The sequence below is a fragment of the Flavobacterium xylosi genome, from assembly GCF_042787345.1.
GTDB lineage: Bacteria > Bacteroidota > Bacteroidia > Flavobacteriales > Flavobacteriaceae > Flavobacterium > Flavobacterium xylosi.
In genome coordinates, this window is sequence record NZ_JBHZPZ010000019.1 from 1 (window position 1) to 57,671 (window position 57,671).

General features: G+C 33.2%; 41 protein-coding genes, 2 tRNA genes, 1 rRNA gene and 2 pseudogenes (1 of these 46 running past the window's edge). 29 read left to right on the forward strand and 17 right to left on the reverse strand.

Annotated features, from left to right (window positions below; all coding sequences use genetic code 11):
* Nucleotides 1-8: 8 nt before the first annotated feature.
* The 3 genes from rrf (at nt 9) to ACFX5E_RS13880 (ending at nt 351) form a co-directional block, all read left to right on the forward strand.
* Nucleotides 9-118, forward strand: a 5S ribosomal RNA gene (rrf, locus tag ACFX5E_RS13870).
* Between the two features lie 68 nt (nt 119-186).
* A tRNA-Phe gene (locus tag ACFX5E_RS13875) sits at nt 187-259 on the forward strand.
* A gap of 6 nt (nt 260-265) precedes the next feature.
* Nucleotides 266-351: transfer RNA gene (locus ACFX5E_RS13880), tRNA-Leu, on the forward strand.
* 134 nt (nt 352-485) lie between these two features.
* Here ACFX5E_RS13880 and ACFX5E_RS13885 read toward each other — a convergent pair.
* Together ACFX5E_RS13885 and ACFX5E_RS13890 are read right to left on the reverse strand one after the other, a co-directional pair.
* A pseudogene (locus tag ACFX5E_RS13885) lies at nt 486-1,439 on the reverse strand (ISAon1 family transposase).
* 13 nt (nt 1,440-1,452) lie between these two features.
* A complete protein-coding gene (locus tag ACFX5E_RS13890; RefSeq protein ID WP_379855759.1) occupies nt 1,453-1,815 on the reverse strand; it encodes an ISAon1 family transposase N-terminal region protein in 363 nt (120 codons plus the stop codon).
* 172 nt (nt 1,816-1,987) lie between these two features.
* Between ACFX5E_RS13890 and ACFX5E_RS13895 the strand changes: the two genes are divergently transcribed.
* The 6 genes from ACFX5E_RS13895 to ACFX5E_RS13920 all read left to right on the forward strand — a co-directional run bounded on the left by ACFX5E_RS13895 (nt 1,988) and on the right by ACFX5E_RS13920 (nt 9,680).
* The gene (locus ACFX5E_RS13895; protein ID WP_379855760.1) at nt 1,988-2,740 is read left to right on the forward strand and encodes a LytR/AlgR family response regulator transcription factor; all 753 of its coding nucleotides are present in this window, start codon (nt 1,988-1,990) and stop codon (nt 2,738-2,740) included.
* Nucleotides 2,724-5,720, forward strand: a complete 2,997-nt coding sequence (locus ACFX5E_RS13900; RefSeq protein ID WP_379855761.1) for a sensor histidine kinase — start codon at nt 2,724-2,726, stop codon at nt 5,718-5,720. Before ACFX5E_RS13895 ends, ACFX5E_RS13900 begins: the two co-directional genes overlap by 17 nt.
* A gap of 223 nt (nt 5,721-5,943) precedes the next feature.
* A complete protein-coding gene (locus ACFX5E_RS13905) occupies nt 5,944-6,165 on the forward strand; it encodes a hypothetical protein (RefSeq protein WP_379855762.1) in 222 nt (73 codons plus the stop codon).
* Between the two features lie 22 nt (nt 6,166-6,187).
* Entirely contained in the window at nt 6,188-6,637 is a 450-nt protein-coding gene (locus ACFX5E_RS13910; protein ID WP_379855763.1) for a hypothetical protein, read from the forward strand.
* A gap of 290 nt (nt 6,638-6,927) precedes the next feature.
* Nucleotides 6,928-8,547 (forward strand): amidase, encoded by a 1,620-nt coding sequence (locus ACFX5E_RS13915; protein WP_379855764.1) that lies wholly within the window; start codon nt 6,928-6,930, stop codon nt 8,545-8,547.
* A gap of 182 nt (nt 8,548-8,729) precedes the next feature.
* A complete protein-coding gene (locus tag ACFX5E_RS13920) occupies nt 8,730-9,680 on the forward strand; it encodes an NAD(P)H-dependent flavin oxidoreductase (RefSeq protein WP_379855765.1) in 951 nt (316 codons plus the stop codon).
* Between the two features lie 59 nt (nt 9,681-9,739).
* Here the strand turns inward: ACFX5E_RS13920 and ACFX5E_RS13925 are convergent, their stop codons facing one another.
* The 4 genes from ACFX5E_RS13925 to ACFX5E_RS13940 form a co-directional block, all read right to left on the reverse strand.
* A complete protein-coding gene (locus ACFX5E_RS13925) occupies nt 9,740-9,895 on the reverse strand; it encodes a hypothetical protein (RefSeq protein WP_379855766.1) in 156 nt (51 codons plus the stop codon).
* A gap of 3 nt (nt 9,896-9,898) precedes the next feature.
* Nucleotides 9,899-10,396, reverse strand: a complete 498-nt coding sequence (locus ACFX5E_RS13930) for an endonuclease III domain-containing protein (protein WP_379855767.1) — start codon at nt 10,394-10,396, stop codon at nt 9,899-9,901.
* A 4-nt stretch (nt 10,397-10,400) separates the two neighbouring features.
* Nucleotides 10,401-10,790 (reverse strand): peptide-methionine (R)-S-oxide reductase MsrB, encoded by a 390-nt coding sequence (gene msrB / locus ACFX5E_RS13935; RefSeq protein WP_379855768.1) that lies wholly within the window; start codon nt 10,788-10,790, stop codon nt 10,401-10,403.
* 92 nt (nt 10,791-10,882) lie between these two features.
* Nucleotides 10,883-11,749 (reverse strand): alpha/beta fold hydrolase, encoded by an 867-nt coding sequence (locus ACFX5E_RS13940; RefSeq protein WP_379855769.1) that lies wholly within the window; start codon nt 11,747-11,749, stop codon nt 10,883-10,885.
* Between the two features lie 177 nt (nt 11,750-11,926).
* Here ACFX5E_RS13940 and ACFX5E_RS13945 point away from each other — a divergent pair, with 177 nt between their 5' ends.
* From ACFX5E_RS13945 to ACFX5E_RS13995, 11 genes are all read left to right on the forward strand, one after another.
* Nucleotides 11,927-13,348 (forward strand): glycogen synthase, encoded by a 1,422-nt coding sequence (locus tag ACFX5E_RS13945; protein ID WP_379855770.1) that lies wholly within the window; start codon nt 11,927-11,929, stop codon nt 13,346-13,348.
* Nucleotides 13,345-14,625, forward strand: coding sequence for a glucose-1-phosphate adenylyltransferase (locus ACFX5E_RS13950; protein ID WP_379855771.1), 1,281 nt, complete (start codon nt 13,345-13,347; stop codon nt 14,623-14,625). The genes ACFX5E_RS13945 and ACFX5E_RS13950 overlap by 4 nt, the downstream gene beginning before the upstream one ends.
* A gap of 67 nt (nt 14,626-14,692) precedes the next feature.
* Complete coding sequence (gene glgB, locus ACFX5E_RS13955) at nt 14,693-16,600, forward strand: 1,4-alpha-glucan branching protein GlgB (protein ID WP_379855772.1); 1,908 nt, start codon at nt 14,693-14,695, stop codon at nt 16,598-16,600.
* A 245-nt stretch (nt 16,601-16,845) separates the two neighbouring features.
* Nucleotides 16,846-17,253: a GxxExxY protein gene (locus ACFX5E_RS13960; RefSeq protein ID WP_379855773.1), complete on the forward strand. Its 408-nt coding sequence runs from the start codon at nt 16,846-16,848 to the stop codon at nt 17,251-17,253.
* A gap of 233 nt (nt 17,254-17,486) precedes the next feature.
* Nucleotides 17,487-19,886, forward strand: a complete 2,400-nt coding sequence (locus tag ACFX5E_RS13965) for a glycoside hydrolase family 31 protein (protein ID WP_379855774.1) — start codon at nt 17,487-17,489, stop codon at nt 19,884-19,886.
* 89 nt (nt 19,887-19,975) lie between these two features.
* Nucleotides 19,976-20,791, forward strand: coding sequence for a M48 family metallopeptidase (locus ACFX5E_RS13970; RefSeq protein WP_379855775.1), 816 nt, complete (start codon nt 19,976-19,978; stop codon nt 20,789-20,791).
* 173 nt (nt 20,792-20,964) lie between these two features.
* The gene (locus ACFX5E_RS13975) at nt 20,965-22,275 is read left to right on the forward strand and encodes an MFS transporter (protein ID WP_379855776.1); all 1,311 of its coding nucleotides are present in this window, start codon (nt 20,965-20,967) and stop codon (nt 22,273-22,275) included.
* A gap of 331 nt (nt 22,276-22,606) precedes the next feature.
* Nucleotides 22,607-25,057 (forward strand): endopeptidase La, encoded by a 2,451-nt coding sequence (lon, locus tag ACFX5E_RS13980; RefSeq protein WP_379855777.1) that lies wholly within the window; start codon nt 22,607-22,609, stop codon nt 25,055-25,057.
* Between the two features lie 175 nt (nt 25,058-25,232).
* Nucleotides 25,233-26,252 (forward strand): type IX secretion system protein PorQ, encoded by a 1,020-nt coding sequence (gene porQ, locus ACFX5E_RS13985; protein WP_379855778.1) that lies wholly within the window; start codon nt 25,233-25,235, stop codon nt 26,250-26,252.
* Nucleotides 26,253-26,259: 7 nt separating this feature from the next.
* On the forward strand, nt 26,260-26,955 hold the full coding sequence (gene cmk / locus ACFX5E_RS13990; protein WP_379855779.1) for a (d)CMP kinase: 696 nt from the start codon (nt 26,260-26,262) through the stop codon (nt 26,953-26,955).
* A gap of 74 nt (nt 26,956-27,029) precedes the next feature.
* The gene (locus ACFX5E_RS13995; protein ID WP_379855780.1) at nt 27,030-28,406 is read left to right on the forward strand and encodes a nucleoside permease; all 1,377 of its coding nucleotides are present in this window, start codon (nt 27,030-27,032) and stop codon (nt 28,404-28,406) included.
* Nucleotides 28,407-28,535: 129 nt separating this feature from the next.
* Here the strand turns inward: ACFX5E_RS13995 and ACFX5E_RS14000 are convergent, their stop codons facing one another.
* From ACFX5E_RS14000 to ACFX5E_RS14015, 4 genes are all read right to left on the reverse strand, one after another.
* Complete coding sequence (locus tag ACFX5E_RS14000) at nt 28,536-28,883, reverse strand: type II toxin-antitoxin system PemK/MazF family toxin (protein ID WP_379855781.1); 348 nt, start codon at nt 28,881-28,883, stop codon at nt 28,536-28,538.
* A complete protein-coding gene (locus tag ACFX5E_RS14005; RefSeq protein WP_379855782.1) occupies nt 28,873-29,103 on the reverse strand; it encodes a hypothetical protein in 231 nt (76 codons plus the stop codon). The genes ACFX5E_RS14000 and ACFX5E_RS14005 overlap by 11 nt, the downstream gene beginning before the upstream one ends.
* A gap of 294 nt (nt 29,104-29,397) precedes the next feature.
* On the reverse strand, nt 29,398-29,586 hold the full coding sequence (locus tag ACFX5E_RS14010; RefSeq protein WP_379855783.1) for a hypothetical protein: 189 nt from the start codon (nt 29,584-29,586) through the stop codon (nt 29,398-29,400).
* A 112-nt stretch (nt 29,587-29,698) separates the two neighbouring features.
* On the reverse strand, nt 29,699-30,751 hold the full coding sequence (locus tag ACFX5E_RS14015; RefSeq protein ID WP_379855784.1) for a serine hydrolase domain-containing protein: 1,053 nt from the start codon (nt 30,749-30,751) through the stop codon (nt 29,699-29,701).
* A 607-nt stretch (nt 30,752-31,358) separates the two neighbouring features.
* Between ACFX5E_RS14015 and rpsA the strand changes: the two genes are divergently transcribed.
* The 6 genes and pseudogenes from rpsA (at nt 31,359) to ACFX5E_RS14045 (ending at nt 41,812) form a co-directional block, all read left to right on the forward strand.
* Complete coding sequence (gene rpsA, locus ACFX5E_RS14020) at nt 31,359-33,140, forward strand: 30S ribosomal protein S1 (protein WP_379855785.1); 1,782 nt, start codon at nt 31,359-31,361, stop codon at nt 33,138-33,140.
* Nucleotides 33,141-33,320: 180 nt separating this feature from the next.
* The gene (locus ACFX5E_RS14025; protein ID WP_379855786.1) at nt 33,321-35,399 is read left to right on the forward strand and encodes a DUF7619 domain-containing protein; all 2,079 of its coding nucleotides are present in this window, start codon (nt 33,321-33,323) and stop codon (nt 35,397-35,399) included.
* A gap of 219 nt (nt 35,400-35,618) precedes the next feature.
* Nucleotides 35,619-35,744 (forward strand): annotated as a pseudogene (locus ACFX5E_RS14030) (fasciclin domain-containing protein); the annotation flags it as partial.
* 279 nt (nt 35,745-36,023) lie between these two features.
* Nucleotides 36,024-38,660: a gliding motility-associated C-terminal domain-containing protein gene (locus ACFX5E_RS14035; RefSeq protein WP_379855787.1), complete on the forward strand. Its 2,637-nt coding sequence runs from the start codon at nt 36,024-36,026 to the stop codon at nt 38,658-38,660.
* A gap of 35 nt (nt 38,661-38,695) precedes the next feature.
* Nucleotides 38,696-39,622, forward strand: coding sequence for a PorP/SprF family type IX secretion system membrane protein (locus ACFX5E_RS14040; protein WP_379855788.1), 927 nt, complete (start codon nt 38,696-38,698; stop codon nt 39,620-39,622).
* A gap of 93 nt (nt 39,623-39,715) precedes the next feature.
* Nucleotides 39,716-41,812, forward strand: a complete 2,097-nt coding sequence (locus ACFX5E_RS14045) for an OmpA family protein (RefSeq protein ID WP_379855789.1) — start codon at nt 39,716-39,718, stop codon at nt 41,810-41,812.
* A gap of 106 nt (nt 41,813-41,918) precedes the next feature.
* Here ACFX5E_RS14045 and pheT read toward each other — a convergent pair whose 3' ends face one another.
* Entirely contained in the window at nt 41,919-44,339 is a 2,421-nt protein-coding gene (gene pheT / locus ACFX5E_RS14050) for a phenylalanine--tRNA ligase subunit beta (protein WP_379855790.1), read from the reverse strand.
* 265 nt (nt 44,340-44,604) lie between these two features.
* On the opposite strand from pheT, the gene ACFX5E_RS14055 reads away from it, so the two are divergent.
* Together ACFX5E_RS14055 and ACFX5E_RS14060 are read left to right on the forward strand one after the other, a co-directional pair.
* Nucleotides 44,605-46,110 (forward strand): aldehyde dehydrogenase family protein, encoded by a 1,506-nt coding sequence (locus tag ACFX5E_RS14055; RefSeq protein WP_379855791.1) that lies wholly within the window; start codon nt 44,605-44,607, stop codon nt 46,108-46,110.
* Between the two features lie 75 nt (nt 46,111-46,185).
* On the forward strand, nt 46,186-46,560 hold the full coding sequence (locus ACFX5E_RS14060; protein ID WP_379855792.1) for a DUF779 domain-containing protein: 375 nt from the start codon (nt 46,186-46,188) through the stop codon (nt 46,558-46,560).
* Between the two features lies 1 nt (nt 46,561).
* Here ACFX5E_RS14060 and ACFX5E_RS14065 read toward each other — a convergent pair whose 3' ends face one another.
* The 6 genes from ACFX5E_RS14065 to recG all read right to left on the reverse strand — a co-directional run bounded on the left by ACFX5E_RS14065 (nt 46,562) and on the right by recG (nt 56,538).
* The gene (locus ACFX5E_RS14065; RefSeq protein WP_379855793.1) at nt 46,562-47,485 is read right to left on the reverse strand and encodes an AraC family transcriptional regulator; all 924 of its coding nucleotides are present in this window, start codon (nt 47,483-47,485) and stop codon (nt 46,562-46,564) included.
* Between the two features lie 73 nt (nt 47,486-47,558).
* On the reverse strand, nt 47,559-48,422 hold the full coding sequence (locus tag ACFX5E_RS14070) for a bestrophin family protein (protein WP_379855794.1): 864 nt from the start codon (nt 48,420-48,422) through the stop codon (nt 47,559-47,561).
* A gap of 28 nt (nt 48,423-48,450) precedes the next feature.
* The gene (locus ACFX5E_RS14075) at nt 48,451-49,764 is read right to left on the reverse strand and encodes a TolC family protein (protein ID WP_379855795.1); all 1,314 of its coding nucleotides are present in this window, start codon (nt 49,762-49,764) and stop codon (nt 48,451-48,453) included.
* A gap of 75 nt (nt 49,765-49,839) precedes the next feature.
* Nucleotides 49,840-52,935, reverse strand: a complete 3,096-nt coding sequence (locus ACFX5E_RS14080; protein WP_379855796.1) for an efflux RND transporter permease subunit — start codon at nt 52,933-52,935, stop codon at nt 49,840-49,842.
* 68 nt (nt 52,936-53,003) lie between these two features.
* Entirely contained in the window at nt 53,004-54,062 is a 1,059-nt protein-coding gene (locus ACFX5E_RS14085) for an efflux RND transporter periplasmic adaptor subunit (protein ID WP_379855797.1), read from the reverse strand.
* A 343-nt stretch (nt 54,063-54,405) separates the two neighbouring features.
* Entirely contained in the window at nt 54,406-56,538 is a 2,133-nt protein-coding gene (gene recG / locus ACFX5E_RS14090; RefSeq protein WP_379855798.1) for an ATP-dependent DNA helicase RecG, read from the reverse strand.
* Between the two features lie 208 nt (nt 56,539-56,746).
* On the opposite strand from recG, the gene ACFX5E_RS14095 reads away from it, so the two are divergent.
* Nucleotides 56,747-57,671, forward strand: the 5' portion of a protein-coding gene (locus ACFX5E_RS14095) for an ATP-binding protein (protein ID WP_379855799.1). 260 nt of this gene lie beyond the right edge of the window; the window shows 925 of its 1,185 coding nt (coding positions 1-925); it begins with the start codon at nt 56,747-56,749; its stop codon lies beyond the right edge, outside the window.

Sequence of the window (57,671 nt, forward strand, 5' to 3'; positions counted from 1 at the left end):
TAACCTCTTAAGGTGGTTATTGCGGCGGGGCTCACCTCTTCCCATCCCGAACAGAGTAGTTAAGCCCGCCTGCGCAGATGGTACTGCAGTTATGTGGGAGAGTATGTCGTCGCCTTTATTTGAAAACCCTGTTCTAGCGAACAGGGTTTTTTATTAATACTTTCTTCATTATAAGGAAAGTACAATGGTACCTTAGCTCAGATGGTAGAGCAATGGACTGAAAATCCATGTGTCCCTGGTTCGATCCCTGGAGGTACCACAAAATGCTCGGATGGTGAAATTGGTAGACACGCTGGACTTAAAATCCAGTGAACAGCAATGTTCGTGCGGGTTCAAGTCCCGCTCTGAGTACAAGAAACTTCAGTTGGCTAAAGCTGGCTGAAGTTTTTTTAATTTTCTTTACTGAAAAATTCACTATAAACATTATATTTAACGAGTGTTTAATCTCTTTCTGGATCAATCCCAAAACCTGTGGAGCGATAAAATTAAGCATAAATATTAGTTAGTCTAAAAAGGAAGAATTCTATATTTCTCACACCTCTGAATTGAGATCTAAAAGCTTTTATTTTGGCATTGAAAGATTCCCCCGATGCATTGGTGCTTCTGTTATCAAAATAGTTCAATATGGTTTGATAATGATTGATTATCGTTCGAGATATCTTATTGAATGATTTGAATCCAGATTGGTTTACTTTTTCGTGCCATTTGGCTAATTTGGCAAAGCCTATTATTTTATCGGTTGTCTTTTCAAAAATAGTGCGCAAGTCTTGTGTTAGGTTGTATGCTTTTTGAATATCGGGATATAATTCAAATAATAAATTGGCTCGTTCTAATTGGTTTGGCGACCATTTTGATTTGTTTTTGTACAAGAAATAGCGGCTTCTGGCTAGTAATTGTTTAAGAGTATCTCCATTGGTCAAGACTTCAGGTTCGAACCTTTTCTTGTTTTTCTTGGCTTTTTCTATAGCCTAATTTTCCTGATCTATGGCTTACCAACGGTATTTGATTCTGATTTCTTGTAAAGCTTCTGTGGCTAATTTTTGAACATGGAAGCGGTCGGTTACCCGTGTAGCATTTGGAAAACATTTTTTGGCAATTAATCCCATATTTGCTGCCATATCCAGGGTAATCTCTGTGACTTGATTGCGCGCTTTGAGAGGAATTTTTTCTATAATAGAAATTACAGTATCGGCTTTAGTTCCGGCAATCATGGCAACTATACTCCCTTTCTTTCCTTTGGCTGCCTTGTTAGTTAAAATAGTATAGAGTTCGCCATTGGAGAGGGACGTTTCATCTATAGATAAACGTTTGCCTAAGTTTTTTGGAAAAATAAGCCATTGCTTGGCGTGTGAGAGTTGATCCCAAGTTTTAAAATTACTAAGGAAATCTTTGTATTGATGTTGCAGATTTTTGCCACTAACTCCATAGAAAGAAGCAATGGCATTACAGTCATTAGGCTTCGAATCTGTTGATCTCTTTTAAAAAAGACGCGAACTCCTGTGTTACCCGAGTCCCGTCTGCTACTAAATTCCAATCTCTAAAGACGACTTGCCCAGTGTCTTCATTGAGCCATCTTCTGCGTGTAATATGAAGATATACTTGGTGTCCACGAATTGGAAAATCTTGAACGGTTATCTCTTCAAAGAATCCTTTGGAGCTTAATTTATTTTGTCGATACTCTTTAGGAATCGAATTAATTTCTTTTAAATATAAATGAAGTATTTCTTCTGCTTTTTTATAAGAAGTCAATTCAAAATAATCCACAATAATTTCGGGTAATAATAATTTGATTAGCGTACTAAAAGAATCTTGCATTTGTATCTGTTTTTAAAATACAAATATCGAAATTTAATATTTCCCCACAACTTTTAGACTTGATCCTTTATTCGGTTAAATGGGATTTTTCTGTTTATAAATGTTTTTAATGTTCAATATTGGTAGGTTTCCTCTTTTATATGTAGTATTTTTAGCTTAAATATTCCATTTAATGAAATTAAAAGTAATTATAGTTGACGATGAATCCCATGCACGTAGTTTTTTGAAAAAATTATGTAATCATTTGTACAATGACAAAATAGAAATCGTTGATGAATGTGACTCTGTTAAAAAAGCAATTTCTTCCATTAAAAAACACAATCCTGATATTGTTTTTTTAGATATTCAAATGTCGGAGGAAAATGGCTTTGAACTTTTTAAATACTTTGAAACGGTTGAATTTGACACTATCTTCACAACAGCTCATAAAGAATATGCCATAGATGCTATCAAAATTAGTGCTTTAGATTACCTTATTAAACCTATTGATATTGAGGATTTTAAATTGGCGATCGCTAGGGTTGAGAAAGATAAATCAGATAAAATTAATTTTAATCGTTATAAATTATTAGCTGAAAATATTGCCAATAAAAATACAGGTAAAGAGAGAATTGTTTTTCCCTCAAAAATGGGTTTTGAAGTAGTTCAAGCCAATACAATTGTCTTTTGTAAATCGGACGGGGCTTATACTACAGTTCATACTTTGGACAAAAATCATTTTACTTCTAAATCGTTTAAGGAGACCTGTGAATTGCTTCATTCCTCCAATTTTTTGAGAGTTCATAGAAGTTTTTTAATTAATATCAATTTTGTAATTAGCTTCAGGTCTGATGAGTTTATCTTAGAAATGATTACTGGGGATAAAATTCCTGTTTCAGATAAATCATTTTCCAAAAAAGAATTAATTGATGCGATTTCTAAATAAGTTAATCTTTTTTTTCGGTCTATTGTTTTTCCCGTATTTACTTTTGGGACAATATTATCCGTCCAAGAATTATTCTACTACGGATGGTTTACCTAACAATGCCGTTCGTTCTTTATTTTTGGATTCAAAAAATATTTTATGGATTGGAACTGAAAATGGCGTTTCCAGAATGGAGAATGGTTCCTTTTCTAATCTTGATGAAACTAATGGTTTGGCTCACAACAGTTGTTGGGATATTAATCAAGATACAAATGGTAATATGTGGTTTGCCAGTTATGGAGGAGGGATTAGTAAATACGATGGTAAAAAGTTCACTGTTTTTACAACAAAAAATGGCTTATTAGCGGATAAAACCCGAAAAGTATTTCCTTTTAAAAATAAAATATATGTGGGTACGGAACAGGGAGTTTCGATTATTGATATAAATACAAATAAATTAGTAACTCCAAAAGTTCCATCGCATAAAGAAGATTTTATTAGTATATCCTTTTTTGAGTACGGAAATGAAGTTTATTTTGCTTCTATTTTTGATGGTTTGTTTAGAATTGATGAATCAGGTGCAAAGCCAAAAATTATTCCGATTCTTTTGCGTAAAAATACCTACGGATTAGCTCTTTTTGGATCAACACTTTATAGCAGTAATGAAGGGTTCATAGATAAATTTAATATAAATGATATTTTAAAAGACAAGATATCGGCTACTAAATTTGGAAAATCCTTTGTTTGGCAATACACAAAAGACAAAAGAAACTCAATTTTTGCAGCGGCTTGGGGAGTTTACAAGCCGGATGGAGGTCTTTATAAAATTGAGAATGATAAAATGGTTGATGTTTCGGAATATTTTGGAATTAATTCTAAAATTTTATTAAATGTAGTTTATGATAAATCTAAAGATATTTTATATGTAGGTTCCAATGATAAAGGGATTTATGAAGTTCGATTGGATAGAATAATTGATTATAATTTATTTGATACTAAATCAGTAATAGATTTTGAAAATTTAGGACAACATAAATTAATTTTGCACAACAAAGGTTTAACTATTTTAGGGTCAAATAAGAACATTATAAAAACTATTTCTCCTCTTGATTTTAAAAATTTCGAATTAAATTTTTTGAAAAAGGGAAATAAAGTTGTTGCCAAACAAGGAATTGAGTCGAGAGATTTTGAATTGGATTTTACTATTCCAGCTACTGGTATTGAATTTTATGAAATAGTGAAAGATGGCCATTCTTTTTGGATAGGCAGTAATGTAGGGATATTTGAAATTGACAGTTTCGGAAGTATTATAAATTACTTGCCTAAACACAGTTTGAAAATTGGTTTTAGCTATGACGGTAAATTCATAGAAACAATAACTTATGCAGGTACAAGGCTATACAAAAATGTTCACAGTTTAGTTAATAAACATTTTTCAAAGTTCGAAAAAAACACTCCTCAATTTATTGTTAAGATTTTGACTAACAAAGATAGAACGTATTTACTATCCGTTTTTAATGGATTATATGTCTATAAAAATAAGCAGTTTCATTCTTATTTGGCGGAAGGAATTTGGAAAGAGAAAAAGTTCAAACACATAACAATTAACAGCAAGGGGCAACTTATTTTGGCTGCAGAATTTGGAAATGTTTTTATTGTAGATGATTCAAAAGCTTTTAAAATTTTAAAAACTATTTCTAAAAAAGAGATAGTAGGCAACACTATTCTGTTTTTAGAATCGTATAAAGATTTTATTCTTATCGGAACTGAAAAAGGAATTAACCTCTTCAAAGATGGTATTGTCCGATTAATAGACAAGGAGCAAGGATTGAAAGATGCAGCGGTTACCACTTCACAAATTTTTGGAAAACAATTGTGGCTAGGAACTAAAAAAGGGTATTATACAATTGATTTAGACCGATTGTTAGCGCCACAAATGACAGTGTCAGAGATGACAATTTCAACAATCGCAATTAATAATGTTCCCATCAGTTCCTTGAATTATAAATGGTTTCGTTATAATTCAAAAGAATTAATTTGTGATTATAAAAACAATTCTTTTTCTATTGATTTTATATCAAAAGGCCATGCTTTTCCTAATAAATTAAAATTTCGATATCGTCTAAAAAGTACCAATCGATGGAGTCCTTATAGTGAAAAAACAAACTTATTTTTGCCCTATTTGCCATATGGTACTTATAATTTAGAAGTGGAAGTTTTTGATTCGAATGCAGGGAAAGCAACCATTTTTAAATTATTGAAAATTCATATTAAACCTCCATTTTGGATGACTTGGTGGTTTATTGCTCTAGTTATATTGATTGTATTTAATGTTTTAGTCTATTTGATTTTTAAATCTAAAAAGAAATCAAGAGAAAAAGCAGTTATTCAAAAACGTATCGCAGAAACCAAACTGGAGGCATTGTTAAGCCAAATGAATCCTCATTTTACGTTTAATGCGATGAATGCTATACAAGATTATATTATCAGTAATGACATTGATAATTCGCTAAAATATATTGGAGAGTTTGCAAAGTTAATTCGTAAAACATTAGAAAATTCTTCTAAACAAACGATAACTATTGAAGAAGAGATGGAGTATTTGAAGTCTTATATTATTATTGAAAATATGCGTTTTGATAATCGAATTGAAGCTGAATTTCGACTGGGTGCTGACGTGGATCCTTATCATTCTAAAATTCCAACCATGTTGCTGCAGCCTTTTGTGGAAAATGTTTTTGTTCATGCCTTTAACGCTTCATTTGTTACGCCAAAACTGACAATCTCTTTTGAAATGTTGTCTAAAAATATTTTGGAATGTAAAATTATTGACAACGGAATGAGCTTAACTGCTGCAAAAAAAATGAAAATACATCAATCAAAAGGTATTCAGTTGACTAAAGAAAGACTTTCCCTTTTACAAAATTTGAATGTTAATCCTATAGACATCCAATTAACAGAAAACAACGGAACAACAGTCACGATAAAACTGACGTTATAATAGTTGAAATGAATAATTGAAATGGCTCTTATCCAAATTGGATAGGAGCCTTTTCGTTTTACAAACCAATCATGTACTTTCATAGAATAAAAAGTACCTTTCATAAGACTATTAATTTGGGTTTGAGAAATCCTATATTTTTGTTGTAAAGTAGATAAATCAAAATCCAAATCGTATGCAAAAGTATTACTGTGAAAATTGTGGTTCCAAAAGCAACAGCATTTTGAGTTTAACAGAAAAATTATGTTTTAGGCATCCTCTTGGAAATGGCAAAGGAAAAGATATGCTATATGAAGGTCCTGAAAAAGCGCAATATTTTTGCAAATATTGTGGAGCTATATCTTCTTCGATTTTGAGTTTAAAAAGCTTTTTTTGTCCGCAGCATCCAAAAGGGAATTGTCAGGGAAGGCATCTACCATTTTTTCAAAATGTCACATTATTATAAATTGAATAATACAATTTTAATTATGGATTCTATTTTTTTGCATCTGCAAAATTTTACCGTTGTTTCTTATATCGCTTTTGGTATCGTTTTGACGAGCTTTTTTTTAGAATCCAAATCAAACTCGCCCTACAAATCGCTTTTACTTTCTAATTCTGGCTTTGGAATATATAATTTTACCTTATTGACTAGTTCAGAAATTGACTTTCCAATATATTTTATTCTTTTAAGTTTTTTGATCTGTTCCTGGTTCTTCGTTTTAAAGAATATTGAAGAGGAGGAAGACGAGGATAGAGGATTTTTAAGAAATTATAACAATGATAATATTGTTGATTTTAGTTACGCTGAAGATGAAAATAATAAGGAAAATTCCTTATTTGAAAAAAGCGCTTTACTCATTTTTACAAATATTTTAAGCCATGAATTATCAAAACTGTTTGAAAACAAAGTGATGTTGTTTGTTAGAAATTTTTAAAAAAATGATGCCATTCATTATGAACATCCCCAACGAAAGTTTGTGTATGCGTTTACGTATTTAATTTTGATTTCCATTTTGGTTTCGTTTTTTCTCGTGTAGGAATAGTTTTTAATTGAAAAACCCTTTTCATAAGATGAATATTTGAAGGAGAAAAGAAATTCTATTCCCACTTCAATTATAATCTAAACTTTAACTTTTGTTCAATTTAATTATTTAATTTATTTAGTAAAAAAAAACTACTTTAGTTCATTGCTTAATAAATAGTTATCCAAATAAATAATTAATCTATGAAAAGAAGATCTTTTTTAACTACTACAACTTTAGCGTCTGCAGGTCTTACCACACTTATGATTACAGGCTGTACTTCCGGTACCAAAAAGGATGAAAATCCAGTATCAATTGAAGATTCCAATGCTGCATTTGAATTAGATGAAGAAACCATAGGCAGTTTAAGAAAGAAATTAGCTTCTGGAAAATATACTTCGGAACAATTAGTACGCTTATATTTAAAACGCATCGAAACTATTGATGCAACTGGACCTCAATTAAATTCGGTTATCGAAATTAATCCAGATGCCATTTCAATTGCCGTCGAAATGGATAAAGAAATGAAATCTGGCAAGAGCAGAGGTCCTTTACACGGTATTCCAATTTTGATAAAAGACAATATTGATACTGGAGATAAAATGCAAACGACAGCGGGAGCCTTGGCGATGGAAGGTAATATTCCTTCGAAAGATGCTTTTGTGGTTAAAAAATTAAGAGAAGCCGGTGCTATAATCATTGGTAAAACTAATTTGAGCGAATGGGCTAATTTCCGTTCAACTCAATCCTGTTCTGGCTGGAGTAGTAGAGGCGGACAGACAAAAAACGCCTATATTTTAGACCACAATCCATGTGGATCAAGTGCGGGTTCAGGTGCAGCTGTTTCTGCTAATTTATGCGTTGTTGCAGTAGGAACAGAAACTGATGGTTCTGTGGTTTGCCCTGCTTCAGTTAATGGTGTTGTCGGCATTAAACCGACAGTTGGCTTGGTCAGTAGATCTGGAATTATTCCTATTTCAAAAACACAAGACACTGCAGGACCAATGGCTAGAACCGTAACCGATGCTGCTATTTTACTGGGAGCAATGGCTGCAATTGACCAAGATGATGCTGTAACACTTGAAAGCAAAGGAAAGGCTCAAAAGGATTATACTACGTTTTTAGTTGTAAACGCTTTGAAAGGCAAGCGTATCGGAATTGAGAAAAAACCGCAAGGAAATAATAAATACATTAATGCACTTTTAGAAGATGCAATCAACATTCTAAAAAAACAAGGTGCTACCGTTGTCGAAATTGACTATCTGGATAAAATTAATGCTTTAGGTCAAGCCGAATTTGAAGTTTTACAATACGAATTTAAAGATGGATTAAATAAATATTTAGCTACAGCTAATGCAAAAGTAAAGACTTTGAAAGAGGTAATTGCTTTTAATAAAAGTAATGAAGATAAAGTTATGCCTTATTTCAAGCAAGAAACGCTGGAAAGTTCTGATGCCAAAAAAGGATTGGATGACACCATATATGTTGATGCATTGGCAAAAAGTTTTACAGGAAGTAAAAATATTTTAAATACAGTTTTCAAAGAAAATCAGTTAGATGCAATTTGCGGAATAACAATGGGGCCGGCATGCAGTATCGATATGATTTATGGAGACCGTTGGGGATACTCCTTGACGACTCCCGCTGCAGCAAGTGGATATCCGCATATTACTGTTCCCTGCGGAATGGTTTATGAATTACCTGTTGGACTATCCTTTTTTTCAACACCTTATACTGAAGGTAAATTGATAGGGTTAGGCTTTGCTTATGAACAAGCTTCTAAAAAAAGAATAAAGCCAGCTTTAAAGCCTTCTTTTTTATAAAAAAAATGTAAACTATTTGTTTTTTGAAGATAGAGAGTAATAATTATTACTCTCTATCTTTTTTATAGTACTAGAGACAATTTTACATTACCAAAATGGAAATTCTGTATTTTGTTTTAATTTTAAATACTAGGCACGCATAGTAAATTTGCCTATATTTGTTTTAATTAAAAATATAAATAATGATAAAACCTACGCTAACTTCCCTTCTGAATATTAATCGTCCATTGATTATGGCGCCTATGTTTTTAGTTTCAAATACTAAAATGGTAATTGAAGGAATGAAATCGGGTGTTGCGGGTTGTATTCCTGCATTAAATTATCGCACATTGGAGGAATTACGTGCTTCAGTTATTGAACTTAGAGCTGCTAAAGTTGCTGGCGGGAGTTTTGGTTATAATTTAATTGTAAATAAATCAAATATCAAATACAAGGATCAGTTAGCTGTATTGTGTGAGGAAAAAGTAGGTTTTATAATTACTTCTCTAGGCTCGCCTGAGGAGACTATCAAGCAAGCTCATAAGGTTGGAATTAAAGTTTTTTGCGATGTTACCGACTTGGCTTTTGCCAAAAAAGTGGAAAGTTTGGGTGCAGATGCTTTAATAGCGGTCAATAATCTGGCTGGCGGTCATAGAGGGGATCTTGGTCCAGAGGAATTGATTAAAGAATTAAATTTAAATACCACATTGCCTGTTATTTCGGCAGGTGGTGTTAGCACTAAAAAAGAACTGGACAAAATGTTAGCATATGGTGCAGTAGGAGTATCTGTAGGGAGTCCTTTTATCGCGTCATTTGAATCTGGGGTTTCAGAGGAATATAAACAAGCTTGTGTTGATTATGGTGCAAAAGATATTGTTTTGACGGAGAAAATATCGGGAACACCTTGTACTGTTATTAATACGCCTTATGTAAAAAAGGCGGGAACTAAACAGACTTGGTTAGAACGAACTTTAAATAAAAATAAAACTTTAAAAAAGTGGGTAAAGATGATTCGATACATGATAGGATCAAATGCAGTCACTAAAGCAGCTACTGAAGTTACTTATAAAACAGTTTGGGTTGCTGGCCCAACTATTGAAAACACCACTGAAATAAGTGCTATATCTAAAATCGTTGATAAGTTATGTTTGTAATTTTTTAGAGATTTTTAGCTATAATTATATAAGATCCCATTTAATCAAATACGATTTGATTAAATGGGATCTTTTTTGAAAACAGTATTGTAATAATTACAAACTTCATTAATTGGACATTCTTCACATTTGGGTTGGGGTCGACAAATTTCTCTTCCCAGAAATGATATAGCCATTCCAATTTCTCCCCAAATTTCTTTTGGTAACACTTGCATAAGCTATTTTTCGGCTTTAATGCCGTCTTTGGTTTCTGTGATTAGACCAATTCTGGGAGCAACACGGATAACATGTAAATCAGCTATGATACCTTCTGCAGGAACTTTTGCTTCTCGCATTATGACATTGGCTGATTTTCGTCCGATGCCTTTTAGAGCAACTAAATCGTCCATAGCAAGCGGAATATTTTCGTCTTTTTTAAGGATTTGAGCAATTTCCAGTAACCATTTGGCTTTATTTCCAAAATTTCTGACATTGGAGATATAGGGAATTAATGCATCAAAATTCGATCCTGCCAAACTTTCCATATTAGGATAAACTTCAAATAAAGCCGGAGCTATTTTATTTATATGGGCGTCAGAGTCTTGAGCGGATAGAACCACCATCACCAAAAGTTGGTACAAATTGTGATGGTCTAACGGATGTTTTCTGTCTTTGTATTTTGTAAGAATAGGCTCTAGTTTCTTGGCCCAATCAGTCGAGTTTCCAAATAAATCCATGGCATTATTCTTTAAAGTCCACTGATAAGGAATTTACACAATACCGTTGCCCGGTTTTAGTAGGACCGTCATCAAATACATGCCCGAGGTGACTGCCACAATTAGCACAAAGGATTTCCGTGCGTTTCATGCCGTGTGTAACATCCGAAATGTATTGTACTTTTCCAGGAATTGATTCGTCAAAAGACGGCCAGCCGCAATGCGCATCAAACTTTGAGTTACTTTCAAACAAAGGTTCTCCGCAAGCTCCACAGCAATAGGTTCCTTTCTCGTAATGCAAATTGTAGGTTCCTGTATGGGGGTATTCAGTTCCTTTTTGACGAAGAATTCTATAGCGTTCTTCACCCAATTGTTCTTTCCATTCTTGTTCTGTTTTTTCTAAAGGATATTTCATTTTTTATTAATTTTATTAAAAAATTATTATTATTTATACTTTATATCTTGCGAATAAAATTATAAAATTTAATTTAAATATTTGGAAATCAGTTATTTGTTTTGAATGAATTGAACTGTTCTTTCAATAACTTTATGATTACCCAAAATTTTTCTATGTCCTAATCCATCAGTTAATAGTAACTCTCCATTTTGCAAGTATTTGTGAATGTGCAAACCTGCATTCACCGGAACTTCGGGATCATTATTATCATGAATAACCAGAACTGGAATAGCAGTTTCTTTAGCGGCTAAATAAGCAGAATAACTATTCATGTCCTCTTTGTATTTTTTTTCAAAAAAAAGACGCAAACGAGTGCTTATATTTGGCTTCAATTCTAATTTCACCACAAAATCATCCACGATATCCTGAACAATATCTCCACTGCCGATAACCACGGCGTTGTTTACTTGGAGTCCTTTTTTTATTGCATTCAAAACTGACATTCCGCCTAACGAATGACCTACAGCGGCTTCAAAAGGACCAAACTGTTTGTCAATTTCTAAAATCGCAGCGATAAAATCTACCATAATAGCGGTTTTTCCAGGAGATTTTCCATGTGCAGGCGCATCAAAACTTATCGTTGAATATCCCGCTTTAAGTAATTCATCGGCAATTTTGAATAATTGAGTGCCCCTTCCAGACCATCCGTGAACTAATAATACTTTCTTATTACTTTTCCCATAATTATAAACCATTATCTCTTTATTAATTGCTGGAACAGGAATCAGTTTTTGAATGCTTTTATGGTCCATTTCCAATTCCCTTTTAGGAATTTTATGTTTTATAGGAGTTGTGAATAATTTTGCTGCAAATAAAGTTACCAGTTTTGGAGAAATAAAAGAGAAAAATTTACTTGTTAGTATGATAAATTTAGGAATTTTCAATGATTGAGTATGAATAGAAGTTTTTTTTGTCATTACAATAAATTTTCAACGTTGTTACTATTTTATTTATTTTTCACTAAATTTAGAAAAACATAAAAGTAGTATTTTTTCTAAAAAAATTAATGAATTCTTAGTAATTACTTAAAAGTAATTAAAGTAATAAATTGTAGTATTGTTTAAGCAATAATTATTGAACAAAAAATTTCATAAATGGAAATATTTCATATCAGTGCAGAATGTTACCCAGTGGCAAAAGTAGGAGGTTTAGCTGATGTTGTTGGGGCTTTACCAAAATATCAAAATAATGCAGGACATCTTGTAAGAGTTGTGATGCCTTGTTATGATACAAAATTCAGGAAAGAGAATGAGTTTGAATGTGTTCATTGGGGACATTTGAAGTTAGGCAATTTTGATTTTCCGTTTAATATCCTCAAAGAGAAAACAGATAAATTAGAATTTGAGCTGTATTTAGTGGAAATTCCGGAGCTATTTGATAGAAAAGAAGTTTACGGTTATGAAGATGATATTGAACGTTTTTTGTCTTTCCAAATTGCCGCTTTGGATTGGATAATTGGAAGAGACCAGATTCCGGATGTAATTAATTGTCATGATCATCATACCGGATTAATTCCATTCATGATGTTATATTGCAATAAATATGAAAAATTGCAAAATACGCCGACAATGATTACCATTCATAATGGATTGTATCAGGGACAGTTTGGTTTTGATAAATTGTATTATTTGCCTGAATTTGATTTGGCACATATTAAAATTTTAGAATGGGATAATTGCATCAATTCATTGGCTGTTGCAATCAAATGCGCTTGGGCTGTAACGACGGTTTCACCTAATTATTTGAATGAAATAAATTATTCGGCTAATGGATTAGAATCTTTATTTAATCTGGTTCGATATAAGTCCAAAGGAATTTTGAATGGAATCGACGTTGAAGTTTGGGATCCGGCAAATGATGCTATGCTATCAACCAATTATTCGATTAAAAATTTCGAACAAGGGAAACAGGAAAATAAAGAAAAATTGTGCAACCTTTTTAATTTAGATCCAACAAAACCACTTTTTAGTTTCATTGGAAGATTATTAGAAGAAAAAGGAGGCGATTTATTACCACATGCGGCGGCACTTGCTTTATCGGAAAATTTCCAGCAAATAAATATCTTAATTTTAGGTTCCGGAAATGCAATTATCGAAAACCAATTAAACAGCTTATTGTCGGATTATAAAGGCAACTACAATACTTTTATTGGATATAATGAAGAGTTAGCTCATTTGATTTATGCAGGCTCCGATTTTTTACTAATGCCTTCAAGAGTAGAACCATGTGGCTTAAACCAAATGTATTCTCTACGATATGGAACAATTCCTATTGTAAGACGAACAGGTGGATTGAAAGATACTGTAATTGATTTTGGAGATGATGGAAACGGGATATGCCATGATCAGGCAAGTGTAGGAGATATTTGTTACTCGATTCAGAGAGCAGTAGATTTATATGATGATAAAAAACATTTAAATAAAATCAGAAAAATAGGAATGAGTAGTGATCACTCCTGGCGTAGCGTCTGTCAGGAATATATAGAAATGTATAATTTAATAATTAACAAAAAATGAAAGCTAAAAAGAAAAATGTCATTGCAATTATTTTAGGAGGAGGACAAGGGTCTAGATTATTTCCATTAACAGAAACTAGGTCTAAACCAGCTGTGCCAATTGGAGGAAAATATAGATTGGTTGATATTCCAATTTCAAATTGCATGAATTCAGATATTTATAGAATGTTTGTATTGACACAATTTAATTCAGCTTCCTTAAATGCTCACATCAAAAACACCTATAACTTTAGTATTTTCAGTCATGCTTTTGTTGATATTCTTGCAGCCGAACAAACCCCTGATAATCCAACTTGGTTTCAAGGAACTGCTGATGCTGTTAGACAATGTATGCCTCATTTTTTGAATCATGATTTTGATTATGCGTTAATACTTTCGGGAGATCAATTGTACCAAATGGATTTTAACCAAATGCTTGAGGAACATATAAAGAATGAAGCTGATATTACAATTGCCACACTACCGGTAAATGTTAAAGATGCTCCTGAATTTGGTATTTTAAAAACGAATTCCGAAAGTTGTATAGAGTCCTTCATTGAAAAACCTGCTAAGGAACTTTTGCCAAATTGGGAATCCGATGTGAGTGAGCAAATGAAAAGTGAAGGAAAACATTATTTGGCTTCCATGGGAATCTACATCTTCAACAAAAAGTTGTTGGTAGAAATCATGTCAAATAAAGAGACTAAAGATTTTGGTAAAGAAATTATTCCGCAAGCGGTAGGGCATAAAAAGATACTAAGTTATCAATATGAAGGATATTGGACAGACATTGGTAATATTGATTCTTTTTTTGAAGCTAATATTGGATTGACAGATGACTTACCGAAATTTAATTTATTTGATAACGATAATAAAATATTCACCAGACCAAGATTATTGCCACCATCAAAATTCCAAAAAACAATGGTAGCCCGATCATTAATTTCCGAGGGCTGTATTTTGAACGCCAAAGAAATTAATCGTTCAGTAATTGGTATTCGGTCCAGAATAGGCGAGGGAACAATTATTCAAAACAGTTACGTGATGGGTAATGATTTCTACGAGAATATCTGTGACATGAATGATGATATTAAAGAAGGAAGACAATTAGTTGGAATTGGTGAAAGATGCTTTATAAGTAATGCGATTGTTGATAAAAATTGTAGGATAGGTAATGATGTTTATATACATGGAGGTAATCATTTAGACGATTTTTCGAATGAATTATATGCCATTAAAGACGGGATTGTTGTTATCAAAAAAGGGGCAGTTATCCCAGATAATTATATTATAAAGTAGATTAATAAACTGTTTTTTCTTAAAATTAATATTCTGTTTTTCATTAAATAGAATTAGACAATTATATATGAGTAAAGTTATCTCGCATTCCCTTTTTACAGATTTTGATATCGATTTATTTAAGGCTGGGAAACATTTCCGACTTTATGAAAAGCTAGGTGCGCATCTTATAGAAGTTGATGGGGTCAAAGGCGTGTATTTTGCAGTTTGGGCACCCACGGCTCATTCGGTTTCTGTAGTTGGTGACTTTAATTTTTGGACACAGGGTGAACATTTGTTAGAGGTTCGTTGGGATTCTTCAGGAATTTGGGAGGGATACATACCTAATTTAGAAAAAGGGACAACGTATAAATATAAGATACAATCTAATAATGGAGGAATTATAACAGAGAAAGCTGATCCTTTTGCTTTTTATTGCGAAAAACCACCACATACCGCTTCAGTAGTTTGGGATTTAGAGTATAAATGGAAAGATAAAAACTGGATGGAAACGCGTCAAAACCACAACGGTCTCGACAAGCCTTACTCCGTTTATGAAGTTCATTTAGGTTCGTGGAAACGTCATGCCGATGATAATCGTTTTCTAACCTATCTTGAATTTGCCGAAGATTTAGTAAATTATATAAAAGAAACCGGCTTTACTCACGTGGAGTTCATGCCAATAATGGAATATCCGTATGATCCGTCTTGGGGATATCAATTAGTGGGCTATTTTGCACCAACATCTCGTTTTGGAAACCCTCAGGAGTTCATGTTTTTAGTAGATAAATTGCATGAGGCGGAAATTGGAGTAATTCTGGACTGGGTTCCTTCCCATTTTCCTGATGATGCCCATGGTTTAGGATTTTTTGATGGTTCGAACTTATTTGAACATCCAGATCGTAGAAAAGGCTATCATCCCGATTGGAAAAGTTTAGTTTTTAATTATGGACGAAATGAAGTTCGTTCTTTTCTGATAAGTAATGCCTTATTTTGGTTGCAACATTATCATGCTGATGCCTTGCGTGTGGACGCTGTTGCTTCGATGTTGTATCTGGATTATTCCAGAAATGAAGGAGAATGGGAGCCAAATATTTATGGAGGCAGAGAAAATCTTGATACGATAACTTTCTTGAAAGAATTTAACGAAGCTGTTTATTCTAATTTTGAAGGCGTGCAAACGATAGCAGAGGAAAGTACTTCTTTTCCTATGGTTTCAAGACCAACATCTATTGGTGGATTAGGTTTTGGAATGAAATGGATGATGGGTTGGATGCACGACACTTTAGAATATTTTCAAAAGGATACGGTGTACAGAAAATACCATCAAAATGATCTGACTTTTTCGATGACCTATACCTTTTCAGAAAATTTTATGTTACCACTTTCCCATGATGAAGTCGTTTATGGTAAAAAATCTATTGCTGGCAGAATGCCTGGCGATGAATGGCAAAAATTTGCAAACCTAAGATTGCTATATGGGTACATGTTTATGCATCCTGGAACTAAATTATTGTTCATGGGAAGTGAATTTGGGCAAGGCAGCGAATGGAATTTTGAAGGAAGTCTGGATTGGCATTTATTACAATATCCTTTTCATGAAGGGGTGAAAAAATTGATTACAAACCTTAATAAATTGTATAAAACAGAGCCTGCTTTGCATGAAAAACAATTTAGCCCTGAAGGTTTTGAATGGATTAATTACTCCGATCATCAAAATGCAGTGATGTCATTTATTAGAAAAGGAAATAAGCAAAAAGAGGATGTAATTGTTGTTTGTAATTTTACTCAAGTGGTTCGTCCAAATTATCGTATTGGTTTACCAAGAAAAGGAAAACTAACTGAGATTTTTAATAGTGATGCCACAATTTATGGTGGAAGTGGAGTTTTAAACCCTAAAAAACTATCAATTGAAGCAATGCCTTACGATGGAAGAGATTATTCAACTGAATTGCTTTTGCCACCTTTGAGTATCACCGTTTTTAAAATTGGATAATTTTTTTAACAAAGAGAGACTAGTTTTTTAACAAAGAGATTTAGAGGTTAAGAGGAGTCATAACAGAATTTATCTACTGCTCTAAACCTCATTGTAAAAAAAATACAAACTCCCATCTAAATTTCTATAGTAAAAAAATAAACAAAGATTTTTAATATTTTTTGCTCTTAATCTGTTAATCTCTTTGTTTAAAAAATACATAATCTCTATACTTCATTGTTGAGAAACGAATAAATGATAATCAAATGGTTACAAAAGAATTTGTAGATAATTTAAGTTATGAAATTTTTGCTTCAATAATTGAAGTTCACAAGAATCTTGGTCCTGGTTTGATAGAAAGCATTTATCATAAATGTTTGGCCCACGAATTAAAATTGAGAAATATTAATTTCACTTCTGAAGCTTCATTTGATTTTAACTACAAAGATTTAAATTTAACCACTGATTTTAGATGTGATTTATTTGTGGAAAATTGTATTATGCTAGAATTAAAAGCAGTTCAAGTGGTAATTCCAGACTTTAAAACAAAACTAATTAGCCAAATGAAAATCGTAAAAGTATCAAAAGGAATTCTTGTAAACTTTAATGTTAAAAATACAATGTCAGAAGGCAAATTTGTATTTCTAAACGAACATTACAATCAATTACCTTAATAAAAAACAGAAAACAAAATCTATCGCTCTAAATCTCTAAACCTCATTGTAAAAAATGCAATCTCCCGTCTAAATTTTTTTCTTAAGAAACAAGATAATCCCTCTTATTCTCTAATTCTCATTGTTAAATGACTACAACGTTTTCGTTAATAAACATCAGATATACATGAGCTTGCAAAGTAATTTTTGTAAGTTTGGACACCAAAAGCTGATTATAATTAATTCCACATAAAATGATTACAAATACCGAGTTAGAATATAAAGGGGATTTATATCCTACCAAAATAGTTTCATTTGAGCATGAAGTGGATTCTATTAGTTTTCATACTGATAACAGTGTTATACTTAAAGTTACTGTATTAAGAGATAGTTTAATCCGCTTTAGATTTACGACAAAAGGATATTTCAGTAATGATTTTTCCTATGCTATTGATAAAAATCATTCTCATGGATATAACTTTCTCGAAGTTTCTGAAGTAGCGGATTATTATCAGATAAAAACCAGTAAGGTGCAATGTAGAATTCAAAAAGCAGATATGAGATTGTCTATTTTTGATTTGAATGAAAATGTTATATTAGAAGATGAATTGGGTTTTCACTGGGAAGAAAGCTATGAATATGGCGGTAATATTGTCAAGATGAGTAAGGCTTCCAAAGATGGCGAATGTTTTTACGGACTTGGCGACAAAGCGACTCAACTGAATTTGAAAGGAAAAAGAATGGAAAATTTTGCTACAGATCAATATGCTTTTCAAAAAGATCAGGAACCATTATACAAAGTCGTTCCTTTTTACATTGGATTACAAAACAAACAATCGTACGGAATTTTCTTTGATAATACCTTTAGAACTCATTTTGATTTTTGCCACGAAAGAAGAAATGTAACTAGTTATTGGGCTGAGGGTGGAGAAATGAATTATTATTTCATTTATGGACCACAAATGCAGGATGTAGTTACCACTTATACGGATTTAACGGGAAAACCGGAATTGCCACCGCTTTGGGCACTAGGATATCATCAATGTAAATGGAGTTATTATCCAGAAAGTAATGTAAAAGAAGTTGCGGCAAAATTTAGGGAGCTGAAAATTCCTTGTGATGCAATTTATTTGGATATTGATTACATGGAAGGTTTTCGTTGTTTCACCTGGAACAAAGAATATTTTCCTGATCCAAAACGAATGGTGGCTGAATTAGCTGAAGATGGTTTCAAAACTGTTGTAATCATTGATCCGGGAATAAAAATTGACAAAGAATACTCCGTATATAAAGAAGCTTTAGAAAAAGATTATTTCTGCAAAAGAGCCGATGGTCCATACATGAAAGGAAAAGTATGGCCGGGAGAGTGTAACTTTCCAGATTACACAAATCCGGCAGTTAGAGAATGGTGGGCTGGATTATTTAAAGAATTAATTTCGGAAATAGGAGTAAAAGGAGTTTGGAATGATATGAACGAACCTGCCGTTATGGAGGTTCCCAATAAAACTTTCCCAATGGATGTGCGTCATGATTACGATGGAAATCCTTGCAGTCATAGGAAAGCCCATAATATTTATGGAACACAAATGGCAAGAGCCACCTATCATGGGGTAAAGAGATTTGCTTACCCAAAAAGGCCTTTTATTATAACAAGATCGGCCTATTCCGGTGCACAACGATACACGTCTTCTTGGACAGGAGATAATGTAGCCACTTGGGAGCATTTGTGGATAGCCAATATTCAAGTACAAAGAATGTCTATTTCAGGAATGGGCTTCACTGGTTCAGATATTGGTGGGTTTGCGGAACAACCTTCAGGTGAATTATATGCACGTTGGATTCAGTTAGGTGTTTTTCATCCTTTTTGTAGAACACACTCTTCGGGCGATCATGGTAATCAGGAACCTTGGGCATTTGACGATGAAATTATTGATATAACAAGAAAGTTTGTCAACTTGCGCTATCAATTATTACCGTATTTATATACGATGTTTTGGCAATATATAGAGGAGGGAATTCCAATGTTAAAACCATTGGTATATTATGATCAAGAGGATATTCAGACACATTATAGAAATGACGAATTTGTTTTTGGGAATCAAATTTTAGTTTGTCCTATTTTAGAACCTAATTCTTTAGGCAGGAGAATGTATATTCCCCGTGGACAATGGTATAATTATTGGACAAACGAGGAGGTTCATGGAGGGAAAGAAATTTGGGTGGATACTAAATTCGATCAAATTCCACTTTTTGTAAAAGCAGGTGCGGTTATTCCTAAATATCCTGTACAGCAGTATGTTGGAGAGCTAGAATTTGACGAATTGACATTAGAGATTTATTACAAAGAAGGCAAAGAAAAATCAGTAGTTTATGAGGATGCTCAAGATGGCTATGATTATAAAAAAGGACGATACAGCTTTTTATCATTTCAAACGACTGGAAAAGAAAAAGAATTAATTATTCAATTGCATAAAGAAGGAAAATTTGACACACCATATTCTAAATATAAAATAGATTTAATAGGGTTGCCATTTAAAATAAATGCTATTGAGGTTGATAATGTCAAAATTTCATTTGATCATCAATCATTTGAAGAAGGAAATTATTTAATCGTTGATAAGGAGTTTACAGAGCTGCACATTATTGGTGAATAACCAAAAAAGTTGATACTTTTGAATTTAATTATATAAGAGAAAAATTCATTACTATTTGTATTTTTGTATACTAACTTAAACTTAAAATTATGAAAAAACACTTATTATTAGGAGTCTGTGCACTAGGATTAGTTTATTCATGTGCCACAAATCCTATTACAGGAAAAAAAAGTCTAAATTTTGTTTCAAACAGTGAGTTGTTTCCATCATCTTTTCAACAATATGGCACTTTCTTGAAAGAAAATAAAGTGATTACAGGAACTGCTGATGCAAGAAGAGTAGAAACAGTTGGAATGCGAATTAAAGCGGCATCCGAAAAATATTTGACTTATTTAGGACAAACACAATATTTGAATGATTACCGTTGGGAATACAAATTAATAGACAATAAAGAAGTTAATGCTTGGTGCATGCCAGGTGGAAAGATTGTCATTTATTCTGGAATATTACCAATAACTAAGGATGACACTGGTTTAGCAACTGTAATGGGACATGAAGTTTCGCATGCATTGGCAAATCATGGTGCTCAACGTATGAGTGCTGCTCAATTGCAACAATTAGGAGCCGTTGGAGTAGCCGCTGCTACTGGTAGTCAAAGTGCTGAAAATCAACAAATGTGGCAACAATATTATGGATTAGGTTCTCAAGTGGGAGTAATGTTGCCCTTTAGCAGAAATCATGAAAGTGAAGCGGATAAAATTGGACTTACACTTATGGCAATTGCAGGGTACAATCCAGATGAGTCTATCGTTTTTTGGCAAAGAATGGCAGCGAAATCAAATGGGCAATCACCACCAGAATTTCTTAGTACACACCCATCGGATGCGACAAGAATTGCAAATTTAAAAGCTTTAATTCCAGAAGCTAAAGCAACAGCTGCTAAAGTTGGAATTATTTACAGATAAAAATCAATTTAAATAGTAGATCTAATTTTATACAGAAGCTATTCTTTTTTAGAATAGCTTTTTTTTTATCCTAACATTACTTTTGATAACAAATTATTAATATACGATTTCATACCGTTTTGTCAAATGTTAAACAAAAAATAAATAAATTCGCATCGTAAAAAAAATGAAATATGAAAGGATTACAAAAAGGAGATAAAAAGGTTATTAACGCTTGGGCTTTTTATGATTGGGCTAACTCCGTTTATAGTTTAGTAATTTCAACAGCTGTTTTTCCCATCTATTATGAAACTGTAACTAGCGACAACAATGGTATTGTTCGTTTTTTTGGAACAGAATTCATAAATTCAACTTTATTATCTTATTCTATATCATTCTCTTTTTTGGTAGTTGCTCTATTATCGCCAATATTGTCTGGAATTGCTGATTATACAGGTAATAAAAAACGATTTATGCAGTTTTTTTGTTACTTGGGTTCGTTATCAGTAATGGGTTTATTCTTTTTTAAGGGACAAGATACATTGTGGATTGGAATTTTAGGTACTATTTTAGCTAGTGTTGGTTTTTGGGGAAGTATTGTTTTTTATAATTCTTATTTGCCTGAAATTGCTTTTCCAGAACAACATGATCGAGTAAGTGCAAAAGGATTTATGTATGGTTATTTTGGTTCTGTAATTTTATTGACTTTCAATTTGACTATGGTTATGATGCCTCAATGGTATGGGATAACCGATCCTTCTTTACCTGCGAGAATTTCATTTTTATCTGTTGGTATTTGGTGGATTGGTTTTGCCCAAGTAACTTTTTATTATTTGCCTAATAATGTATTTCATAAAAAACCCGAAAAAGATTATATTTTTAAAGGATTAAGAGAGCTTAAAGTTGTTTCAAAAAGTATAAAGAAACTTACAAAATTGAAACAATTCTTAACAGCTTTTTTTCTATACAGTATAGGTGTACAAACAATGATATTACTGGCTGGTATTTTTTTTAAAAAAGAACTGGGAATTACTACCAGTAAATTAATCATTATAATTTTATTAATAAATGTAATCGCTATTTTCGGAGCTTATTTATTTTCAAGAATATCAGAGAAAATTGGAAATATAAAAACACTAAAACTGACTATTGCAATTTGGGCATTTATTTGGTTTACTGTGTACTTCTTAGATGCTAAAAGTAAATATATTGATATTCAAATTTATGCTCTTGGAGCAATGATAGGAATGGTTTTGGGAGCGATACAATCCTTATCACGTTCAACTTACTCAAAGTTATTGCCTGAAACAGAAGATCACGCTACCTACTTTAGTTTTTTTGATGTTACTGAAAAAATTGCCATAGTAGTTGGTACTTTTATTTTTGGTTTTGTAGCTTCTATTACAAATTCGATTAGGAATTCAATTTTTATATTAGCGATTTTCTTTGTGCTGGGTTATATTGCTCTTAGTTTTATGAGTAAAAATGAAGACCGAAAAGATTAGTATATAGTTATTACCAATAAGAAAATAGGTTCAAATTGATGACCATCAAAAATCAGCACTAATTAGTTTTTAGTTGATTTTAAATACAAATTAGTACTGCAGTTTTTGCATTTTATATAGCGGTTTTTATTTAAATATTGATTCGTGAATTTTTCTTTATTTGTAAGAAGATCTAATTGATTTCACTTTTATTTTGGCATAATGATTGTCTCTTTTAGGGTTGTACAAATTATTAGTGTCATACAACGATTTTATTTAAATTAATACTATGATATCTTATATTTGCTTGACAAATGAAAATTTTTAATGACAAAAAGACTTAAATAAATATATGTCAAATCATAAAATACTTACTATTGACAATCTGTCACTTCAAGAATTTGATTCCGAAGCAGATTTAATACCATTGTTGACTCCTGAAGACGAAGAGGAGATGAATAATGAGGCATTGCCTGAAACATTAGCTATTTTACCATTGCGGAATATGGTTTTGTTTCCTGGAGTTGTAATACCGATTACAGCAGGACGCGATAAATCCATAAAATTAATTAATGATGCCAATGCTGCTGGCAGAATCATAGGTGTAGTTGCTCAAAAAAATGAGGAGGATGAAGATCCTACAACTGATGATATCCATAAAATTGGAACTGTAGCCAGGATTCTACGCGTTTTAAAAATGCCCGACGGAAATGTAACCGTTATTCTTCAAGGAAAAAAACGCTTTGAAATTGACAGTGTTGTTTCGGAAACTCCTTATATAACAGCGAATATTAAAGAAGTTACAGAAAAAAGACCTAAGAAAAATGATACTGAATTTGTAGCAATTCTTGATTCGGTTAAAGAATTAGCTATTCAAATCATTAAAGAAAGTCCAAACATTCCCACGGAAGCAACTTTCGCAATCAAAAATATTGAAAGCCAGTCGTTTTTGATCAATTTTGTTACTTCAAACATGAATTTGTCTGTTAAAGAAAAACAAGATTTGCTAGCGATTAATGAATTGAAAGAAAGAGCCTTAGAAACATTGCGTTATATGAATATTGAGTTGCAAAAACTCGAATTAAAAAACGATATTCAATCTAAAGTTCGTTTCGATTTAGACCAACAACAACGCGAATATTTCCTTCACCAACAAATGAAAACCATTCAAGAAGAATTGGGCGGCGTTTCACAGGAAGAGGAGATGGATGAAATGAGTTTGAAAGCCAAATCAAAAAAATGGGACGAAAAAACGAAAAAACATTTCGATAAAGAATTGGCTAAAATGCGTAAAATGAATCCGCAGGCACCTGATTTTGGAATACAAAGAAACTATCTGGAATTGTTTTTAGATTTGCCTTGGAATGAGTTTTCAAAAGATAATTTCGATTTAAAACGAGCACAAAAAATTCTCGATAGAGATCATTTTGGTCTTGAAGATGTAAAGAAAAGAATGATAGAACATTTGGCAGTTTTGAAATTGCGAAATGATATGAAATCCCCGATTATTTGTTTGACTGGACCTCCGGGAGTTGGAAAAACCTCGATAGGAAGATCGATTGCGGAAGCATTGGGTAGAAAATATGTCAGGATTTCATTGGGTGGTTTGCGTGATGAAGCGGAGATACGCGGACATAGAAAAACCTATATAGGTGCAATGCCTGGAAGAATAATTCAAAGTTTGAAAAAAGCCGGAACATCAAATCCTGTTTTTGTATTGGATGAAATAGATAAACTATCAAACGGCAGTCAAGGCGATCCCTCTTCTGCTTTACTTGAAGTTTTAGACCCGGAACAAAACAATTCGTTCTATGATAATTTCTTGGAAATGGGATATGATTTGTCAAAAGTCATGTTTATTGCCACTTCCAACAATATGGCTACGATTCAACCTGCGTTGAAAGACCGAATGGAAATCATCAATATGTCAGGTTATACCATTGAAGAAAAGGTAGAAATAGCTCGTCAGCATTTGTTTCCAAGACAATTGAAAGAACACGGTTTGACTTCTAAAGATTTGACTATCGGGAAAAAACAATTGGAAAAAATTGTAGAAGGATATACTCGTGAATCCGGAGTTCGTGGTCTGGAAGCTAAAATTGCTCAAGTAATCCGTAATGCAGCAAAATCAGTTGCGATGGAGGAGGAATACAACAAGAAAGTTACAGATCAGGATATAATTAAATCTCTAGGCGTTGCAAGATTAGAACGTGACAAATACGAAAATAATGATGTCGCTGGTGTGGTTACAGGTTTAGCTTGGACCTCCGTAGGTGGTGATATTCTTTTTATAGAATCGTTACTTTCTCCTGGAAAAGGTACAATGACTATTACTGGAAATTTAGGAACAGTGATGAAAGAATCAGCAACAATTGCATTGGAATATATTAAAGCCAATACCGAATTGTTAGGACTAAATTCAGAGATATTATCAAAATATAATATTCACTTACACGTTCCGGAAGGTGCTACTCCAAAAGACGGGCCAAGTGCAGGAATTGCGATGTTGACTTCATTAGTTTCGCTTTTTACGCAAAAGAGAGTGAAGAAAAACATGGCTATGACCGGGGAAATTACTTTGAGAGGGAAAGTGTTGCCTGTAGGCGGAATAAAAGAAAAGATATTGGCTGCCAAAAGAGCGAACATCAAAGAAATTATTTTATGTCAGGATAACAAAAGTGATATTGATGAAATAAAACCGGAATATCTTGAAGGACTTACTTTTCATTATGTGAAGGAAATGAATGAAGTATTGAAATTTGCTTTGACAGATCAGAAAGTTAAAAACGCAAAAGTATTGTAATACCGCTTTTTTATAATTGAATTCCAAGTTCATTACTTAACTTTAAGTTTTGAACTTGGAATTTTTATTTTAATTCTGTTTTAGTCCAAAACTTAGGTGTGTAAATAGGATTATATTTATATTATAATTTTATCTTCGCATTTGCGTTTTACTATACCAAAATAGCTATTCAAGCATGCTCAAAAAACTTTTATTATTCTCTTTATTTCTAGTTTGGTCTGTGTCTCACAGTCAAATAGGAGGGAAGCATATTTATCAGTTTTTAAATTTAGTTACCTCACCTCGACAAGCGGCGCTGGGAGGAAAAACGATTACAATATATGACGATGATGTGAATCAGGTTAATTTTAATCCGGCAACATTGAATGTAGAGATGGATAATCATTTGGCTTTGAATTATGGAAGCTATTACAAAGAAGTCACTTATGGAACCGCTTCTTACGCTTATACTTACGATCGGCATTTACAAACTTTTCAGGCTGGTGTCAATTACGTGAATTATGGCAATTTTGAAGGTTATGACGAAAATGGTCAGCCTACATCAGAATTTACCGGAAGTGAAATTGCCCTTTCCCTTGGGTATGCATATAACATCCCGAATACTACTGTTCATTTAGGCGCTAACGCAAAATTAATATCTTCGACTTTAGAAAGTTATAGTTCTCTTGGTGGAGCAATTGATCTAGGTGCTCTTTTTATAGACGAAAGAAACGATGTGAATTGGGGTTTAGTAATCCGAAATATAGGAACACAATTCACTACTTATTCGGGTACATCCGAAAAATTACCTTTAGAAATTATAGCTGGTGTTTCTCAGGAATTAGATAATGTCCCTATTCGCTGGCATCTTACTTTAGAAAATTTGCAACAATGGAATCTTGCTTTTTCAAATCCAGTAAGAGCGCAATCGGCAATCGATGGAAGTTCAAGTGAGGAAAAAGTTTCAGCAATAAATAATGCTTTGCGTCATGTAGTTGTGGGAGTTGAACTTTTTCCTAAAAAAGCATTTAATCTGCGATTGGGATATAATTTTCGAAGAGCAGAAGAATTACGACTAGAAGAACAACGGAATTTCTCCGGAATTTCAGTTGGTTTCGGGCTAAAATTGAACAAATTAAAATTTAATTATTCGTATTCGAGATATACATTAGCAGGAAATACGAGTTTGTTTGGATTAACTATTAACTTACAATAATATCATTTTGGATAAAAAAATTACTATCGCAATAGACGGCTTCTCGTCGACAGGAAAAAGCACTTTAGCAAAACAACTCGCCAAACATTTAGGATATGTTTATGTAGATACCGGAGGGATGTATCGTGCAGTAACCTTTTTTGCGATGCAAAACGGATACATAAATGTGGATTCTTTTGATAAACAAACATTAATAAATAGTTTACCAAATATAAAATTGCAATTCAAATTTAACGCTGATTTGGGTTTTGCCGAAATGTATTTGAATGATGTCAATGTCGAAACGGAAATTCGAACAATCGAAGTTTCTAATTTTGTGAGCAAGGTCGCTGAAGTTTCTGAAGTTCGAGCCAAATTAGTGGAGCAACAAAAGGAAATGGGTAAGGATAAAGGAATCGTTATGGACGGCAGAGATATTGGGACTGTTGTTTTTCCGGATGCAGAACTGAAAATATTTATGACAGCAAGTGCAACTACCAGAGCACAAAGACGTTTTGACGAATTGCAGCAAAAAGGGGATGATGTGACGTATGAAGCTGTTCTGAAAAATGTGGAAGAGCGTGATTATATTGATACTCATAGAGTTGACTCGCCATTGGTAAACGCTGATGATGCTATAGAAATTGATAATTCTTATCTGAATCGGGAAGAACAATTTCAAGTTGTTTTAGAATTAGTAAATGATACTACTAAAACGTTATAATTTTTTGGAAATCTCTTTTTTAATACTAGATTTACGCCTTGTTAATTTTTTAAAAATAAAATACAACTCATCTTATGGGAATTAAAAATAGATTGGTAATAATGAGTTTTCTTCAGTTTTTTGTTTGGGGAGCTTGGTTGATTACCATTGCAAATTACTGGTTTGGAACAAAAAACTGGGAAGGAACTCAGTTTGGATTAGTTTTTGGTACGATGGGAATCGCTTCTTTATTTATGCCAACACTAACGGGAATTATTGCCGACAGATGGGTAAATGCTGAAAAATTATACGGGATACTTCATATATTATATGCTGCGGTTCTATTCTATATTCCACAAGTTTCCACTCCGGAAACCTTTATTTATATCATGCTTTTGGCAATGTGTTTTTATATGCCAACGATTGCTTTGAGTAATTCGATATCGTTTACCGCATTAAAATTAAACAATAAAGACGTTATTAAAAATTTCCCGCCTATTCGGGTTTGGGGAACAGTAGGTTTTATTGTAGCCATGTGGATTACTAATTTAACTGGAAATAAAGCAACAGAATATCAATTTTATATAGCAGGTTTAGCAGCAGTACTTTTAGGGATTTATTCTTTTACTTTACCAAAGTGTAAACCGCAACGTTTGTCTAAAGAGAATGCTTCTATTATGGAAACATTGGGATTAGAGTCCTTTAAGTTATTTGCAGATTATAAAATGGCTTTGTTCTTTATTTTTTCTATGTTTTTAGGAGGCGCTTTGCAGCTGACAAATGCCTACGGAGATGTATTCTTGGATGAATTTAAACATTTTCCAAAATATGCAGATTCTTTTGTTGTGGAATATTCGACTATTATAATGTCAATTTCTCAAATATCAGAGACTTTATTTATTCTTGCAATTCCTTTTTTTCTAAGACGTTTTGGTATCAAACAAGTGATGTTGATAAGCATGTTTGCTTGGGTATTGCGTTTTGGATTATTTGCTTATGGAAACCCAACAAGTGGTTTATGGATGATTATTATGTCTTGTGTAGTATACGGAATGGCTTTTGATTTCTTTAATATCTCAGGTTCCTTATTTGTGGAAACGAATACAGACCCTAAAAATCGTTCCTCAGCACAAGGGTTGTTTATGATGATGACCAATGGTTTTGGAGCAGTTCTAGGAAGTTTTACTTCTGGATGGGCTATTGATAAATATTTCACAAAATCTTTTAATAATACAACTGATCTGGCTGGTTTCCTTCAAACAGAAACAACGAATCCAAAAATGTTGGAGTTTGTAACGGGTCAGGGAAATATTATAGGAGCAGATGGATTGTTTAGTAAAGTCATTTTTATGAAGGACTGGCATACGATTTGGCTGGCTTTTGCTATTTATGCGTTGATAATTGCGGTTGCATTTGCTGTTTTATTCAAGCACAAACATAATCCTATTGATGTTGAAAATATAAGTCATTAAAAAACTTTTCTATAAAACAAAACCTCCTTTGAATTCGATTTAAAGGAGGTTTTTTTGTGGTTAAATTTGTTGTAAAGTAGGTACTTCGAAACGGGGAATTTCATTAAACTGCTGTTGCGAGATTTTGGATCAATCCAAATCAACAATTATGGCAATATTTTCCTTTATTTTTTCTATCAAATCAGCGGGTACCATTCCAACTTTTTTAATTAATCTTTTATTGTCAATTGCGCGAATTTGATCAATCATAATGTCACAATCCTCAAGTAGATTTGCCATTCCTTTTTTTAAATGAACTCTTAAAATGTCCGAATCATTTTGAATATTTGTAGTTACGGGACAAACGATTGTTGATGGATGCGGAATTTTATTCAATAAATTAGTCTGAACGACTAAAACCGGTCTCGTTTTTCTGGCTTCGGTTCCTATTTGTGGATTAAGGTCAGCTATCCAAATTTCATACTGATTAATTTGCATAGTCAATTTTTTCAAAGTCCTTTAAAACAGTCATAGAATCTTTTTTGACCAATTCAGATTCGGCTTTGAGTCTTTTCTCTAAAATTTGTCTTTTTTGAACCTTGTTGTAATATTCAATTGCTTCATTGATATATCTATTTCTTGGAATACAGATCTTTGAAAGAATTTTTTCAGTTTCTCCGAATATTGAATCATCTATTTTTAGTGATATTGTTTTCATATGTTTTAATTGTATATCACAAAGGTATATCTTTTTTGTGCATCATTATTGTTTTTACGTTCAAATTTTTTCAGTAAGTTGCACAACGTCAGCCTGTGCGAAGTGCTATTTGAAAAAATGAAAAGTTGTTGTAAAGTCGGGTTGTTCGGTGATTCCGATCGCTATCGAAACCCGACTTAGTAGCTATTTCAATAGGCAAGAAACACAAATCATTAAATAAGTTGCTAAAGTTGTAGCGGCATATAGTAGTGGGTACGAAGTCGGGAGAGTTCGCAGAGCTGGTAGCCCCGGGGACTATTTTTCAGGCTGGTTTTTACCTTTAAGCATAAAGTAAATAGATAGTACAAATACAATTAAATAAAGAATATCGATAGCAGGGTCTTTCAACGTGAAAGTTGCAAAGTCAATGTGTTTGAATAATGTCAAACCTAAAGTAAATGCGATACATGCAAAAAACCAGTTTATTCCTTTTTTATTTTCCATATTTATTATTATTTGATTTTGTAGTCAAGTAATGGGTTTGTTTGTGTTTGTGGGCTCGGTTTGCAAAACCGCGCTAACGAATTGATACTTATTTTATATCAGAGCGATTGGGTTATTTTTCAATTATTTTGTTCGGAAGGTTATATTTTTGGTTTTTCAATATGGCCATAATCGCATCTGAAATTTCAAAAACTTTTCCGTTATAGTTATTGTCTAACAAAATTATTGTGAACTTTTCATTAATATCTGAAACTAAAATTGCTTCATAATTTCCAGCTCTTCCATGATGTAAATGCTCAATCAAGTTTTCGCTTTTATATTTTGCTTGTCCCAAAGCTGATTGAGTTTCTTCCAAATCAAATTGTTGACCTATTTCATAAAGGGACTTTTTATTAATTACTTTATTGCTATGAAGACAATTTGACCATTTTAATAAATCAATAGTTGTGAGGTAAGTTCCTCCTGTTATTGGTAAATCTGTTTTGTCAGGGACTAAATTATTATTAAATCCTTTAGCTATATTTTCTTCGCCGACTAACGGAGTCAATTCAGCCAAATCCATTTCACAAGGCTTGAATATGAATTTTTCCGCATAAGTTTTAAAAGGCATTTTAGTTAATCGTTCTACAATAAACTGTCTTAAAAAAATATTATTATTGTTATAATCGTAATTTGTACCTGGTTTAAAATCAAGCGTGTCAATGAGCATTAAACCATCAAAAAGGTCTTTGTCATTTTTAATACTTTTCCAATTTACATTAGGTATTCCACTTTTGTACTGTAATAAATCTTCAATCGCAACTTCATTTGCCCATTTTTTTAATTCGGGAATAAATTTTGAAACCTTATCGCTCAGTTTTAGTTTACCTTGTTCTTGTAATTGCATTAAAGCAACCGCACTAAATTCTTTTGTAATTGATCCAATATTAAATCTGTACTCAGTCGTTAATTTTTTCGTTTTAGTTGCATCAGTAAATCCAAATGAAGCGTTGTATATAATTTTATTATTTTTTGAAACAAGTACATTTCCATTAAAAATTCCAATTTGATTTGACCACTTCATTAAAGAGTCAATTTGGTTAATTTGTTTAGTTTGAGCAAATACATTATTTGTCAGAAGTAATAGAACTATGAAATTTAGGAATAATTGTTTATTATATTGCATAATTTGATTTCTTGTTTTCTTTACGGTTTTTGGGTTAACTGTCGCCTAACTAGTTTATAGCGATGACCGTATCATCATAATACATCCTTTATTGGGGAGATATGCATATAAATCATCATACTTTATTAAAAATCAAATATAGATTTTTTTTCTTACAAAATTTTAAAAGGTTTTATATGTTTTTTACTAATTATTAGCTTTTGGGCTTCCTAATAATATATAATTTGAAATAAATGACCTTTGCCAATCCCAACGCTTCCGGACAAACTTTTACAAAGGTGTTGAAACCTCTAATCGTTGTGATTAGCCCCGAGTGAAGCGACATCCTTTTATATAGCTTGCAGCCTCCTGAAGGCTGGAAGCTATATAAAAGATATAGCGGAAAGCGGGAGTAGAGTTCCTAAAAACCCAAAAAGTTCTGCTCCTAAATATCAATCGATTATCGCAACATAAATATTTTGCAATTTCATATAAAAGTGTTACTTTTGCAGTCCTTTTGGTGAATAAGAGTTTCCTTTAGGGTTCAACTAATTATACAAACAACTTCTGTTGTTTTCTAGCACATTAAGAAACTCGAGAGAATGCAGAATACAAATTTTTAATCAGCATGTCTGAACAAGTAAAATCACAAGAAGAGTTTTTAGCAAATTTTAACTGGCACAATTTCGAAGAAGGTATTGATGCTGTTGATGAGAAAAACTTATTAGAATTCGAAGAACTAGTTTCAAAAACATTTATCGCTACTGATCAAGAAGAAGTGGTTGATGGTACAGTTGTTAGAATTACAGATAGAGACGTTATCGTTGATATCAACGCAAAATCGGAAGGTGTTATTTCATTGAACGAATTCCGTTACAACCCAGCATTAAAAGTAGGTGATACTGTTGAAGTATTAATTGACATCCGTGAGGACAAAACTGGTCAATTAGTGTTATCTCACAGAAAAGCACGTACTATCAAGTCATGGGATAGAGTTATTTCGGCTAACGAAACAGGAGAAATCGTTAATGGTTTTGTAAAATGCAGAACTAAAGGTGGTATGATCGTTGATGTTTTCGGAATTGAAGCTTTCTTACCAGGATCTCAAATTGATGTTAAACCAATTAGAGACTACGATGTATATGTAAACAAAATGATGGAATTCAAAGTGGTAAAAATTAACCACGAATTCAAAAATGTTGTTGTTTCTCATAAAGCGCTTATTGAAGCGGATATCGAAATCCAGAAAAAAGAAATCATAGGTCAATTACAAAAAGGACAAGTATTAGAAGGTGTTGTTAAAAACATTACTTCTTATGGTGTCTTTATTGACTTAGGTGGAGTTGATGGATTAATTCACATTACTGACCTTTCTTGGAGTCGTATTAACCACCCAAGTGAAGTTCTTGAATTAGATCAAAAATTAAATGTTGTAATCCTTGATTTCGATGACGAAAAAACAAGAATACAATTAGGATTGAAACAATTAAACGCTCACCCTTGGGATGCTCTAGATGCTAAATTAGCAATTGGAGACAAAGTAAAAGGTAAAGTAGTTGTAATCGCTGATTACGGTGCTTTCATCGAAGTTGCTGAAGGTGTTGAAGGTTTAATCCACGTTTCTGAAATGTCTTGGTCTACTCATTTACGTTCTGCTCAAGATTTCGTAAAAGTAGGAGATGTTGTTGAAGCAGTTATCTTAACTTTAGACAGAGATGACCGTAAAATGTCATTAGGTATCAAACAATTGTCTCAAGATCCTTGGACTGATATCACTTCTAAATATCCTGTGGGTTCTAAACATTCAGGTATCGTTAGAAACTTTACAAACTTTGGAATTTTCGTAGAATTAGAAGAAGGAATTGATGGATTAATTTACATCTCTGACTTATCTTGGACTAAGAAAATCAAACACCCATCTGAATTTGTAAATGTTGGTGAAAAACTTGATGTAGTAGTATTAGAATTAGATGTTGAAGGACGTAAATTATCTTTAGGTCACAAACAAACTACTGCTAATCCTTGGGATCAATATGAAGATTCTTTCGCAGTTGGAACTATCCACACAGGTGAAATTTCTGAAATTGTTGACAAAGGAGCTACTGTAGAATTCGGAGATGATATCGTTGCTTTCATTCCTACACGTCACCTTGAAAAAGAAGACGGAAAGAAATTGAAAAAAGGAGAATCAGCTGATTTCAAAGTAATCGAATTCAACAAAGAATTCAAAAGAGTAGTTGCCTCTCACACTGCTATCTTCCGTGAAGAAGAAGAGAAAAATGTGAAAACAGCTACTGAAAATACTTCATCAGCTTCAACATCTTCAAATGCACCAGCTGCAACTTTAGGTGATAACAATGATGTATTAGCAGCATTGAAAGCTAAAATGGAAAAGTCAGAGAAAAAATAATTTCTTAAACTTTTTGAATATAGAAAGCCCCGCAATTTGCGGGGCTTTTTTTGTTTAAGAGTTTGTTGTTGAGTTATTTATTTTTTTTTTTAATATTGTACTAGCACATAAATTTTTTGTAAGAAAAAAAATATTAAATGATTTTATTGGATTATATTTACAACTCTAATAATCGTAAATATGAAAAAAATCTACTTTTTAGTATTGGCTTTGTGTTTTTTTAATGGTTTGAGTGCGCAGATTGTTACTATTCCAGATGCGAATTTTAAAGCGCTTTTGATTAATTCGAGTCCTTATGGTGTTACCGCATTTAATCTAAGCGGCAGCAAATTCAAAATTGATAGTAATTATGATGGGGAAATACAAAAAATTGAAGCAGAACAAGTTAGTCAATTAAGAGTTTATGACTCGAATATTGCATCGTTAGAAGGTATACAAAGTTTTATTAATTTGAACACCTTATATTGTTATAGTAATTCATTGACAAGTTTAGATATTAGTAATAATACAAAAATGGTTCATTTATGGTGTAGTAATAATAAATTGAAAAGTTTGAATCTAGGCTCCGTAAATTTAAACGCATTGAATTGCAGTAATAATCTTTTGACGAATTTAGATGTAAGTAATTGTACAATAATTGCAAATTTTGATTGTAGTTATAATCAATTGACAAATTTAGAAATGCATAATGTTAATAATTCTACGATATATTGTTCTTATAATAAATTAATTACTTTGTTTATAAAAGACGGTTTGGACAACAATTTTCTTAAATTCGACAATAATCCAAATTTGCAATATATCTGTGTGGACGATGTTGAAGTTAGTCGAGTCCAGAATTTAGTTAATCAATATAGATACACCAACTGTCATATTAATTCTTATTGTTCATTTGAGCCAGGTGCAAAACACTATACAATTCAGGGGAGTAAGAGAATAGATAGTAATAATAACGGATGTGAGGTAAATGATATCAATTATCCTAATTTAAAATTTATTATTACAAACGGAATTAATAGTGGTTTTTTTATTTCGAAAGAATCAGGAAACTATTCTTATTCGCTAATTGCTGGAAACTATACTGTAACTCCGGTTATAGAAAACGAAGTATATTTTAATATTTCTCCAACAACTCTTAATGTTAGTTTCCCAACACAAGCCAGTCCATTTAATCAAGATTTTTGCATTACAGCTAATGGCTCTCATCCTGATTTAGAAGTTACTTTATTGCCTTTACAACCTGCAAGACCCGGATTTGACGCTAAGTATAAAGTCATATATAAAAACAAAGGAAACACAACCCAATCAGGTTCCGTTAATCTAACTTTTAATGATGCTGTTTTAGATTTAGTTGTTACTAATCCAATAGCTTCATCTCAAACCGCAAATAATTTGTCTTGGAATTTTACCAATTTATTGCCATTTGAAACTCGAGAAATCACGTTAACTTTAAATGTAAATTCCCCAACAGAAACTCCGGCTGTGAATAGTGGTTTTGTTTTAGTTTACAAAACAACAATAACAAGTGCAGCAACAGACGATACACCAATGGATAATTCTTTTGATTTTAATCAGACAGTGGTAAACTCATTCGATCCAAATGATAAAACCTGTTTAGAAGGAACCACTATTTCTCCATCTTTGATTGGTCAATATGTGCATTACATGGTTCGTTTTGAAAATACTGGGACTTTTCCAGCCGAAAATATTGTAGTAAAAGATATGATCGATTTATCCAAATTTGATATTTCGACTTTAATTCCAGCAAGTTCTAGTCATTCATATATCACTAAAATTTCTGAAGGAAATAAAGTTGAATTTATCTTTGAAAACATTAATCTTCCTTTTGATGATGCCAATAATGATGGTTATATTGCATTTAAAATAAAAACAAAACCAACACTTGTTATCGGAGATTCTTTTACCAACGAAGCAAATATATTTTTTGATTATAATTTTCCAATTGTAACAAATAAAGCAACAACAACTTTTAAAACCTTAGGGGTTCAGGATTTTGAGTTTTCGAGCTATTTTTCTTTGTATCCAAATCCTGCCAAAACTGTTTTGAATATTAGTTCGAAAGAAACTATTGAGGTACAATCCATCAGTATTTACAATACTTTAGGGCAATTGGTTTTGGTTATGCCTAATGCGGAGAAAGTCTCTAAAATTGATGTTTCGAGTTTGACAACCGGGAATTATTTCATCAAAATCAATTCCGATAAAGGGACTTCGAATACGAGGTTTATGAAGGAATAAATTATGTAAATACAATTCAAAGAAAGACTCCCAATCCCGATTAAAGATTGGGAGTTTTACATTTTTATATTATTCTAAAAGCAGTCCAACTTAAGTGACCTTAAATGCCTTTTGTGGTTGAATAATTACCTCAAACTAGCACCCAATTCAGTTTCGAAATTCTTTTGCAACTTGCCCATAATTTTGTCAATTTGAACATCGGTCAAGGTTTTTGTATTGTCTTGGATGAAAGATATATATATTATTGACGAAAATGGTAAATCTGCTAAAGTTACAATTGCAGATGTAAAGCAGTCAAATGGAGTGATTCATGTCATTGAAGCAGTAGTATTGCCAAAACAATAAATTATTTGATTAAGGTTGAGAATTGTATATTGAAAAAGCTCTGCATTTTGCAGGGCTTTTTATTTGTATAATGTTATCTCGTCTGGAAATAATGCTGCATAAAAAACATAATTATGAAAATGCCCACAAATCAAAAGTTCATAGTTGGTTTCAAGTGTCTTTTTTTCTTAATTATTTTACAATTTTACCTTAAGGCAAAGAGAATTCATTGGTTTATTTTATATTTATAACATTTAGCCAGGAAATAGTTTAAATTTGGTTAAAAATTAAGAAATTTTTATGATTTTAAAAATACTCTTCCCTTCAAAGGCCAACTTGTTACATTATATCATTCTCCTTTTGTTATTTTTTTCTGCAATAAATACTAATGCTCAATGTGCAGGAAGTGATAACAGTGTAACCGTTTGCAATATTCCTGATCCCAGCAGTAAATCGATTGACCTATTTAGTCTTTTAGGCTCTTATACTACAGGCGGTATTTGGACAGATAATTTTTTTTCTGGAGGGTTGAACCTTTCAACGGGAATTTTAAATGCTCAAATAATCAATAAAAGTGGTGTTTACACTTATACTTACAGTGTTGACAATGGTACAGGCTGTAATGATTCTGCTACCATAACAGTGACAATAGGAGGCTATTCAGGAATATCAAGTCCTAATGTTTCGGCTTGTAGTGATGACCTTAAGTTTAATTTATTTCAGGGTTTTAATGGAAATTTCCTTAGCCCACAGTCCAACGGAACTTGGTCTGATAATGATGGAACAGGGGCATTAACGGATAATTTTCTAAATGCAACTAAGGCTGGACTGGGAACTCATTCTTTTACCTACACTATGCGGGCAATAGGAACGTGTCCGGCACAATCTTCAACTGTTAATGTAACTGTATTTAGAGCTCCGGATCCAGGAATTGGAAATGTTGTATTGTTGTGCGATTCTGACTTTTTAACCTTTAATACCAATTTAAACTTAAATGATATATTGATTGGAGAAGATGCAAATGGTAAATGGATGGAGGTCTCTGGTACCTCAGAATTGTCAAGCTCTTTTGATTCTACAATTGATGTTCGGCATATCTATGATACTTTTGGTGCTGGTGCATATAACTTCATTTATTCCGTTTTACCTTCCAATCCCATTTGCGATATTAAAACATCGGCCGTAACTATTATCATCGAAAAGCAACTTGATTTAACGGGTGCTAAACTAGTCGTAAATTCTGATATTTGTGAAAATGAAATTACTAAAGCAACCTATAACGCTGTTTTAAATCAAGGAATTCAAAAAATCCCGAATGGAAGTTATTTCGTTACTTATACTATTTCAGAAATTGTGGAACCAATAACCATTATTTCTAATTTCAATAATGGAGTTTTGACCTTTGGTATAAATCGACTCAATTTTCCGCAAGTCGGTAATTACACTGTTACTGTAATCGATATTGCCAGAGTTGGTAGTTTAGGTGCCTGCAAAAGTATAATAAGTTCTATTTCTGATGTTTTAAATGTTTTTCCTTTACCTAAAATCGATAAAGCAACGTTGACGATTGACCCAGTTTGTAAAGGTTTTGATGCTATAGTTAAAATTTCGGGAGACACAAATTTAACAGAAGGGAATTACAGTATATTCTATAATCTGTCAGACAGTAACATAGCTATTGCGCAACAGGCTTTTTTTAAAGTTGCAATAGGAACCGGAACTTTTGTTATTCCGGCAAGTTTGATTCCAGTTGTTGGCAACATCAAAATTTCGATTACAAACATCACGAATCTCTTTACAGGTTGTACAAATGTTGCAAATATAACCAAAGAATTTGGAGTTAAACCTTTGCCGGATTTTTCAAATCTTAAATTAGATATAAAAGAGGTGTGTCAAAATCAAGCTGTTGTTGTTTCACTAAGTGGATTAGGGATTTTAGCTAATATTACCATAAATTATAATCTAACTGGAGTAAATAATGCAACAAACCAATCGTTAATAATACCAGTTAGTGCAGGAAATGCAAGTTTTATAGTTCCATCCAGTTCTCTTATCAATGCTGGAATTACTTCTCTGGTTATTACTGATATTATTGATAATGTAGGTGGTTGCGGATCATCAATAAGTAATGGGACCAAAAGTTTTATGATTAATTCAATTCCTAATACTCCAGCAACTAAGGATGAGCTATTTTGTAAAAACGATAAAAAAACAATTGCTGATTTAACTCCAAACGGAACCAAATACCAATGGTTCAGTTCAGTCACAAATATCACTATACTGCCCAGTAACACACTTTTGGTTTCCGGAAATTATTACGTTAAAGAGGTTAATGCAGTAACTGGCTGTGAATCTGGCAGGGTATCAGCTGTGGTTGTGATAAGCGAAGTGCAAGCTCCAACATTAAACCAAGACGGACAAAATTTCTGTGGTTTGGACAATCCCACCTTGCAAAATTTGACTGATAATGTCACCACAAACGGAACCATAACCTGGTTTGATGCGCCCACAAATGGAAATCAAATAGTATTAACAGATTTGCTTAAGGATGGTTTTTCCTATTATGGCTTCGACTATTCTAGTGCCACCAATTGTTATTCTAGTGCTTTGGTGGTAACCGTGTCTCTTTCGAATTGCGATGAAACTCCCGGTTTTTTTATTCCTGACGGATTTTCGCCAAACGGTGATGCTGTAAATGATACTTTCAGAATTCCTGATATCGAGTTTATATATCCAGATTATTCGTTAGAAATCTACAACAGATACGGTACTTTGATGTTTACAGGCAATAAAAATAAAGCAGAATGGGATGGGAAAAATTCTGATTCAAATATGAATTTAGATGGGATGGCTCCTAATGGCATTTATTTTTATATTATCAATTTTAATAAAGGGAACATATCTCCCAAACAAGGACGACTTTATTTAAATAGATAAATAAATGCCACTCATTACTTTAAACTAAATTTCAAATGAAAAAAACAATACTATTTGTAAGTTTTTTATTTTTTATAATAAATGTCGCTGCCCAACAAGATTCACAATACACACAATACATGTATAATATGAATGTGATAAACCCAGCTTATGCAACGGGTATGCAATCCATGTTAGATATTGGTACATTATATAGAACGCAATGGGTTGGAGCTGTTGGAGCTCCAAAGACATTAAATGTTTTTGCTCACATGCCTGTAAATAAAAAAATAGAAATGGGTTTTTCTTTAATTTCTGATGATATTGGTGATGGGGCAAAAAAAGAAAATAACTTCTATGTAGATTTTGCTTATGTACTTCAGCTAAATGATTCGCATCGACTTTCATTGGGATTAAAGGCTGGCGCAACAGCTATACAAACAAATTTTAATGGTTTTAAATTTGAAAGTACATCAGCTGATTTTGCATTTGAAAACGTGAATATTTTAAAACCAAATATTGGAATTGGGGCTTATTATTATAATGACGTCTATTATGTTGGACTATCTGCGCCTAATCTACTCAATTCAAAACATATTGAAGAACGTTCTGGAATTAGTGATTATGGATCTGAAAATGTTCATGTTTTTTTTACTGGGGGGTATGTATTCACCTTGTCTGATTCATTCAAATTGAAACCTGCTTTTATGTCAAAATTTGTGCAAGGAACACCAATAGCTTTAGATATTTCTGCTAATGTGTTGTATAACGACAAATTTGAGCTTGGTGCAGCGTATAGAGTGGGAGATGCAATTAGCACTTTGGTTAACATAAAAGTAACTCCAAGTGTCAGAGTAGGGTATGGTTACGATTATACGATTTCTAATCTAGGCCAATTCAATTCTGGTACTCATGAAATTTTTCTCCTATTTAATTTAGATTTATTAGGCAAAGGGTATGATAAATCACCAAGATTCTTCTAAAAAAGTAAAGATGAAATCGCCATGATTCAAATTACAAATGATATTTTAGAATGGCGATACCATATTCCTTTAAAAAACAAATATTAGCTACATATGAAAAGAATATACTTCATTATAATCGTATTTTCGATACAATTTACAAATGCACAAACACAGGATTTGCAAAGAGCCAATCGCTTTTTTGAAAAAACTTTTTATAGCGAAGCCATTCCATTGTATGAAAACATTATTCAAGGAAATCATTCTATTGAGGTCGTAAAAAACTTAGCGGATTGTTATTATTTTACAAATGATTACGCAAATGCGCAAAGACAATATCGTTTTCTTATGACGAGATTTAACACAACTTTTGAAGAGCAATATTACTTCCGGTATTCACAAACGCTTAAAGCTACTGGAGATTACGAAGAATCAAATACTGTTATCCGAAATTATCTCATTAGTACAAATAACAAAGAATCCTTAAACGATTTTGAAAAAGAGAATAAGGTTCTAGAAAATGTAACCGCCATTGGAAATAGATTTGAAATAAAAAATTTAGCGATAAACACAGTTAATTCTGAATTTGGAGCCGTGAAACAAGGGCAAAACCTAGTTTTTTCAGGTATCGAAAAGAAAGCTGGCTTATTTGATAAAACATACAAGTGGAACAATGAGCGGTATCTTGATTTATTGACAATTCGTATAGAAAACAGAAATTCCGGCGATTCAATTGTAGATTTTTTCTCGGATGAATTAAATACATCTATGCACGAGGCAAATGCTGTTTTTACAAAAGATGGCAAAACGGTTTATTTTACCAGAAATAATTTTAAAAAAGGGAAAAGAGCAAAAAACAGCAATAAAATCTCCAACTTACAGATTTTTAAAGCAGAACTAATTAATAATAGATGGACTTCTGTTGTCTCGCTACCTTTCAATAGTGATGATTATTCTACGGAGCATCCTGCCTTGAGCAATGACGAAAAAACAATGTATTTTGCCTCAGATATGCCCGGCACTATGGGCTCGTTTGATATTTTTAGTGTTTCAATAAACAGTGTCGATTATGGAACTCCTAAAAATTTGGGAAATAAAATAAATACTCCAAAAAAAGAACAATTCCCTTTTATATCAAAAGACGATAAGCTGTACTTTTCATCTAATGGTCTTACAGGATATGGTTCTTTGGATATTTTTGTATCTGAAATAGAGAACAATAGTTTTTCGAAACCATTAAATATTGGACTTCCGGCGAATTCAGGCTTCGATGATTTTTCATTTACTATTGATTCAGAATCAAAAGAAGGTTATTTTTCGTCCAACAGACCGGGCGGAAAAGGGAATGATGATATTTACGAGTTAAAAGAAACGAAACCTTTAGTAATAGAGGATTGTGCGCAATTAATTGCCGGAATAATTACAGATGTAGATACAAAACTGCCTTTAGAAAATGCTTTAGTAAGTTTACAGAATTTGGATAAAGTTGAAATACAAAAAGTTGTAACTACTCAAGATGGAAAATTCAGTTTTGCCGTTGCTTGTGAAACGGGTTATTCTGTTTTGGCCTCCAAAGAGGATTATACAAAGGATTCAAGATCATTCAAACTGAACAAAGAAAGAAGTAAAATCAGTGACGCTTCCATGTCTTTAAAGTCTGCTTCGATGATTAAAAAAGAAGAGGAAATAGCAATTCAGAAAAAGAAAAATGAGGAAATAGCCTTACTTGAAAAAGATAAAACGGACAAGCAAATTGCTGCTCAAAAAGAAATTGAAATTGCTCAAATTAAGAAAAAAGAAAAAATAGATAATATTATCGCTTCGGAAAAAGATGTGGTAAAAGATAAAGACCGTTTAATCATCAAAACGGATCCTATTTATTTTGATTATGATTTATGGTACATCCGTAAAGAATCAAAACCAATTCTAAATCGCGTTATTGAAATAATGAAAAAATATCCAGATATGGTTGTCGAAATTGGTTCTCACACTGATAATAGAGGAAATGATAATTACAATAGGAACCTTTCTACAAATAGAGCGGAATCAACAAAAGCGTATTTCATAGATCAAGGAATAGTTGAAAAAAGAATTATTGCTAAAGGATATGGAGAAACCGTCCAAATCATAAAATGTGAACCAAGTGAATCATGTTCAGAAGAAGAACATGAATTGAACAGACGAAGTGAATTTGTAATTAAAAATTTATAGCTCAGATAAATATTAGAATCCAAATTTTGTTTGTCATCGTTGTTGCAAATAGAAACGCCCAATTCTGAATTAGAATTGAGCGTTTTACATTTTATAAAAGCTTTTTTTATCTGAGGCTTGCTCCAAGCTCCGTTTCAAAATTATTTTGCAATTTGCTCATGATTTTATCAATTTGAGCGTCGGTCAATGTCTTTGAATTATCTTGAATGGTAAAGCTCAAAGCATATGATTTTTTCCCTTCAGGAAGATTTTGCCCTTCATATACATCAAACAAATTAATATCTTTTAATAGTGTTTTTTCCGTTTGTCTTGCAATCGAGTAAATACTGTCATAAGTCACATTTTGATCAATCAGTAAAGCTAAATCTCTGCGAACTTCCGGATATTTAGCAATCTCAGTATATTTTATTTTAGTAGAAATTAATTTTAAAATCAAAGCCCAGTTAAAATCGGCAAAAAATACTTCTTGTTTTATTCCGAAATTTTTCAAAATTGATTTTTTCACAACACCCAATTCCACTATTATTTCTTGGCCAAAGCCAATAGCAATTCCTTCAGAAAACACATCCGAAGTTACCGGTAGATTTTGTGTTTTTTGAATACCTAATCTTGAAAGTATAGCATTTGCATAACCTTTGAACAAAAAGAAATCAGAAGGTTTTTGAGCACTGGTCCAGCTTTCCTGATTTCTGTTTCCAGAAAGCAACAAAGTCAGATGTTTACGTTCTTCATAACCTGATAGGAGGTTATGGTACGTTTTTCCAAATTCAAATAATTTTAAATCGGCATTTTTGCGATTAATATTGTAAGATATTGCTTCTAATCCGGAGAATAATAACGATTGACGCATTGTTGCCAAATCATTGCTCAAGGGATTAAGCATTGTCACATTATGCGCTGAATTTAATACTTCAGAAAGTTCAACATAAGATGCTGTAGTCAATGAATTAGCCATCATTTCATTAAATCCTTGAGAATTTAGTTGAGAGGCAATCGTATTTTGTATTTTATAATCTTCGTTTCTTGGAGAATTAGAAACCGTAGCATTTAGTTTTTTGGAAAAATTGATATTGTTATACCCATATACTCTAAGTATTTCTTCAATAACATCTATTTCTCGTTGTACATCAACACGGTAAGCAGGAATTGTTAATCCTAATCCGGCATCAGAAACGCTGTTTACCTTTATATCTAATGAAACTAGTATTTTCTTAATGTTGTCTTTTGGTAATTCCTGACCAATGATTTTATCCACTTTGCTGAAATTTAAAAATACAGAGAAGTCTTCAATTTTCTTTGGATAAAAATTAACTACATCTGATGTTATTTCGCCACCAGCTACTTCTTGTATTAATAACGCCGCACGTTTTAATGCATATTCAGTAATAGTTGGGTCAATACCTCTTTCAAATCTAAAAGAAGCATCGGTATTGAGCTGATGTCTTTTTGCAGTTTTACGGATACTTACAGGATTAAAGTAAGCACTTTCTAAGAAAACAGAATTTGTATTTTCAGAAACTCCTGATTTTTTTCCACCAAAAACCCCTGCAATGCATAAAGGTCCTTTCTCATCACATATCATCAAATCTTCTTCATGCAACGTTCTTTCTACATCATCAAGAGTTGTAAATTTTGTTCCTGCAGGAAGAGTTTGAACGATTACTTTTCCGTTAATTTTTGAAGCATCAAAAGCATGTAAAGGCTGACCTAATTCATGTAAAACATAATTAGTTACATCAATAACATTATTTTTAGGGTTTAATCCAATCGCTTTTAAACGGTTTTGTAACCACTCTGGTGAAGGTTTAACAGTTATTCCTGAAATAGTCACACCACAATATCTCGGTGCTAGTTTAGGTTCTTTTACATCAACATCAATTTTTAAAGTTCTTTTGTCAACTCTAAAATTACTTACTGATGGCGTAATCAATTCTACATTCACGCCACTTTGTAACATTCCTGCTCTTAAATCACGGGCTGTACCTAAATGACTCATTGCGTCCGCACGATTAGGTGTTAATCCAATTTCGAATACTTCGTCATTTTCAATTTTGAAAACTGTTGCAGCGGGAGTTCCAGCCACTAAAGCGTCGTCCAATATCATAATACCATCATGGCTTTCGCCAAGACCTAATTCATCTTCGGCGCAAATCATACCGTGACTTTCCTGTCCGCGTATTTTTCCTTTTTTAATCGAAAATGCAATTCCTTCTTTATCATATAATGTTGTCCCGATAGTAGCAACTGGTACTTTTTGTCCCGCAGCAACATTATTGGCGCCACATACAATTTGAACAGGAACTCCATCGCCTAAATCAACTGTGGTTATTTTTAGTCTATCAGCGTCTGGATGCTGTATGCAGGTAAGTACATGTCCTACAACAATACCTTCTAATCCGCCTTTCACCGATTGGTATTTATCAACAATTTCTACTTCCAAACCTAAATCTGTTAGTAGTGCCGCTGTTTCTTCGGATTTCCAGTCTATTTTAATGAATTGTTTTAACCAGTTGTAAGATATTTTCATCTGTCAATTTTAGTAAGAGTGCAAATATAAGGATTGCAGGTTGGAGAAAGAAACAATTTTTTTGGTTTTTTATAACTGATTTGTCACATTTTGGTAGTATTAGAAATAGAGATTTAATTATTTTAAACGTAAATAGCTACGAATAAAATAATAAAATTACGTTAAAAAAACACATATGAAAATTTAATGCTACTAGTTGAACGAATTGTGCTATTCTAATGCTAAAGAGGACGGTATATTTGATAAAATATAAATAGATAACAATATGGATAACGTAGTAAAAAGACCTGAATTTAAGGCAAAATATGATAATTATATAGGAGGAAAGTTTGTTGCACCAATCGGTGGACAGTATTTTGATGTTGTTTCTCCAATTGATGGAAAAGTATTTACAAGAGCTGCACATTCAACTAAAGTTGATATAGATCTGGCTGTTGACAAAGCGCATGAAGCTTTTCAGACATGGGGAAAAACATCCGTTACGGAACGCAGTAATTTATTGAATAAAATTGCTCAGGTTATTGAGGACAATCTAGAATACATAGCTACCGTGGAAACCGTAGATAACGGAAAAGCGATTCGCGAGACCTTAGCGGCTGATATTCCATTAGCAATTGATCATTTTAGATATTTTGCAGGTGTAATTCGTGCAGAGGAAAGTTCTATTGCTGAACTTGATTCTCAAACCGTTTCTATTGCTTTAAGCGAACCTTTGGGTGTAATTGCCCAAATTATCCCTTGGAATTTTCCGATTTTAATGGCGGTATGGAAATTAGCACCGGCATTGGCTGCAGGAAATACGGTCGTTTTGAAACCGGCAGAAAGTACACCAATTTCGATTTTGGTATTGATGGAATTGATTGGGGATATTCTTCCTCCCGGAGTTATAAATATTGTAAATGGTTTTGGAGCTGAGCTTGGAAGAGCTTTGGTAACAAACAAAAAAGTGTCGAAAGCCGCGTTTACAGGTTCTACACCAACGGGCCGTTTAGTGATGCAATATGCTACTGAAAATATTATTCCTGTTACATTGGAATTGGGTGGAAAATCTCCAAATATTTTCATGAAATCCGTTGGAGATGCTGATGATGATTTCTTTGACAAAGCGATTGAAGGTGCCGTAATGTTTGCTTTAAATCAAGGAGAAATTTGCACGTGCCCGTCCAGATTATTAGTTCATGAAGACATTTATGAAAAATTCATTGCCCGAGTAATCGAAAGAACCGCAGCAATTAAAATGGGTAATCCATTGGACAGAACGACTATGATGGGAGCACAGACTTCATTGGTTCAAAAAGAAAAAATTCTAAGCTATATTAAATTAGGAAAAGAAGAAGGCGCGGAATTATTAACTGGCGGTGAAGAAAACCATATGGATGGAGATCTTGCAGATGGTTATTATATTAAACCAACTCTTTTCAAAGGGAATAATAAAATGCGTATTTTTCAGGAAGAAATCTTCGGGCCTGTTTTAGCGGTTACCACTTTCAAAACAACGGAAGAAGCAATTGCAATTGCAAATGATTCGATGTACGGTTTAGGAGCTGGAGTTTGGACACGCGATGCGCATGAAATTTATCAGGTTCCAAGAGCCATTCAATCAGGCCGTGTTTGGATTAATCAATACCATTCGTATCCTGCTGGTGCTCCGTTTGGGGGTTACAAACAGTCAGGAATTGGCCGTGAAAATCATAAAATGATGCTTGGACATTACCGTCAGACAAAAAATATGTTGATTTCTTATGACAAAAAGAAATTAGGTTTCTTTTAGTAGTTAAAGATTATTGGTTAATCTTAAACCTGACAGATTGTATAATTTGTCAGGTTATATTTTAAATTTAAAAAAATGACAAAAAGACTCGATGCCACAGAAAAAGCAGTAGAATTAATCAAAATTTTACAGGAAAAACATGGTGATTTGATGTTTTATCAAGCCGGAGGTTGTTGTGAAGGCACGCAGCCACAATGTTTTGAAAAAGGCGGATTCTATCAAAGAATGGGTGACGTTTGTATTGGAACAATCGAAAATACGGAGTTTTGGGTGGATAAGGATTTATTCGAATATTGGAAACATGCTCATTTTACTTTGGATGTAATTGATGCCTTTGGAGTAGGAGGGTTTTCGCTAGAAACACCATTGAAAAAAACATTCCGAATTGAATACCGAATTTTTACTCCAGAAGAGGAGCAATCACTTGAGCCTTTAAAATATATTGAATAGTCTAATTTACATGCAATAATTGATATTGTTTTGGAGTAATCCCTTCGTATTTTTTAAACAAACGAATAAAGTAATTGCTATCTTCAAATCCAGATAAATAGCATACTTCATTGATTTGTATGGTGGGATTTTTCAATAATTGCTTAGCGCATCTTATCTTTTCGCTGATTACAAATTCGATCGGACTCATTCCTAATTCTCTCTTGAAAAGTCTGTAGAAAGAAGTGGTGCTCATGCATGCTTTTTCGCTCAAATGTTTCATGCTGATGTTCTCCTTCAAATTCAAACGAATAAATTCTACGACTTGCGTGATGGGATTTTTTGGATCCGTAAATAAACCGTCATCAACTGCTTTTGCAGTTTGTGTCTGAATAATCCGAATCAATAATTCCTGTAAAGTCAAATCGGCCAAGGCATCCTTGGTAATCGAAGTGCTCATGCATTCTTTTATTAATTTGTTGATTGTTGCGGCCAGTTCTACGTTGTTATAAAAAAAATAATTTTGGTAATTTAGTTGCCAAAATTGGGAATTCCCTTCTTTTGGATAGCGTTCGTTTAAGAAATGCAAGGTATCGGTAATTTTAGTCTGGTCTATCGCCAAAGCTAAACACTGCGTTGGATTGCTTTTTGTGGCCTCTGGAAAATCGATTTTCATTTCTACATTCGAAGGAATGACAACTGTCTCACCGGGTAAATACTCAAAGCTTGGATCGTCAAAAAGATGCATCACTTTTTTACCCCTTAACATGCTTGTCACCACCAAATCATTGAATTTTAACGGAACCAATGCCGAAGATTCATAGGTTTCAAAAAGATTCAGTTCACAATGATTTAGAGAATAGACAGTTCTGTTTTCTACTAATGTTTTTAACGATTTCTCGTTCGATAAATGCGGTGGATTTATAAAAGCACGGTTATTATTCATAGTTTAAAACTTAAAGAAGGCAAAGTCTAAATTTAATGAAAATAATTAGAATCGAAACAAATTTTAACAAATTTTAAATTAATTCTTCTATATGTTTTTTTATGTTTTCGGCAATTTTTTGGGTTGGTAAATCATTTTCATCATTCCCAAAAGGATCTTCAATTTCCTCGGCAATTAACTCTAAACTGGCCAAAACATAAAAAATAAAAACCACAACAGGAGCCACATAATAACCCAAACTAAAAGAATAGCCAAACGGTAAAGTCATTACATAAAAGAAGATGAATTTTTTAAGAAAAGCGCTATAGGAGTAGGGAATAGGGGTGTTTTTGATTCTTTCGCAAGCACCACAAATTTCGGTAAAGGATAATACTTCGGCATTTAGAATAATCAATTGGTCTCCAGTAATTTTTTTGGAGACATATAAATCATTGATTTTTTGAAATAATATTTTCGCAACCTGATTGGGTCTGTGTTTATGATGATCAATTTCTAAATCGACATCATCAAATAATTGCTTTCCAGTTTCCTCATCTTTTAAATGTTTGTTTAAAATAGAAGCATAACTAGGAATTATTTTCCTAAAATAAGCTCGATCTTTCTCATCTGTTAAGATTACGGAAAGTTTGATGGCTAAATTACGGCTATTATTGACTAAACTTCCCCATATTTTTCTTCCTTCCCACCAACGGTCATAGGCAGTATTGGTTCTGAAAACTAATAATAACGAAATCACAAAACCCAACATTCCATGCATGATAGTGATGTTTTTTACATAACTGTCATCAGCAAGCTGCCAATATTCAACTTCTAAATAACCGATAATTCCAGCATAAGCACCAATGGCAAGCATAATTGGAAACAAAGTCCGAAAAGTATCTGCTTTGTGAAAACGAAAAATGAAAGTAAACCAGTCTTTTGTATTGTATGAAATCATTTAAGATACTATTTTTAACAAAAGTAAATTAAAAAACAAGATTTCCGGCCAATTCTCTAAGTGCAATTTCAGATAATTTGCCTTGAAATTGAGCATTGCTGTAACGCACTTTTGAATTTACATAATTCAGTTGCGCAGTCCTAAATTCGAGTGTTGTAATAGTCCCAATTCGGAACTTGTCAAGCGTTATATTTAAATTTTGCTTGGCTATCCCCTCATTTATATTCTCGAGTGCAATTAATTCTATGTTGGTCAAGTAGGTTTGATACGATGCCGCTAATTGAGAATTCAGTGCTAAAGTTTGCTGGTCAATAGATAATTTGGAATTTTCAATTTGAATTTTTGCTATTTTCTCACTTCTTTTTTGTGCAAAACCATCAAAAATATTTAAGGAAGCACTGAATCCATAATTAAAACCTCTTGATTGCGATTGACTTACAAATCCTAAACTCGACTGGCTTTCTGAAAAGTTATAGGCAGTATTTACTCGAACAGTTGGATAGCGACCCGCTTTTACTTGTTTCAACTCAAGTTCCGCTACTCGTTTATTGATTATTTGAGCTTCTAATTGAGGATTTTGTTTCTCTGCTAATGCTCTTAATTCGGGCAATAATAGCAAGGTGTTCACCTTAAGTTGATCTAGAACCTTGAAATCAGTAGCAACATCTCTAGCTAAAAGTTGGTTTAATAAAATCTTACTGTTAGCGTACAATTCTTTTTGTCTTAACAACGCCACTTGATCCGTATTCAAATCTACTTGGGCATTCAAAACTTCTAATTTAGATGCTTTTCCAATGGTAAATCTATTTTGTGCCAAATTCAGTCGCTGATTCGAAATTACGATTGTTGTATCCAAGGCCGCTAATTGTTGTTGCTGTTGTACCAAATCGTAATACGCAGCATTCACGTCACTGATTCTTGTGATTACGGTTAATTTTAATTGTGCTTCACCCAGTTTTTGCAACTCTTTCAACTGATCCATTCGGACAAACATGCGCATACCATCAAAAATGGTCCAATCCAGTCCAACGCCATACATCAAACTATTGTTTTTGGCATTGTCTAATTCAGTTTCTGTTCCGTCCTGACGCGTTTGTGAACTATTTTGAATACTGTTATTATCAACTACATTAGCAGTAACAGTTGGTAACATTCCAGCGTTTCCAATTGCTACATTTGTTTTTTGAATAGTTAAATTGTTGGTGGCAATTTTTATTTCGTAATTGTTTTCCAAAGCTATTTTTACTGCGCTTTCTAAGGTCAGCACTTCCTGTGCATTTGCTCTTGCCGCGGAGATCAACAGTATTATAAAACTTTGAAAAAGTATTTTAGTATGTATCATAATTATATTTTTTTGACTCGGATTGAAGAGTTTCTTTACATCTATATAATCCGAATCATCAACATTCCATTAAAATTAGTTGAAATCTTTTTCATATTCTTCAATATGATCAAATTCAGGATAGTGTTTTCTGGCTTTAGACCACATTAAATACATAGCAGGAATTACAAATAAAGTTAAAACCAAAGAGAAAATAGTTCCTCCTACAATTACAACTCCCATTCCAATTCTACTGGTTGAAGCCGCTCCAAGTGACATCGCAATAGGTAATGCGCCTAATGAAATAGCCAAACTTGTCATTAAAATTGGGCGTAATCTCGCTTCAGAAGCTTCTAATATGGCTTCTAATTTTGGTTTGCCTTGTTCCCGCAGCTGGTTCGCAAACTCGACAATCAGGATTCCGTTTTTGGTTACCAAACCAATTAACATTACAGTTCCAATTTGGCTAAAAATATTCCAAGTCTGGTCAAACAACCATAACGAGAATAAGGCTCCGGCGACAGCCATTGGCACTGTTAAAATAATAATGAACGGATCGATAAAACTTTCAAATTGGGCTGCCAAAATCAAAAATATCAGCAGTAAAGCCAAGCCGAATGCAAATGAAGTATTTGAACTGCTCTCCACAAAATCCCTGGATTCTCCACCTAAATCCGTTGTAAAAGTATCATCTAAAACTTTAGCTTTTATTTCATTCATCGCATCAATTCCATCGCTGATACTTTTGCCTGGAGCAAGTCCTGCAGAAACCGTTGCCGACATATATCTGTTATTATGATACAATTGTGGAGGATTACTTTTCTCCTCAATGGTAACAACATTATCCATTTGAATCAATTCACCTTTATTATTCTTGACAAACATAGAGGTTAAATCGAGCGGTTTAGAACGGTCTTTTTGATCAAATTGTCCAATAACCTGATATTGTTTCCCATTTCTCATAAAATAACCAAATCGCTGTCCGCTTAATGATAGCTGCAAAGTTTGGGCAATATCTATAACGGAAATCCCTAAGCTTTCCGCTTTTTCACGATCAATAGTTACGTTGATTTCCGGTTTGTTGAATTTTAAATTGACATCACTAACAGCAAAAGTTTCGTTTTTTCCCACTTCATCCATAAACAAAGGAATTTTTTCACGCAATTTCTCAAAGTTGGGAGCTTGAATAATGTATTGAATAGGCAAACCACCACGTCTGTTTACAGCTATTGTAGGCTGTTCGATTACTGATGTTTTTGCATCTGGATATTTCTTGGTCCACTTGGTTAGTTTATCAGCAATTTCTTTTTGAGAATCTTTTCTTTCATTTGGTTCAACCAAGGATACTCGAATAAAACCGCTATTTACGGAAGAAGACCCAAAACCGGGAGAAGTGATGACCAAACTGACTTTTTTCCCTGGAATGGAATCATCTACTAATTTAGATATTTCTTGCATGAAACGATCGGTGTATTCATAGGAGGAACCTTCGGGTGTCGTCATACGCATTACAAACCCGCTTCGGTCATCGTAAGGTGCCGTTTCTTTTTGAATTAAATTAAAAAATAAATAAATCAAACCAAAACAGGCAATCAAAATAGGAAAACTCAACCATTTTTTCTTCATGAAACGCCCTAAGGCCTCTGCATAACCATTGTTTAGTTTTTGAAAATAAGGTTCTGTTTTAATATAAAACTTCGATTTTTTTTGCTCTCCGCCTTTCATCAAATAGGCATTTAACATAGGTGTTAAGGTCAAGGAAACTAAAGCGGATATTAATACCGCCGCACCAATGACGACGCCAAATTCCCTAAAGAGTCGGCCGACAAATCCTTCAAGAAAAATTACCGGTAAAAATACCGCTGCCAAGGTGATCGAAATCGAAATTACAGCAAAAAATATCTCATTAGAACCCTTAATTGCGGCTTCAATTGGTGACATTCCTTCTTCTACTTTTTTGAAAATATTCTCGGTGACTACAATTCCGTCATCGACTACAAGTCCTGTAGCAAGAACAATTGCCAATAAAGTCAAGACATTTATCGAAAAACCAAAAAGCCACATGATAAAGAAGGTAGCAATCAAGGAAACCGGAATATCGATTAAAGGTCTAAAAGCAATGGCCCAATCCCTAAAGAATAAATAGATAATTAAAATAACCAGAATGATCGAAATCCCCAATGTTTCAGCTACTTCAATAACTGATTTTTTTACAAATATGGTATTATCTATCGCAATGTTTAACTTGATATCTTTAGGTAAATCTTTTTTTAATTTTCCAAATTCTTTATAAAATGCTTTTGAAATATCTAAATAATTAGCACCGGGAAGAGGAACAATGGCCACACCAACTAATGGTGTTCCGGATTGGGTCATTTTTGTTTCTGGATTTTCAGGACCAATACTTGCCGTTCCAATATCGCTTAATCGAACTATTTTTTCTCCTTCAGAACGGATAATGATATTGTTGAACTCTTCAGCTGTAGAAAGATTTCCAACTGTTTTTACTGTCAATTCCGTATTGGCTCCTGTCAATTTACCGGAAGGCAATTCCACATTTTGTTTGATCAGCGCTGCACGAACTTCTGAAACCGTGCATCCATAAGACGCTAATTTTACAGGGTCAATCCACAACCGCATGGCATATCTTTTTTGTCCCCAAATTTGGACACCGCTTACGCCTGGAATCGTTTCTAATCGTTGCGCAATTACGTTTTCGGCATAGTCACTTAGTGCTAATGCATCTCTGGAATCGCTTTGCACCGTCATCGAAATAATAGCATCACCGTTGGCATCAGCCTTCGAAACTACCGGCGGCGCATCAATATCTTGCGGCAAATTTCGAACGGCTTGCGAAACTTTATCACGCACATCGTTTGCGGCTTCTTCCAGATTTTTATCCAGGTTAAATTCAATTGTAATATTGCTACTTCCCTGCGCACTTGATGAAGTTACATTCCGGATCCCGTCAATTGAATTGATTGCTTTTTCAAGAGGTTCCGTGATTTGTGATTCGATAATATCTGCATTTGCTCCGGTATAATTGGTTCGAATTGAAATTTGAGCAGGATCTATCGAAGGAAATTCTCTTACGCCAAGATACGTATAGCCAATAATTCCGAATAATACGATTGCTAAATTAATAACAATAGTAAATACGGGTCTTTTTATGCTTAAAGTAGATAAACTCATGTAGATTTTAGATTATTGATTTCCGATTTAAGAATTGAGATTACGATTGAGAATCTGATCTCTGAAATCTATTTTACTTTCACTTTAACAGGCGTTTCATCTTTTAAAGCCATTACTCCGCTCGTTAAAACGGTATCGCCTGCTTTCAAACCAGAAAGAATTAAAATTGAAGCATCAGTTCTGGTGGCCGTTTCTACCATCACTTCTTTGGCTTGACCATTGGAAGAAATAAAAACTTTTTTCCCGTTTTGTACCGGAATAATTGCTTCGGTTGGTACTACAATTGCATCCCTAATAATATCCAAAGGCAATTCAACATTAGCAAATGTGCCGGGTAATAATTTACCATCTCTATTTTCTGCAATTGCGCGAACTTGTAAGGTTCTGGTCGCTACTTCAACTCCAGGTTCAATTGCATATACTTTAGCCGTATATTTTTCCGTAGAACCGGCAACTGTAAAGGTTAAAACAGTATTAGTTCTTACTTGATTAGCATATTTCTCAGGAATTGAAAAAGTGATTTTTAGTTTGCCGGTATTGACCAATTTGGCAACTAAAATAGCTGGAGTAATATATGTTCCAGGCGAGATAGAACGCAATCCTATTTTTCCTGAAAACGGCGCTCTTATGGATGTTTTAGCAATTTGTGCTTTAATCAGCTGGCTTTGTGCTTGTGCCGATTTCAAATCTGCTCTTGCTATATCATATTCTTCTCGGCTGATGGCTTCTTTTTGCAATAAAAGTTTAGCTCTTCTTTCATTTTCTGAGGCTAAACCTTCTTTGGTATCTGTTTGTCTCAATTGTGCTCTTAACTCTAGATCATTTACTTTAAAAAGCACTTGGCCTTTACTGACATTACTTCCTTCCTGAAAATAAATGCCTTCAACAATCCCTGAGACTTCACTTCTAATTTCTACCTGTTCATTGGCTTCGATCGAACCGGAAAGCGATAGGTTGTTATCAAAAGTTTGCGGCTGTACAATAATTCCATTTACACTCATTGGCTTGCTTTTTCCGTCTTTTTCTTTAGAATCGGCATTTTTAGCACTGTTAGCTGAAATTCGATAAGCAACAAAACCAACGATGCCGGCTATTAATAAGGTGTAAACTAGGTATTTTATTTTCATATTATAGAGTCTAAAGTAGGGTTAAATTTCAGTTAAAAACAAATTTAGGTTATAGAATTGGGATTAGTGGATTTGTTGATTTTTTTTTAACGTTTGTACGTACAAATATTAATATTAAGAAAATATTCGCACATAAATCGGATCAAATATCCATAACACTATCCATGTAAGACTGATTAAAACGGAAATGGTTTAATCTGAGATTGAAAATAAAAAGTATTTTTTTTGAGAATTTATTCATGGAAGAGGAACTGCTGAATTGATTTATACTTATAAGCCTGTTTTATTAATGAAAACTAGTATGAACTTAAAGTTCTTATATGGTTTAAAAAACTAGAGGTGATTAGCTAATATAATTCCAGATGTTTTTCTTCTTGGTCATTTCGATAAAAACAGCTCGCAAATTAGAATGTTCCGGTTTTTGCATTCCCGAATCTTCCTTGAGTAATTTCAAAGCATAATTTCTGGCTAATGCCAAAGTGTCTCTATCTCGAACCAAATCTGCAATTTGAAGATTGAGCACGCCACTTTGTTGTGTTCCCATTAAATCACCCGGACCACGAAGCTTAAGGTCGACTTCGGCAATTTCGAAACCATCATTGGTTTTTACCATTGTTTCCATGCGGGTTTTACTGTCGGAACTCAACTTGTGACTCGTCATCAGGATGCAATAACTTTGCTCTGCACCACGACCCACACGACCGCGAAGCTGATGCAGTTGCGATAATCCAAAACGTTCCGCACTTTCGATAATCATCACGCTGGCGTTGGGAACATTCACGCCGACTTCAATTACGGTTGTGGCCACCATAATATTGGTTTTTCCTTCTGAAAAGCGCTTCATTTCCGCATCTTTGTCCGCCGGTTTCATTTTTCCGTGAAGTATGGAAATGGAATACTGCGGCAAAGGAAAATCTCTTGAAATACTCTCGTAACCATCCATTAAATCCTTGAAATCCATTTTCTCCGATTCGTGGATTAACGGATAAACAATATAGATTTGGCGACCCAAAGCGATTTCGTCCCGCAGGAATTTCCAAACCTTCAAACGATTGCTGTCAAAACGGTGAACAGTCTGAATTGGTTTTCGTCCCGGAGGTAATTCATCAATTACAGAAATGTCTAAATCGCCATACAAACTCATCGCCAAAGTTCTCGGAATAGGGGTGGCGGTCATCACCAAAACGTGTGGCGGAATTATTTCCCCTCCCTTGGAGGGGTCAGGGGTGGATTTTCGCCACAATTTAGAGCGTTGTTCTACTCCAAAACGGTGTTGTTCATCAATAACAGCTAGTCCTAAATTCTTGAATTTTACTTTGTCTTCCAGTAAAGCATGCGTTCCGATAAGTATATGTAACGTTCCGTTTTCCAGTTCTTCATGGATAATTCTTCGCTGCGCTATTTTGGTGGAACCCGTTAATATTCTGATATTGATATTTAAAGTTTCGGCTAATTCTGATAAACCAATAAAATGCTGATTGGCGAGGATTTCCGTAGGTGCCATCAAGCAGGCTTGGAAGCCATTATCGAGTGCCAAAAGCATGCTCATAAAAGCCACAATAGTTTTCCCGGAACCTACATCGCCTTGTAACAATCGGTTCATTTGGGCGTTGCTGCCCATGTCCGTTCGTATTTCTTTGATAACTCTTTTTTGGGCGTTGGTCAGTTGAAAAGGCAAATGATTCAAATAAAAATCATTAAAATATTCTCCTACTTTATCAAACGGATGTCCTTTTATCTTATGTTTCCTAATCAGATTTTTTGTGATTAATTGCAACTGAATAAAGAACAATTCTTCGAAAATTAATCGGAATTTGGCTTTCGCCAAAACTTCAGTGCTTTTTGGAAAGTGAATGTTGAATAAAGCTGCTTTTTTAGGAATCAGCTTCAATTCGTTGATTAAATAATCCGGCAAAGTTTCGGTAAACAAGGTTTGCGTTTCCAGAAACAATTGTTGCATCAGTTTATTAATCACTCGGTTTGAAATCCCGCGATTGGTCAAGGTTTCTGTCGAAGGATAAACGGGTTGCATAGCCGAACGCAGACTTTGTTCGTGCTCGCTCATCAACTCAATTTCAGGATGCGCCATATTGAATGCATTCCCAAAAGACGTGCATTTCCCGAAAATCACACACATTTCATTGAGTTTTAAACTCTCCCGGATCCATTTGTGGCCTTGAAACCAAACGAGTTCCATTTGTCCAGTATCATCCACAAAAGTAGCGACCAAACGTTTTTGGTTTCTGCCAAATTCAACGGTTTTGATGTTGATGATTTTACCGATAATCTGAACCTCGGCAATATTATTCTGCAGTTCATTAATCTTATAATACCGCGTTCTGTCAATGTATCTGTTGGGGAAAAAATTAACCAAATCAACGTACTTATAAATTCCCAATTCCTTACGCAGCAATTCGCCCCGATTGGGACCAACGCCTTTGAGGAATTCTATGGGAGTAAGTAGGAGGTTGCTCATTTATATTTTTTTGGACACGGATAAAACGGATTTGCAAAAGCAAAATTGCGGATTAAAACGGATTTTTAATTTGATGGAGCGAAGATAGTTTTTTGTTTGGAAATTTGGAATTTGAAATTGTTGGTTTTTTTTGACAATAAATTTGCTGTTGAAATAATTTAACAGTAAGTTTGTTGTCAAATAAGTTTAACAGCAAAATAATTGTCAAATGATAAATAAATGGATTAGCCCTAAAATAATAATTGGCCCTGTTGCAACAGGTGATTATTATTATCATAGGTTGGAAATTGTAGAAGATATTTGGGAAGAATTAGAAAAAGGTAATTTTGTTTTAATTGCAGCACCAAGAAGGGTAGGGAAAACATCCGTAATGAAATTTATGGTCGAAAACCCTAAAGAAAATTATAAATTAATATTTGAAAATATTCAGGGAATAAACTCAGAAGACGATTTTTATAAGATGATTTATAAACTTATTTTGGGTTTTTTGAGTGATAGTAAAAAAATAAAAAATTGGTTTTTAAAGTATTTAAAATCAAAATCAATTAGTGAAGTTGATATTACAGGTAGTTTTAAAATATCAGATCAAAAAATAGATTATTTAGAAGAAATAAATAAAATTATACCTCAATTAGGTGCTGATTGTGAAACCATTATTTTGTTAATAGACGAACTTCCAGAAGTTTTGCACAATCTTTATAAAAGTAATAAGAAAGAACAGGCAATTTCAATTTTAAAAAATTTGAGAAGGTGGAGACAGGACACACGATTTAAAAAATTGCAATTTGTATTAGCGGGTTCGATAGGAATTCATTACGTAGTAAATACAATTGAAGGCAGGAATTCAGATTTGAATGACTTAAGGAAAGTATATTGTAATCCGTTAAATGGAAGGCAGCCAAATGAATATATTGATTGGGCAACAAGGGAAGCGACAGTGAAATATAATGATGAAATAAAAGAATATTTTCTTAATAAAATACAATATTTTGTACCCTACTTTATAAATATACTTTTAAGTGAGATTGATAAAACAGCGAAACGAAGCAACAATCCTGAAATATCAAATCGAAATGTTGACGATGCTTTTGAAATGGTTATTAAAAATAACGATCATTTTAAGGATTGGAAAA

Coding starts and splice junctions, on each gene's coding strand:
- pheT (WP_379855790.1), bottom strand. CDS start 44,339: ATGAAAATATCTTACAACTGGTTAAAACAATTCATTAAAATAGACTGG.
- ACFX5E_RS14025 (WP_379855786.1), top strand. CDS start 33,321: ATGAAAAAAATCTACTTTTTAGTATTGGCTTTGTGTTTTTTTAATGGT.
- ACFX5E_RS14075 (WP_379855795.1), bottom strand. CDS start 49,764: ATGATACATACTAAAATACTTTTTCAAAGTTTTATAATACTGTTGATC.
- ACFX5E_RS13945 (WP_379855770.1), top strand. CDS start 11,927: ATGGAAATATTTCATATCAGTGCAGAATGTTACCCAGTGGCAAAAGTA.
- ACFX5E_RS13925 (WP_379855766.1), bottom strand. CDS start 9,895: ATGCAAGTGTTACCAAAAGAAATTTGGGGAGAAATTGGAATGGCTATA.
- ACFX5E_RS14005 (WP_379855782.1), bottom strand. CDS start 29,103: ATGAAAACAATATCACTAAAAATAGATGATTCAATATTCGGAGAAACT.
- ACFX5E_RS14045 (WP_379855789.1), top strand. CDS start 39,716: ATGAAAAGAATATACTTCATTATAATCGTATTTTCGATACAATTTACA.
- ACFX5E_RS13895 (WP_379855760.1), top strand. CDS start 1,988: ATGAAATTAAAAGTAATTATAGTTGACGATGAATCCCATGCACGTAGT.
- ACFX5E_RS13930 (WP_379855767.1), bottom strand. CDS start 10,396: ATGGATTTATTTGGAAACTCGACTGATTGGGCCAAGAAACTAGAGCCT.
- ACFX5E_RS13890 (WP_379855759.1), bottom strand. CDS start 1,815: ATGCAAGATTCTTTTAGTACGCTAATCAAATTATTATTACCCGAAATT.
- ACFX5E_RS14070 (WP_379855794.1), bottom strand. CDS start 48,422: ATGATTTCATACAATACAAAAGACTGGTTTACTTTCATTTTTCGTTTT.
- ACFX5E_RS14080 (WP_379855796.1), bottom strand. CDS start 52,935: ATGAGTTTATCTACTTTAAGCATAAAAAGACCCGTATTTACTATTGTT.
- ACFX5E_RS13940 (WP_379855769.1), bottom strand. CDS start 11,749: ATGACAAAAAAAACTTCTATTCATACTCAATCATTGAAAATTCCTAAA.
- recG (WP_379855798.1), bottom strand. CDS start 56,538: ATGAGCAACCTCCTACTTACTCCCATAGAATTCCTCAAAGGCGTTGGT.
- ACFX5E_RS14035 (WP_379855787.1), top strand. CDS start 36,024: ATGATTTTAAAAATACTCTTCCCTTCAAAGGCCAACTTGTTACATTAT.
- glgB (WP_379855772.1), top strand. CDS start 14,693: ATGAGTAAAGTTATCTCGCATTCCCTTTTTACAGATTTTGATATCGAT.
- ACFX5E_RS14010 (WP_379855783.1), bottom strand. CDS start 29,586: ATGGAAAATAAAAAAGGAATAAACTGGTTTTTTGCATGTATCGCATTT.
- ACFX5E_RS13970 (WP_379855775.1), top strand. CDS start 19,976: ATGAAAAAACACTTATTATTAGGAGTCTGTGCACTAGGATTAGTTTAT.
- msrB (WP_379855768.1), bottom strand. CDS start 10,790: ATGAAATATCCTTTAGAAAAAACAGAACAAGAATGGAAAGAACAATTG.
- ACFX5E_RS13995 (WP_379855780.1), top strand. CDS start 27,030: ATGGGAATTAAAAATAGATTGGTAATAATGAGTTTTCTTCAGTTTTTT.
- ACFX5E_RS14065 (WP_379855793.1), bottom strand. CDS start 47,485: ATGAATAATAACCGTGCTTTTATAAATCCACCGCATTTATCGAACGAG.
- ACFX5E_RS14060 (WP_379855792.1), top strand. CDS start 46,186: ATGACAAAAAGACTCGATGCCACAGAAAAAGCAGTAGAATTAATCAAA.
- porQ (WP_379855778.1), top strand. CDS start 25,233: ATGCTCAAAAAACTTTTATTATTCTCTTTATTTCTAGTTTGGTCTGTG.
- ACFX5E_RS14055 (WP_379855791.1), top strand. CDS start 44,605: ATGGATAACGTAGTAAAAAGACCTGAATTTAAGGCAAAATATGATAAT.
- lon (WP_379855777.1), top strand. CDS start 22,607: ATGTCAAATCATAAAATACTTACTATTGACAATCTGTCACTTCAAGAA.
- ACFX5E_RS13950 (WP_379855771.1), top strand. CDS start 13,345: ATGAAAGCTAAAAAGAAAAATGTCATTGCAATTATTTTAGGAGGAGGA.
- rpsA (WP_379855785.1), top strand. CDS start 31,359: ATGTCTGAACAAGTAAAATCACAAGAAGAGTTTTTAGCAAATTTTAAC.
- ACFX5E_RS13900 (WP_379855761.1), top strand. CDS start 2,724: ATGCGATTTCTAAATAAGTTAATCTTTTTTTTCGGTCTATTGTTTTTC.
- ACFX5E_RS14000 (WP_379855781.1), bottom strand. CDS start 28,883: ATGCAAATTAATCAGTATGAAATTTGGATAGCTGACCTTAATCCACAA.
- ACFX5E_RS13975 (WP_379855776.1), top strand. CDS start 20,965: ATGAAAGGATTACAAAAAGGAGATAAAAAGGTTATTAACGCTTGGGCT.
- ACFX5E_RS13965 (WP_379855774.1), top strand. CDS start 17,487: ATGATTACAAATACCGAGTTAGAATATAAAGGGGATTTATATCCTACC.
- ACFX5E_RS14085 (WP_379855797.1), bottom strand. CDS start 54,062: ATGAAAATAAAATACCTAGTTTACACCTTATTAATAGCCGGCATCGTT.
- ACFX5E_RS13920 (WP_379855765.1), top strand. CDS start 8,730: ATGATAAAACCTACGCTAACTTCCCTTCTGAATATTAATCGTCCATTG.
- ACFX5E_RS14040 (WP_379855788.1), top strand. CDS start 38,696: ATGAAAAAAACAATACTATTTGTAAGTTTTTTATTTTTTATAATAAAT.
- ACFX5E_RS13915 (WP_379855764.1), top strand. CDS start 6,928: ATGAAAAGAAGATCTTTTTTAACTACTACAACTTTAGCGTCTGCAGGT.
- ACFX5E_RS14015 (WP_379855784.1), bottom strand. CDS start 30,751: ATGCAATATAATAAACAATTATTCCTAAATTTCATAGTTCTATTACTT.
- ACFX5E_RS13910 (WP_379855763.1), top strand. CDS start 6,188: ATGGATTCTATTTTTTTGCATCTGCAAAATTTTACCGTTGTTTCTTAT.
- ACFX5E_RS13960 (WP_379855773.1), top strand. CDS start 16,846: ATGGTTACAAAAGAATTTGTAGATAATTTAAGTTATGAAATTTTTGCT.